The organism is Roseateles sp. (assembly GCF_049240545.1).
Lineage (GTDB): Bacteria > Pseudomonadota > Gammaproteobacteria > Burkholderiales > Burkholderiaceae_C > Paucibacter_A.
The window spans coordinates 1-56,260 of sequence record NZ_JBMLSK010000219.1 but is presented as its reverse complement, the minus strand read 5'-3'; the positions used below and the strand labels follow the sequence as shown (position 1 = coordinate 56,260).

The 56,260-nt window shown below is 62.2% G+C and carries 48 protein-coding genes, 2 other RNA genes and 2 pseudogenes; 23 read left to right on the top strand and 29 right to left on the bottom strand.

Annotated elements, in window-relative coordinates:
* Window positions 1-151: 151 nt before the first annotated feature.
* Together ACOVRJ_RS15645 and ACOVRJ_RS15640 are read right to left on the bottom strand one after the other, a co-directional pair.
* Window positions 152-313: a hypothetical protein gene (locus ACOVRJ_RS15645; protein ID WP_422044755.1), complete on the bottom strand. Its 162-nt coding sequence runs from the start codon at window positions 311-313 to the stop codon at window positions 152-154.
* Between the two features lie 183 nt (window positions 314-496).
* Entirely contained in the window at window positions 497-1,912 is a 1,416-nt protein-coding gene (locus tag ACOVRJ_RS15640) for a wax ester/triacylglycerol synthase family O-acyltransferase (RefSeq protein ID WP_422044761.1), read from the bottom strand.
* 104 nt (window positions 1,913-2,016) lie between these two features.
* Here ACOVRJ_RS15640 and ACOVRJ_RS15635 point away from each other — a divergent pair, with 104 nt between their 5' ends.
* Window positions 2,017-2,268, top strand: coding sequence for an acyl-CoA-binding protein (locus ACOVRJ_RS15635; protein ID WP_263537961.1), 252 nt, complete (start codon window positions 2,017-2,019; stop codon window positions 2,266-2,268).
* Window positions 2,269-2,319: 51 nt separating this feature from the next.
* Here the strand turns inward: ACOVRJ_RS15635 and ACOVRJ_RS15630 are convergent, their stop codons facing one another.
* Genes ACOVRJ_RS15630 through ACOVRJ_RS15620 form a run of 3 tightly spaced genes read right to left on the bottom strand, consistent with a single transcriptional unit; the run spans window position 2,320 to window position 5,827 of the window.
* Window positions 2,320-2,667: a polyhydroxyalkanoic acid system family protein gene (locus ACOVRJ_RS15630; protein WP_422044754.1), complete on the bottom strand. Its 348-nt coding sequence runs from the start codon at window positions 2,665-2,667 to the stop codon at window positions 2,320-2,322.
* Between the two features lie 20 nt (window positions 2,668-2,687).
* Window positions 2,688-3,776, bottom strand: coding sequence for an aminopeptidase (locus ACOVRJ_RS15625; protein WP_422044753.1), 1,089 nt, complete (start codon window positions 3,774-3,776; stop codon window positions 2,688-2,690).
* Window positions 3,773-5,827, bottom strand: a complete 2,055-nt coding sequence (locus ACOVRJ_RS15620) for a molybdopterin-containing oxidoreductase family protein (RefSeq protein ID WP_422044752.1) — start codon at window positions 5,825-5,827, stop codon at window positions 3,773-3,775. The genes ACOVRJ_RS15625 and ACOVRJ_RS15620 overlap by 4 nt, the downstream gene beginning before the upstream one ends.
* Before the next feature lie 77 nt (window positions 5,828-5,904).
* Here ACOVRJ_RS15620 and ACOVRJ_RS15615 point away from each other — a divergent pair, with 77 nt between their 5' ends.
* The 5 genes from ACOVRJ_RS15615 to ACOVRJ_RS15595 all read left to right on the top strand — a co-directional run bounded on the left by ACOVRJ_RS15615 (window position 5,905) and on the right by ACOVRJ_RS15595 (window position 11,769).
* Window positions 5,905-6,261 carry a hypothetical protein gene (locus ACOVRJ_RS15615; RefSeq protein ID WP_422044751.1) on the top strand — a complete coding sequence of 119 codons (357 nt, stop codon included), beginning with the start codon at window positions 5,905-5,907 and terminating at the stop codon, window positions 6,259-6,261.
* Window positions 6,262-6,377: 116 nt separating this feature from the next.
* Window positions 6,378-7,574 carry a M20 aminoacylase family protein gene (locus ACOVRJ_RS15610; protein ID WP_422044750.1) on the top strand — a complete coding sequence of 399 codons (1,197 nt, stop codon included), beginning with the start codon at window positions 6,378-6,380 and terminating at the stop codon, window positions 7,572-7,574.
* A 13-nt stretch (window positions 7,575-7,587) separates the two neighbouring features.
* Window positions 7,588-8,697: a M14 family metallopeptidase gene (locus ACOVRJ_RS15605; protein WP_422044749.1), complete on the top strand. Its 1,110-nt coding sequence runs from the start codon at window positions 7,588-7,590 to the stop codon at window positions 8,695-8,697.
* Window positions 8,694-9,290 carry a DUF1415 domain-containing protein gene (locus ACOVRJ_RS15600; RefSeq protein WP_422044748.1) on the top strand — a complete coding sequence of 199 codons (597 nt, stop codon included), beginning with the start codon at window positions 8,694-8,696 and terminating at the stop codon, window positions 9,288-9,290. The genes ACOVRJ_RS15605 and ACOVRJ_RS15600 overlap by 4 nt, the downstream gene beginning before the upstream one ends.
* 217 nt (window positions 9,291-9,507) lie before the next feature.
* On the top strand, window positions 9,508-11,769 hold the full coding sequence (locus ACOVRJ_RS15595; protein WP_422044747.1) for an ATP-binding protein: 2,262 nt from the start codon (window positions 9,508-9,510) through the stop codon (window positions 11,767-11,769).
* A gap of 115 nt (window positions 11,770-11,884) precedes the next feature.
* Here ACOVRJ_RS15595 and ACOVRJ_RS15590 read toward each other — a convergent pair whose 3' ends face one another.
* Both ACOVRJ_RS15590 and ACOVRJ_RS15585 read right to left on the bottom strand, forming a co-directional pair.
* Complete coding sequence (locus ACOVRJ_RS15590) at window positions 11,885-12,886, bottom strand: carbonic anhydrase (protein WP_422044746.1); 1,002 nt, start codon at window positions 12,884-12,886, stop codon at window positions 11,885-11,887.
* Window positions 12,887-12,986: 100 nt separating this feature from the next.
* Window positions 12,987-14,192, bottom strand: a complete 1,206-nt coding sequence (locus tag ACOVRJ_RS15585) for a multidrug effflux MFS transporter (RefSeq protein ID WP_422044745.1) — start codon at window positions 14,190-14,192, stop codon at window positions 12,987-12,989.
* A gap of 104 nt (window positions 14,193-14,296) precedes the next feature.
* On the opposite strand from ACOVRJ_RS15585, the gene ACOVRJ_RS15580 reads away from it, so the two are divergent.
* Complete coding sequence (locus ACOVRJ_RS15580; RefSeq protein ID WP_422044744.1) at window positions 14,297-15,289, top strand: Gfo/Idh/MocA family protein; 993 nt, start codon at window positions 14,297-14,299, stop codon at window positions 15,287-15,289.
* A gap of 28 nt (window positions 15,290-15,317) precedes the next feature.
* On the opposite strand, the gene rnpB is transcribed toward ACOVRJ_RS15580, so the two are convergent.
* An RNA gene (gene rnpB, locus ACOVRJ_RS15575) (RNase P RNA component class A) lies at window positions 15,318-15,690 on the bottom strand.
* A 97-nt stretch (window positions 15,691-15,787) separates the two neighbouring features.
* On the opposite strand from rnpB, the gene ACOVRJ_RS15570 reads away from it, so the two are divergent.
* Window positions 15,788-16,069: a helix-turn-helix domain-containing protein gene (locus ACOVRJ_RS15570; protein ID WP_422044743.1), complete on the top strand. Its 282-nt coding sequence runs from the start codon at window positions 15,788-15,790 to the stop codon at window positions 16,067-16,069.
* 59 nt (window positions 16,070-16,128) lie between these two features.
* Window positions 16,129-17,046 (top strand): cysteine synthase A, encoded by a 918-nt coding sequence (gene cysK, locus ACOVRJ_RS15565; protein ID WP_422044742.1) that lies wholly within the window; start codon window positions 16,129-16,131, stop codon window positions 17,044-17,046.
* Between the two features lie 83 nt (window positions 17,047-17,129).
* Here the strand turns inward: cysK and ACOVRJ_RS15560 are convergent, their stop codons facing one another.
* From ACOVRJ_RS15560 to ACOVRJ_RS15515, 10 genes are all read right to left on the bottom strand, one after another.
* The gene (locus tag ACOVRJ_RS15560; protein ID WP_422044741.1) at window positions 17,130-18,143 is read right to left on the bottom strand and encodes an FHA domain-containing protein; all 1,014 of its coding nucleotides are present in this window, start codon (window positions 18,141-18,143) and stop codon (window positions 17,130-17,132) included.
* Window positions 18,107-19,387, bottom strand: coding sequence for a S1 family peptidase (locus ACOVRJ_RS15555; protein WP_422044740.1), 1,281 nt, complete (start codon window positions 19,385-19,387; stop codon window positions 18,107-18,109). The genes ACOVRJ_RS15560 and ACOVRJ_RS15555 overlap by 37 nt, the downstream gene beginning before the upstream one ends.
* A gap of 212 nt (window positions 19,388-19,599) precedes the next feature.
* Entirely contained in the window at window positions 19,600-20,349 is a 750-nt protein-coding gene (locus ACOVRJ_RS15550) for a DUF3025 domain-containing protein (protein ID WP_422044760.1), read from the bottom strand.
* A 17-nt stretch (window positions 20,350-20,366) separates the two neighbouring features.
* Entirely contained in the window at window positions 20,367-21,425 is a 1,059-nt protein-coding gene (gene pyrC, locus ACOVRJ_RS15545) for a dihydroorotase (protein WP_422044739.1), read from the bottom strand.
* 145 nt (window positions 21,426-21,570) lie between these two features.
* Window positions 21,571-22,950 carry a hypothetical protein gene (locus ACOVRJ_RS15540; RefSeq protein WP_422044738.1) on the bottom strand — a complete coding sequence of 460 codons (1,380 nt, stop codon included), beginning with the start codon at window positions 22,948-22,950 and terminating at the stop codon, window positions 21,571-21,573.
* 167 nt (window positions 22,951-23,117) lie between these two features.
* Window positions 23,118-23,852 (bottom strand): amino acid ABC transporter ATP-binding protein, encoded by a 735-nt coding sequence (locus tag ACOVRJ_RS15535; RefSeq protein WP_422044737.1) that lies wholly within the window; start codon window positions 23,850-23,852, stop codon window positions 23,118-23,120.
* 94 nt (window positions 23,853-23,946) lie between these two features.
* Window positions 23,947-24,612, bottom strand: a complete 666-nt coding sequence (locus ACOVRJ_RS15530) for an amino acid ABC transporter permease (protein WP_422044736.1) — start codon at window positions 24,610-24,612, stop codon at window positions 23,947-23,949.
* Window positions 24,613-24,688: 76 nt separating this feature from the next.
* On the bottom strand, window positions 24,689-25,432 hold the full coding sequence (locus ACOVRJ_RS15525) for an amino acid ABC transporter permease (protein ID WP_422044735.1): 744 nt from the start codon (window positions 25,430-25,432) through the stop codon (window positions 24,689-24,691).
* A 182-nt stretch (window positions 25,433-25,614) separates the two neighbouring features.
* A complete protein-coding gene (locus tag ACOVRJ_RS15520) occupies window positions 25,615-26,511 on the bottom strand; it encodes an amino acid ABC transporter substrate-binding protein (protein ID WP_422044734.1) in 897 nt (298 codons plus the stop codon).
* A 103-nt stretch (window positions 26,512-26,614) separates the two neighbouring features.
* On the bottom strand, window positions 26,615-27,529 hold the full coding sequence (locus tag ACOVRJ_RS15515) for a LysR substrate-binding domain-containing protein (protein ID WP_422044733.1): 915 nt from the start codon (window positions 27,527-27,529) through the stop codon (window positions 26,615-26,617).
* Between the two features lie 221 nt (window positions 27,530-27,750).
* Between ACOVRJ_RS15515 and ACOVRJ_RS15510 the strand changes: the two genes are divergently transcribed.
* Window positions 27,751-28,443 (top strand): PEP-CTERM sorting domain-containing protein, encoded by a 693-nt coding sequence (locus tag ACOVRJ_RS15510; RefSeq protein ID WP_422044732.1) that lies wholly within the window; start codon window positions 27,751-27,753, stop codon window positions 28,441-28,443.
* An 83-nt stretch (window positions 28,444-28,526) separates the two neighbouring features.
* Here ACOVRJ_RS15510 and ACOVRJ_RS15505 read toward each other — a convergent pair whose 3' ends face one another.
* On the bottom strand, window positions 28,527-30,368 hold the full coding sequence (locus ACOVRJ_RS15505) for an ABCB family ABC transporter ATP-binding protein/permease (protein WP_422044731.1): 1,842 nt from the start codon (window positions 30,366-30,368) through the stop codon (window positions 28,527-28,529).
* Window positions 30,369-30,494: 126 nt separating this feature from the next.
* Between ACOVRJ_RS15505 and ACOVRJ_RS15500 the strand changes: the two genes are divergently transcribed.
* On the top strand, window positions 30,495-30,869 hold the full coding sequence (locus ACOVRJ_RS15500) for an acyl-CoA thioesterase (RefSeq protein ID WP_422044730.1): 375 nt from the start codon (window positions 30,495-30,497) through the stop codon (window positions 30,867-30,869).
* Between the two features lie 18 nt (window positions 30,870-30,887).
* Here the strand turns inward: ACOVRJ_RS15500 and ACOVRJ_RS15495 are convergent, their stop codons facing one another.
* The 10 genes from ACOVRJ_RS15495 to ACOVRJ_RS15450 form a co-directional block, all read right to left on the bottom strand.
* A complete protein-coding gene (locus tag ACOVRJ_RS15495) occupies window positions 30,888-31,634 on the bottom strand; it encodes an SGNH/GDSL hydrolase family protein (protein ID WP_422044729.1) in 747 nt (248 codons plus the stop codon).
* Entirely contained in the window at window positions 31,631-32,395 is a 765-nt protein-coding gene (locus ACOVRJ_RS15490) for an enoyl-CoA hydratase (RefSeq protein WP_422044728.1), read from the bottom strand. The genes ACOVRJ_RS15495 and ACOVRJ_RS15490 overlap by 4 nt, the downstream gene beginning before the upstream one ends.
* Window positions 32,396-32,443: 48 nt before the next feature.
* Window positions 32,444-32,977 (bottom strand): DUF1569 domain-containing protein, encoded by a 534-nt coding sequence (locus ACOVRJ_RS15485; RefSeq protein ID WP_422044727.1) that lies wholly within the window; start codon window positions 32,975-32,977, stop codon window positions 32,444-32,446.
* Between the two features lies 1 nt (window position 32,978).
* Window positions 32,979-34,193: an acetyl-CoA C-acyltransferase gene (locus tag ACOVRJ_RS15480; RefSeq protein WP_263537990.1), complete on the bottom strand. Its 1,215-nt coding sequence runs from the start codon at window positions 34,191-34,193 to the stop codon at window positions 32,979-32,981.
* Window positions 34,194-34,205: 12 nt separating this feature from the next.
* The gene (locus tag ACOVRJ_RS15475; RefSeq protein ID WP_422044759.1) at window positions 34,206-34,709 is read right to left on the bottom strand and encodes a DUF4442 domain-containing protein; all 504 of its coding nucleotides are present in this window, start codon (window positions 34,707-34,709) and stop codon (window positions 34,206-34,208) included.
* A gap of 8 nt (window positions 34,710-34,717) precedes the next feature.
* A non-coding RNA gene (locus ACOVRJ_RS15470) (sX9 sRNA) lies at window positions 34,718-34,792 on the bottom strand.
* Between the two features lie 52 nt (window positions 34,793-34,844).
* Entirely contained in the window at window positions 34,845-37,241 is a 2,397-nt protein-coding gene (locus ACOVRJ_RS15465; protein ID WP_422044726.1) for a 3-hydroxyacyl-CoA dehydrogenase/enoyl-CoA hydratase family protein, read from the bottom strand.
* Between the two features lie 74 nt (window positions 37,242-37,315).
* Window positions 37,316-37,750, bottom strand: a complete 435-nt coding sequence (locus ACOVRJ_RS15460; protein ID WP_422044725.1) for a DUF2147 domain-containing protein — start codon at window positions 37,748-37,750, stop codon at window positions 37,316-37,318.
* 134 nt (window positions 37,751-37,884) lie between these two features.
* Window positions 37,885-39,675, bottom strand: coding sequence for an acyl-CoA dehydrogenase C-terminal domain-containing protein (locus ACOVRJ_RS15455; protein WP_422044724.1), 1,791 nt, complete (start codon window positions 39,673-39,675; stop codon window positions 37,885-37,887).
* A gap of 27 nt (window positions 39,676-39,702) precedes the next feature.
* Window positions 39,703-40,392, bottom strand: coding sequence for a TetR/AcrR family transcriptional regulator (locus ACOVRJ_RS15450; RefSeq protein ID WP_422044758.1), 690 nt, complete (start codon window positions 40,390-40,392; stop codon window positions 39,703-39,705).
* Between the two features lie 337 nt (window positions 40,393-40,729).
* Here ACOVRJ_RS15450 and ACOVRJ_RS15445 point away from each other — a divergent pair, with 337 nt between their 5' ends.
* The 12 genes and pseudogenes from ACOVRJ_RS15445 to ACOVRJ_RS15390 form a co-directional block, all read left to right on the top strand.
* Window positions 40,730-41,287: an HNH endonuclease gene (locus tag ACOVRJ_RS15445; RefSeq protein ID WP_422044723.1), complete on the top strand. Its 558-nt coding sequence runs from the start codon at window positions 40,730-40,732 to the stop codon at window positions 41,285-41,287.
* A 159-nt stretch (window positions 41,288-41,446) separates the two neighbouring features.
* Window positions 41,447-41,935, top strand: a complete 489-nt coding sequence (locus tag ACOVRJ_RS15440; protein ID WP_422044722.1) for a glycine zipper 2TM domain-containing protein — start codon at window positions 41,447-41,449, stop codon at window positions 41,933-41,935.
* A gap of 409 nt (window positions 41,936-42,344) precedes the next feature.
* Window positions 42,345-42,992, top strand: a complete 648-nt coding sequence (locus tag ACOVRJ_RS15435) for a hypothetical protein (RefSeq protein WP_422044721.1) — start codon at window positions 42,345-42,347, stop codon at window positions 42,990-42,992.
* Between the two features lie 49 nt (window positions 42,993-43,041).
* A complete protein-coding gene (locus tag ACOVRJ_RS15430) occupies window positions 43,042-43,407 on the top strand; it encodes a response regulator (protein WP_422044720.1) in 366 nt (121 codons plus the stop codon).
* Between the two features lie 47 nt (window positions 43,408-43,454).
* Window positions 43,455-43,814, top strand: a complete 360-nt coding sequence (locus ACOVRJ_RS15425; RefSeq protein WP_422044719.1) for an STAS domain-containing protein — start codon at window positions 43,455-43,457, stop codon at window positions 43,812-43,814.
* Between the two features lie 2 nt (window positions 43,815-43,816).
* On the top strand, window positions 43,817-46,075 hold the full coding sequence (locus ACOVRJ_RS15420; RefSeq protein WP_422044718.1) for a chemotaxis protein CheA: 2,259 nt from the start codon (window positions 43,817-43,819) through the stop codon (window positions 46,073-46,075).
* 53 nt (window positions 46,076-46,128) lie between these two features.
* Window positions 46,129-49,005, top strand: a complete 2,877-nt coding sequence (locus ACOVRJ_RS15415; protein WP_422044717.1) for a methyl-accepting chemotaxis protein — start codon at window positions 46,129-46,131, stop codon at window positions 49,003-49,005.
* 71 nt (window positions 49,006-49,076) lie between these two features.
* Window positions 49,077-50,039, top strand: a pseudogene (locus ACOVRJ_RS15410) (MCP four helix bundle domain-containing protein); the annotation flags it as partial.
* Window positions 50,040-50,105: 66 nt separating this feature from the next.
* The gene (locus ACOVRJ_RS15405; protein ID WP_422044757.1) at window positions 50,106-51,554 is read left to right on the top strand and encodes a methyl-accepting chemotaxis protein; all 1,449 of its coding nucleotides are present in this window, start codon (window positions 50,106-50,108) and stop codon (window positions 51,552-51,554) included.
* A gap of 53 nt (window positions 51,555-51,607) precedes the next feature.
* The gene (locus ACOVRJ_RS15400; protein ID WP_422044716.1) at window positions 51,608-54,073 is read left to right on the top strand and encodes a methyl-accepting chemotaxis protein; all 2,466 of its coding nucleotides are present in this window, start codon (window positions 51,608-51,610) and stop codon (window positions 54,071-54,073) included.
* A gap of 59 nt (window positions 54,074-54,132) precedes the next feature.
* Window positions 54,133-55,071, top strand: a pseudogene (locus ACOVRJ_RS15395) (PAS domain-containing protein); the annotation flags it as partial.
* Between the two features lie 321 nt (window positions 55,072-55,392).
* Window positions 55,393-56,260 (top strand): methyl-accepting chemotaxis protein (locus ACOVRJ_RS15390; RefSeq protein ID WP_422044756.1); only part of this gene is annotated, 868 nt, incomplete at its 3' end.

Here is a 56,260-nt window from a genome sequence, read left to right as displayed (position 1 = left end):
TGATCCAAGCATGGTGGGGACGATCAGCGCTTGCCAAAAACCATAGAACCTCACTTCACTCGCTGCGCTCGTTCCGTTCAAACATGCGGAGCCAAGCTAGAAGTGGAAGCGCGCTGCGCGCGCGCCCCAAGTCGCTGCGCTGCTCGGCCCCTCACAAATCGCCCGGCAACTGCCCGGCCCGCAGTGCACTTGCATAGCGAGCGAGGTGCTTCGCCTCGACGACGAAATCCGAACCCGCAGGTGACCCGGCCTGACGACGGGCGATTTGTGCCCGGCCGAGGGCGCAGCGGAACGGGTCAGGCGCGCGCAGCATGCTTCAACTTCTGACTTGGCGGCACTTGTTTGAGCGTAGTGAGCGAAGCGAACGCAGCGAGTTTGCCGCCGCTGACACGTGCAGTGAGCAGCGAGGGCAGTCAGCTCGAAAGAGCCGACCCGGGCACCATGAGCACGGCGGCAGGCCGGGTCACCGGAGCGAGCGAACTCCAGCCCAAAAGAATCACTCCCAAGGCAGCATCATCGTCAGCATCAGCAACTTATCGAATTCAGGCGAGAAGCGGTTGATGATGTTCTCGGGGTCGGGGCAGAGTTGGGTGTCGGTGATCAGGCCAAACTGCACACGCCCGGCATAGGTCAGGATGCTGACGCCCACACCGATATCACCGGACTGCGGCACCCAAAACAAGACCCGCTCCACGGTGGAGCCGCAGAACTTCATCGGCTCAGTCGGGCCGGGCACATTGGTCATCACCGCCGTCGCCTTCTTCGCGAAGATATTCAGCATTGCGTGCTGCACCGGCTTGATCAAAAGCCCCGCCACCGACAAGAGGCCGAAAGCCAAGACCGGCTGGAAGCTGCCCTTGAGCTCATTCATGCGTGCCTTGACCGCAAACAGTCGCTCCACCGGATTGGCAATGCCAATCGGCAGCACCAGCGGCACCAGCCCGAAACGATTGCCCAGCTGATAAGCCTTGTCCAAGGGGCGCAAATTGACCGGCACCATGGCGCGGATCTCTTTGCCCGTGGGGTCCTCCCCCTTGTCGCGCAGATAACTGCCAATTGCACCGGCCACGCAACTCAGCAGCACATCGTTGATCGACGCGCCCAAACCCTTGCCCACCGCCTTGACGGCGTCGAGCTGCAAATCATCGCCCCAGGCCACGCGTTTGGTGGTGCCGGGCTTGCCCTTGAGACGGGTGTGCGAATCATCGGGCATGAAGGCAAAGGCCGCCACATCGCTGACCGCCTGCGCGCCCATGCGCGCCATGTCCACCGAGCTGTCGATCGGATGCGGCGGATGCACCCAGGCGTCCACCGATTTGGCCATGCCGGAACCGGCCACGCCGATGGCCTTGATGGCCAGATCGGACATGGGGCGCAGCAGGCTGTCGGTCAGCCAGTCGGCATCATCGCGGGGCTGCTGCTTGCGACGCGGCGGCTGGCGGCCACCATCGGTGATGGACAGCATCACCGAGGTCAACGCAATGCCGTCCCCGATGCAATGGTGGATGCGCACGATCAGGCCGCTGCTGCCGTCACCCAAATCTTCGATCAGCTGAAACTGCCACAAGGGATGAGCGGGGTCCAGCGGCTGCATCGCCACCTCGCCCACCCGTTCCATCAAGGCCTCCTGGCCGGTTTGCCCTGGTTTGCCGCGCACCGGCAGCAACACCTCGGCCACCACATGCCGATCAATGTCAAAAGACTCGTCCTCCACCCACTGCGCGCCGAGCGGATCTTCGACGACTTTTTGATGAAAGCGGGTGTACTGAAGTAGCTTGTCTTGCACGCGTTCCTTCAGTGCCGCCAAAGTGATTTGCGGCCTCAGATACCACACCCCGACGATCATCATCAGATTGGACTCGGTATCCATGCGCAACCAAGCGGTGTCCACCTTGGACATGCGTTCTTGCATTTGAGACAAAGCGGTCTCCTCGTCTATTAGAGTCATTGCCCAACACAATGCTGGGTAATATGCTCGGCGTCCATCCCGATTGTTACCACTATCTAGGAGTCTCAATGAGCCTTAAAGATCAATTTGAAGCCGCCGTTGCAGGATCGAAGCAGTTGCCAGAGCGTCCCGACAACATGACCTTGCTGAAGCTCTACGCCCTGTACAAGCAAGGCAGCAGCGGGGATGTCGAAGGCTCGCGCCCTGGTTTCACCGATATGGTGGGCCGCGCCAAATGGGATGCCTGGAATGAGCTCAAGGGCACCAGCCAGGACGAGGCGATGCAAAGTTATGTGGACCTGATCGAGTCACTGAAGTAAGCGCCGTCGAGCTGATCCAGTTACCTCATCCAACCGGCCTGGGGCTTTGCCTCAGGCCGGTTTCTTTTTGCCCGCAGCCTTGGACGCCGCCTTGGCAGGCTTGGCCGCTTCGGCGCTCAGCAAGGCATCGAGCTCTTTTTGAATCTCGCCCTCGATGCTGCTCTTGAAAGCCCCCAGCAAAAGACCCAGCTTGGCGCTGAGTTCGAAATGCTTGGCCGCCACGATCAACTCCCCCTTGACGCCGGAGCGGGTGAATTCAACGGTATCGCTGGTCTTGCCTTCGATGACGGTGCAGGCCATGTCAAATTTGGCCTCCACCTGCTCGGCCCAAGCCCAGGCGATTTCGCGGGCTCGCTTCAGGCCCAGTTCATGATCTCGGTGAATACGGATTTCAGCCATTTCTTTGTTCTCCTGTGTTCTCAAGGCAAGACCGGCTTGCCCGTCAGCTGCGATCTTCGCTCAGGCTTGGGCAGTTTCGCCAAGCGTTGGACCTCGGCGTAAAAGCGCGCCCAATCGTCGCCCTCTCGGGTCAAGAGCGCATCGAATGCAGGCGTCAGCTCGGTATAGGCGGCCAGCAGCGCAAAGCTGGTATTGTTGGCGCGGGCGAACCAAGCGTCGTAGCTGCTGTCGCCTCCCCAAGAATGTTTAAGCTCGGCATAGTCCCGCCGCAACTCTTGCATCAGCACGGCCTTGGCCTCACGTTTGGCGGCATCGGCTTGTTGGCCGGTGTAGATCGCCAGTAGACGGCTCCGGTAGCCATCCGTCAGTTGACGAAACTGGGAACGGCGCTCCAGTCGCCGCTGATAGCTGGCCCGTTCGGTTTCGCTGGCATGCAGCGCCAACCAGGCCGCCGTACCACGCCGCTCCACCGCAGTGGCAAAGCTCTCGTTGAACTGGGTGTCGTCGGCCGCATAGGCAACCTGATGCGCCAACTCATGAAAGATCATGCCGGCCAGTTCCCCCTCCGGGTATTTGATGAACGTGTTCAGCAAGGGGTCGCCGCCGACCCAATTGCTCCAGCCCAGGGTGGAATATGCCGGCACCGGGTAGACCAGCACCTCCAAGCCCTCGGCCCGCAACTGCTCGGCATAAGCATCGGCCTCGGCGCGCTCAAAATAACCCCGGTAGCCCGCGCATCCCATCACGGGGTAGCACCAGGTCTTCAGCGTCAGGCTGAGCTCAGAAGTGGCCACCACATTCCAAACCGCGGCCGGCCGCCCGAGATCGGCATAACGGCGGTAGCTGTCGTTATCGGGCAGCTTCAACTCCTGCACCGAAAACTGGCGCATGGCCTGGCTGAGCACCAAGCGCTCGCGCAATTCAGGCGACAGCGCCGGGTCATTGAGCCAGTCCTGCACCGGGCGCGCCGCCTGCATCAAACGCAGATGACCGCCCACGGACTGCCCCAGATAGCTCAGCTGGGCACAGCCACTCAGCAAACACAAGGCGCACAGCAGCAGCGCAAGCGCGCCGCGCCGCATCACTGGCAAGTGCAGGGTCTGGCTCACGCCGGCGTCGTCACTTCGTCGGCCAGCGCCACCTCGACCAGGCAGTCATAGAAACTCGGCGCGCGGCCCATATCGGTCAGGCCTTGGTGGGTCACTTCATTGACATTGCTGCCGCGTGGCCCCAGCTTGCGCCACCAGATGCCCAGACCATTGACCACGCCCAACCGCGCCCGCGCGCTGATGCGCATGCGGCAGTGGTAGTTGCCGCGCTCATTGAAGACCCGCACCATGGCGCCGTCCTGCAGGCCACGCTGGGCGGCGTCTTCCGCATGCATCTCCAAAACCGGCTCGCCCTCGATATCGCGCAAGCTCTTCACATTGACGAAGGTGGAATTCAAGAAGTTGCGCGCCGGCGGCGAGATCATCGCCAGGGGATAACGGCGCGCCAGCTCGGGGCTGGAGGCGCGGCTTTCGTAATTGGGCACATAGTCGGCGCCGCCCGCTTGCGCACGGCCATTGGGGGTCAAGAACTGACCCTCGGCAAACGGCGCCTCTTTCAATGGCAGGGACTGCCAGCCCTTCGCACGCAAGGCCTCGAAGTCAATCGCTGAAGTGAAGACCTGGCGGGCCAGCTGCTCATCACTTTCCAAGAAGCAAGCCTCATCAAAGCCCATGGCCACGGCCAGTTCTCGAAAGATCTGTGAGTTCGGCTTGGCTTCGCCCAGCGGCGCAATCGCCGGCTCATTGATCAAAACATCAGTGTGGCCATAGCTGCTGTGCACATCCAGATGCTCCAGCTGTGTGGTGGCGGGCAAGACATAGTCGGCTGAGTCAGCGGTATCGGTCATGAAGTGTTCCAGCACCACGGTGAACAAATCTTCGCGCTGAAAACCTCGCAGCACCTTGGGCGACTCCGGGGCCACCGCGACCGGGTTGCTGTTGTAGACGATCAGTGCCTCGATCTGCGGGCCGAACTCTTTTGAGGCCGGGCGCAGCAGCTCATCGCCAATGCTGCTCATATTGATGGTGCGGGCCGGCGCGCGGCGCAGCTCGGGGCGCTCCAACTGGTCATTCTTGTACGGCGCAAACCAGCCGGAGCTGGACAGCAGCAAGCCGCCGGCGCGGTGCCGCCAAGCACCGGTCAAGCAGGGCAACAAGGCCACCAAGCGCACCGCATTGCCGCCGCCGCGCACCCGCTGCATGCCGTAGTTCAAGCGAATGGCGGCCGGCGCCGTCGTGCCGTAGTCGCGCGCCAGGCCCTGCACTTCGGCGGCCGAGAGGCCGCAAACCTCGGCGGTGCGCTCGGGTGGCCACTGCATGGCCTTGTCGCGCAGCTCTTCCCAGCCGTCCACATGCCGGCCCAGATAGTCATGGTCCAGCCAGTCGTTGACGATCAGCTCATGCATCAGGCCCAAGGCCAGCGCGCCATCGGTGCCGGGCAGCAAGCCGATGTGTTGATGGCATTTGTCGGCGGTCTCGGTCTTGCGCGGGTCGATGCAGATCAGCTTGGCCCCAGCGCGCTTGGCCTGGTTGGCATAGGTCCAGAAATGCAGATTGGAGGCGATGGAGTTGCTGCCCCAGATCAGGATCAGCCGGCTCTCGGCAAAGTGCGGCAGATGCATGCCGACCTTGTGGCCATAGGTCGCACTCAAAGCCGCAGCGCCGGCCGAAGCGCAGATGGTGCGATCCAGCAGGGAAGCGCCCAAGCGGTTGAAGAAGCGCCCCGCCATGGCCTCGCCCTGCACATAACCCATGGTGCCGGCATAGCTGTAGGGCAGGATGGCCTGCGGATCGCGTGCGGCAATGGCCTTCAGTCGACCCGAAATATCGGCCAAGGCCGTGGCCCAGCTGACCTCTTCGAAACGCGGCGCCTCGTGCTTGGCGCTGACGCGGCGCAGCGGCTTGAGCAAGCGCTCGGGGTGGTAGCTGCGTTCGGCATAGCGCGACACCTTGGTGCACAAGGCGCCATGGGTGCTGGGGTGATCGGCCGCGCCTTGCACCTTGATCACGCGGCCGCCCTCCACGGTGATGCGCAGCGCGCAGGTATCGGGGCAGTCATGCGGGCAGGCGCCCTTGACGATGCGAGTGTCGGAGAGAGTCAGATCTTGCATGACCGAACTATTGCACAAAGGTCGATTCGGATACGCTAGCGGCTCTGGCGCAGCTGGGAGGCATGATGAATGACTTGATGAGCTTGCTCGCTTTGATCGTCGGTGCGGGCTTCGGCGGCCTGCTCGCGAGTTGGTGGTGGCTGCGGCCCTTGAATGCGGCGAAAGCGCGCGTCGCCAAGCTCGAAGCCGCCCGCGAGGCGCTGAAGCAGCAGAACAGCCAAGCACGCAAGCAGCTCGAGCAGTCGCATGCCGAAGTGGCCGAGTTGCGCCATGCGCTCGGCAAGATCGACGCCGCAAGAGCGCAAGAACTGCGCGTGCAAGCCGCCAGCCGCAGCCTGTCCGACCCAGGCCCCTTCTTCGGCGAAGCCCCGCCCCCAGCCTCGGCCGGCGATGGTTTCGCACAGACCCAGGTCTTTCTGCCCCGGGCGGGCTGAGCTCAAAGCCTTGCCGAGCTGAGGCCAGGGCGGCGGCAGTAAACTGACTCTCTCGAAACACGGACTGTGGCCGCCTGCTTGTCGAGCAGTTGCGCCGCCCGCTCTGACACACGCCCATGAAGCCGATCGAATCCATCCTCCAAGACGCCCCCGCCATCACCGCGCTGCGACGTGATCTGCATGCGCACCCCGAGCTTTGCTTTCAAGAGCAGCGCACCTCGGACCTGATCGCCAAGGTATTGACCGACTGGAGCATTCCGGTCCATCGCGGCCTGGGCACGACCGGCGTGGTCGGCATCGTCAAAGGCGGCAACTCCGACCGCGCCGTGGGCCTGCGCGCCGACATCGACGCGCTGCCCATGAGCGAGCACAACCAATTCGCCCACGCCAGCACTTACCCCGGCAAGATGCACGCCTGCGGCCACGATGGCCACACTGCCATGCTGCTGGCCGCCGCCAAACATTTGGCGACGAACCGCAACTTTGACGGCACCATCTATCTGGTCTTCCAACCGGCCGAAGAAGGCGGTGGCGGCGCCCGCGAGATGATCAAGGATGGTCTCTTCAAACTCTTCCCCATGGAGGCCATGTTCGGCGCCCACAACTGGCCCGGCATGGCGGCCGGCCAGTTCGCCGTCAAGACCGGGCCGGTCTTTGCCTCCAGCAATGAGTTCAAGATCACGCTGCGCGGCAAGGGCGCGCACGCCGCCATGCCGCACAACGGCATCGACCCCGTGCCGGCCGCCTGCCAGATGGTGCAGGCCTTCCAGACCATCATCAGCCGCAACAAGCGCCCCATCGATGCCGGCGTGATCTCGGTGACCATGATCCACACCGGCGAGGCCACCAATGTCATCCCCGACTCCTGTGTGATCGAGGGCACGGTGCGCACCTTCACGCTGGAAGTGCTGGACATGATTCAGCGCCGCATGCAGCAGATGGCCGAGGCCACGGCGCAAGCCTTTGAGGTCAGCTGCGAGTTCGAGTTCCGCCGCAACTACCCGCCCACCATCAATCACCCCAAGGAAACCGACTTCGTGCGCAGCGCGTTGAGCGAGATGGTCGGCGCCGCCAATGTGCAGGAGTTCGAACCCACCATGGGCGCGGAAGACTTCAGCTTCTTTCTACAAGAAAAGCCGGGCTGCTACTTCCTGATGGGCAACGGCGACGGCAGCCACCGCGAAGGCGGCCACGGCATGGGCCCATGCATGCTGCACAACCCCAGCTATGACTTCAATGACGAGCTGATCCCGCTGGGCGGCTCGATGTGGGTGCGGCTGGCCGAGGCCTGGCTGAGTCAGCCCCGGCCTTGAAGCCGCTGCCCGCATGGCCTCACTGCCGCGCCACTCAAGCATGAAGGCTGCCGAGCATTTCTCGCAAAGCTATGCCGAGGCGCGGGCCAAGTTCCTGGCCGCTGCGGCGGATGCGGGCTTGGACCTCACCCCGCATTGGCATCCGCTGCTGGGCAGCGAAGGCGAGCGCCTGGCCATGGATGTGCTGCGCCAAGGGCCCAAGTCGGCCGACAAGCTGCTCATCATCAGCAGCGCCTGCCATGGCGTGGAGGGCTTTGCAGGCTCGGGCATTCAGACCTCTCTGCTGCGCGAGCCGCAATGGATGCAGGCCGTGGCCGACAGCGGCGTGGCCGTGCTCTACATCCACGCGCTGAACCCGCATGGTTTTTCTTGGTGGCGGCGCGTCACCCAAGAAGGCGTGGACCTGAACCGCAATTTTCACGACTTCCACCAGCCCTTGCCGCACAATGCCGGCTACGAAGAAATCGCCGCAGCCCTGCTGCCGCCGCAATGGCCGCCACGACCTGCCGATGAGGCGGTGCTGGCCGACTATGCGGCGCGACATGGCGAAGCCGGTCTGCAGGCCGCAGTGTCTGGCGGCCAGTACACCCACGAACTGGGTCTCTTCTACGGCGGCCGCACGCCCACCTGGAGCCAGCAAACGCTGCGCCATGTCTTGGAAGAACAAGGCCCAGGCGTGAAAGATCTGGCCTGGATTGACTTGCACACCGGCCTGGGGCCGAGCGGCCATGGCGAGCGCATCTTCACCGGTCACGAGGATCCTGCTTCACTGGCGCGCGCCAAGCGCTGGTGGGGTGAGGCGGTCACCTCGCTGACTGACGGCAGCTCCAGTTCCGCGCCCCTGGTCGGCCTGATGTGGCAGGTGGCGGCGCAAGTTTGCCCACAGGCCCGCTACACCGGGATTGCGCTGGAATACGGCACCCTGCCCTTGGCGCAGATGTTTGAAGCCTTGCGCGCCGACCACTGGCTGGCCGCCCACCCCGAGGCGCCCAACGATCTGGCTCGGTCGATCAAGCAACAAATTCGCGACGCGTTTTACGTCGATACCGATGATTGGAAACAAGCCCTGCGGGACCAGGCCCTGGACGCCGGCCTGCAGGCATTGAAAGGTTTGAACGAATGAGCAGCAGTAGCAACTCTTCCGTGCCCGAGTTGAGCCCACAAGCGATTGAAAAAGTTCAGCAAGAGACGCAGTTCTGGCTGGAGAAAGCCGTCATTGGCCTGAACCTCTGCCCTTTTGCCAAGAGCGTTCATGTCAACAACAGACTGCGTTATGTGGTCAGCCAGGCCGACAGCCCGGAAGCCCTGCTGCGCGAATTGGCGCATGAGCTTTTGAGCCTGATGCGCGCCGACCCGGACGAGATCGAAACCACCTTGCTGATCCACCCGCGCGTCTTGACCGACTTCCTGGACTTCAATGACTTCATCGGCGCGGCCGATGCCTTGGTCGAAGATCTGGAGTTGGACGGCACGCTGCAAATCGCCAGCTTCCACCCCGACTACCAATTCGGCGGTACCGAGCCGGATGATGTGAGCAACTACACCAACCGCTCACCCTACCCGACCCTGCACTTGCTGCGCGAAAGCAGCATTGAACGCGCCACCGAAACCATGGCCGATACCGACGCCATCTACGAAGCCAATATGCAAACGCTGGAGCGCATCGGCCTGGAAGGCTGGCGCGCCCTGGGTTTGAAGCTCAGCGAGAAAGGCTGAGCGCGGCCATTTGTCGGGAGCGACAAGAAATTGCCTCAGAATCTGCAACTATCCATTCATTCCGCGTCGTTTGCTGCCGAAACACCAGACTGACCGAACCGCTCGTTGGATCGCCACTCCCCCTCAAGCCCGCCGGTGATGCGAGCCTGAAACCCTGAACCAAGAGGCCTTTTTGAGCGAAACGAAAGCTTCCCGTTCCCTCTTCGTTGCCATCGCAATGGGTGCCAGCCTGGGTCTGCTGCTCCCTGCGCTGATCGTTGGAGGCCTCTTGATTGGGCTGCGCGAGCCGCAAGCCGCTGAAGCTGCGCTGCAGCGAGACCTGGAGGCCAAGCTCGACGTCTTGGGCAGCAGCTTGCCCGAGTTGCTCTGGAATCTGGACACGGTGGCCGCCCGCGAGGTGGTGGCTGCGGTGATGAAGTCTCCCGATGTGGTGCGTGTGGTGGTGCGCGATGCCTCACAAGGCTCACCTTTCATTGAGATGGGATTTCCCGAGCGCCAAAAAGGCAAAGCCTTGAAGGGTGAGCGAGAGGTGTTCCGCGGCGTAGCTCGCATCGGGCACCTGACGATCGAGGTCGACGACCACCTCAGCACGGCCGCCCTGAGCCGCCAGCGCTGGCTCTATGGCGCCACGGTGGGTGGCCAGTTGCTGGTCTCCCTGGCCTTCATTCTGGTCTTGCTGAACTCTCGCCTGCTGAGTCCGCTGCGCCGGCTGGGTGGCTTCGCCAATGACCTGGCCGCAGGTCGCTTTGATGCACAACTACCCCCGAGTCGCAATGATGAGATCGGTCAGTTGGGCGGCCACTTGGAACATATGCGTGAGGCCCTGCAGCAGCAGTTTGATTCACAGCGCGCATTGATCGAGCGCCTGCGGGGCATGGCAGAAACCGTGCCCGGTGTCGTCTATCAACTCAGGCTGGGGCGCGACGGCAAGTATTCTTTCGCCTATGTCAGCGAGGCCGTGAAGGACTACTTCCAACTCACGGCTTCGCGTTTGGACAAAGACGCTCAGCCGTGGTTTGAGCAGATCGCACCGGCCGATCGCGCCGGCGTGCTCGAGTCCTTGCAGGTTTCTGCCCGACAGCTGACGCCCTGGCAACAGGAGTTCCGCACCTTCCGGGCCGACGGCAGCGAACGCTGGTTGTACGGCAATGCGATTGCCCAACTGGAAGAAGGCGGCAGCGTGCTCTGGCACGGCTTCTTGACCGACATCTCCAGCCAGCGCCGCGACGCGCTGGAGTTGCTGCGCTACCGCAATCATCTGGAAGAGCTGGTGGAAGCCCGCACCGCCGAACTGGCCGAGGCCACCAAGGCCGCCCAGGCTGCCAGCCTGGCCAAGAGCGCCTTCCTGGCCAATATGAGCCACGAAATCCGCACGCCGATGAACGCCATCATCGGCTTGACCTATCTGGTGCAAAGCGACAGCACCGAACCGACCCAGCAAGCCCGGCTGCAAAAAGTGGCCGATGCGGCAGAGCATCTGCTCAGCGTCATCAACAAGGTGCTGGACTTCTCCAAAATTGAAGCGGGCAAGCTGCAACTGGCGCATAGCGAGTTCACCATCACCCAGGTGCTGGACAACATCAGCAGCATGCTGGCGCAGCGCGCGTCTGAGAAGCAATTGCAGATGCAGCTGGAGCTCAAGCCCGAGTTGGGCAGCCAGGTCTTGCTGGGCGATGCGCAACGCATCAGCGAAATCCTGCTGAACTTTGGCGCCAATGCGGTCAAGTTCACGGACAGCGGTTTTGTGCGCTTCAGCGCTGCGGTTGAGCAAGACTCGGGCAACACCTTGCAACTGCGCTTTGAAGTGCAAGACAGCGGCATCGGCATCAGCGAAGAAGCCCAAAGCCGCTTGTTCCAAGATTTCGAGCAGGCCGACAGCTCCACCACCCGCCGCTACGGCGGTACCGGCCTGGGTCTCGCCATTTGCCGCCGCTTGGCCCACTTGATGAAGGGCGAGGTCGGCGTCCACAGCTCACCCGGCCAAGGCAGCCGCTTCTGGCTGACGCTCTCGGTCGACAAGAGCAAGGCGCTCACCCTCAGCGAGGTCCCGCCAGCCCCTCGCGGCCAAGCGGCTCGTGAGAAGCTGCAAGAGTTCCGCGGCACCCGCATCTTATTGGCCGAGGACAATGCGGTGAACCAGGAAGTAGCGGTCGCCCTGCTGGGGAGCGCAGGCCTGGTGGTCGATGTCGCCAACGATGGCCAAGAAGCACTGCGCATGGCCAGCGAGTATGACTATGGGCTGGTGCTGATGGACGTGCAGATGCCGCTGATAGACGGGCTGGACGCAACCCGCGCGATTCGCGACATGGAGCGGCAGCGCGGCAAGCCGCGCAGCACCCCCATCTTGGCCATGACCGCCAACGCTTTTGCCGAAGAGCGCCAGCGCTGCTTGGATGCGGGCATGAATGATCATGTGGCCAAGCCGGTCGTGGCCGAGCAGTTGTTTGCAACCTTGCACATGTGGTTGAGCCGGGACTGACCAGCCCCAGCCTCAGCGCCCCCTCAAGGCGAACACTGAGCCCGCGCCATCGAAGCAAAGAGGCGCTCATCGCGCCGACTTGGGCCTTGCGCCTTGAGGGCCTGGGGCTTTGGCTTCAGTTGGACTCTTTGATCAGGCGGCCCGCGCCGGCCTGAATCGGCCGGGCATTCATGGGGTAGAGCCGCGAGAAGATATTGATCTGGTTGAGCGAGACCTGAACCGGCGAGCGCATCACCATCCACAGCACGCCCTCGGAACAAGGCGGCGTCGTCAGCGAGCCCATATAGGTGTAGTAGGACCGATCCACCGGCAGCAACTGGGTCAGATCGATGAAGCCCTGGGCGGGCAAGGGCTCGCCTTTTTCCAAGGGCAGGTTGTTCCAAATCGTTTGAATCAGCGGCTGATCGCGGCCGCGCTCCAAAAGCACGGCCACCACCGCGAGCCTGCCATCCGGATCTTTGTGCACCAGGTGCGCCACCATATCGAACTGGCGACCGTTGATCCGCTCCTCGCTGGGACGATGGAAGTGGAACTGCTGAAGGTCATAGCGACGCCCCATCACCGTCAGCGAGTTGCCCGCAGACACATTGACTTGGACCGTGTGACCGTTGTCCAGCACGGCGAAGCCGCTGGGGCGATAGTCGAACTGGATCTTTTCAAGGTCGACGCGAATGCCTTCGCGGATATCGATCGGGCTTTGCCGCGTGCCGATCGCGCACTGGCGATTCTCAGGGCTCAACTCGGCCCAGCGCTCGGGGGCACCTTCGCCCGCATAGCCCCAATGGACATGAGGTTTGGCCTGAACCGGGGTGGGCTCCGACTTGGCGCTGGCCTTGGGTGCGGGCCGCGTGCTGACCCGGCTCCCCTTGGACTCCGCCTCATCCTGGCCCGCCTTGTTGGCCACTTTCATCTGAGGGCTGCCGCCAGCAGGGCTGTTGCTCAGCCGTTCAGCCAAACGCTTACGCAAGACATCAAGAGGCTCCCCGTCGGCAGATGGCTCGGCCGATTTGGCCTTGGCCTCTGAGGCTTGTGCAGCACTGCCGCCAAAAGACAGGCCCACAGCCAGACCCAAAACCAAGACTTGCACGGCCGCCCACTGCGCGGACCTTGTTGCCAACGGAAAACTCAAAACCATGATTCAACGCTCCCAGGCGCTTGATCGCCCTGATCGTCCTGTCATCGGCCGTTTCAACCTCTGGCTTGAGGGCGACCGGCACTCAAGCCATTTCACGCTTGACCGCCAACCAAGCGCTCAGGCCGATGGCCATCATGGCCATGGAGCCCAGCGCCAGCGCCAAGGTCGAGTGCATCAAGAGCGGCACCACCAGACCCGCCACCACTGCATTGGCTGCGCTGCCAATGCAAGCCTGCAGTGACGAAGCCATGCCGCGCCGCTCGGGCACTTCATCCAGCACCATCAAGGTCACGACTGGCACCATCAAGGCCCAGCCGAATGAGAAGGCGCCAATCACCGGCAGCGCCCAAAACGGGTGAGGCGGGAGCAACAGATTGAGCAGCACATTCAGGCTGGCAAACACAAACATGATGATGAAGCCGCGCCGGATCTGCTGCTTGGGCCGGATCTTGCCGGCCAAGCGGCCGCTGAGCCAGGCCCCGCCCATGATGCCGCCAATGGCGAAGCAGAAAAACCAGAAGAACTGCGTCGGCGCCAAGCCCAGATGCTCACCGACAAACACGGGCGCCGACAGCACATAGAGGAACATGCCGTTGAAGGGAATACCGCTGGCCAAGGCGAGCAAGATGAAGCGTCGGTTGGAGCAAAGGCGCCAATAGTCCCGCATCAATGGCCGAAACCGGAAGGGCTGAACCATGTCCTGGTGCAGGGTCTCAGGCAGCAAACGCCAATTGGCCACAAAAAGCACGGCCCCGACCGCCACCAGGAACCAGAAGATGGCATGCCAGTCGGCATGCACGAACAAAAAGCCGCCGATCATGGGCGCAATCGCCGGTGCTACACCAAAGAAGATGGTCACCTGCGACATCACCCGTTGCGCCTCGGAGGGCGCAAACATATCGCGAATGATGGCGCGGGACACCACCATGCCGGCGCCCGCCGACATGCCTTGCACCGTGCGCCAGAACACCAGCTGGCCAATGCTGCCAGACAGCGCACAACCCACCGAAGCCAGGGTGAAGACCGCCATGCCCCACAACACCACGGGCCGGCGCCCAAAGCTGTCAGACAAGGCGCCATGAAACAGATTCATCACCGCAAAGCCCAGCAAATAGCTCGACAGCGTTTGCTGCATCTGCACCGGGGTGGCCTCTAGCGCGGCAGCAATGCCCGAGAAGGCCGGCAAATAGGTGTCGATCGAGAACGGGCCCAGCATCGCCAAGCCCGCCAACATGATGGCCAAGGCCCAACGGGGTGCGCGCCATAAAGAGCTGGCTTCGGGATTCATAGGGGGCAAAGACGCAGCAGGCGTGCATCGAATATGGGCAGCCCAGCAGTGTAATGGTCGGCCCTAAACTGCCGTACTCACAGGTTTTGCTGGGCGAACAAATAATGAATGACGGTCTCTTGAACATCGGGGTGATTGGCCTGGGCGTGATGGGCCAGCGCATGCTGGCTCGTCTGGCCACGCACCCGCGCTTGCGCGCGACCACGGTCTGGGACGCCCAAGCCACAGCCATCGCGACCACCTTGCAGGCCTATCCGCAGCTGCGTGCCGCCGACAGTGCCGAGGCGCTGATTGCCACGCCGGGCCTGCACAGCCTCTACATTGCCACGCCGCCGGCCCCGCATATGGCACTGTCCGAACTGGCCTTTGATGCCGGGCTGGCGGTGTTTTGCGAAAAGCCTCTGACGGTGGACTTTGGCGCTGCGCGCGCTTGCATTGCGCGCATCGAGGCGCAAGGCCAACGCGCGGCGGTGAACTTTGCGCTGGCCTCCTCCAAAGGCCTGGCCTTGCTGCAGTCGCAGTTCGGCGCTGGCGCTGAGCGCCCACTGGGGGACTTGCAATCCATCGACTTGGAGCTGGCTTTCGCCGCCTGGCCGCGCCCTTGGCAGGCGGCTGCTGGCGCTTGGCTGGGCGAACGGATCGAGGGCGGCTTCAGCCGCGAGGTGCTATCGCACTTCATCTTTGCCTTGCAGCGCGTGTTGGGCCCGGCCCAGGTGCAAAGCAGCCAGGTGGAATATCCAAACGACGGAGTTTCGGCAGAAATCGGCCTGCAGGCCGAGTTGCAGGCGGCCGGCGTGCCGCTGCGCATCCACGGCAAGGTTGGCGGTGAGCAAGCCGACCTGAACCGCATGCGCTGGCAAGCGGCTGCGGGCCAGACTCAATTGCAGGAGTGGTTCAGCCAGATCGAAGTTCGTGATGCGGCCGGGCAATTGCTGCCGCAAGAGCTGTCGAACGGCGACTTGCGCCTGCATGGCCAGCGCGACCAGTTGGATCAATGGGTGGCGCTGATCGAAGGCCGGCCGCATGGCTTGCCCGGCTACGCCGAGGCCTTGGCGGTGCAAGAAACCATCGAAGCGCTGCTGCAAGGGCGCGGCTGAGCCGGGCCTTGCAGCGTCCATGAATAAAGAGTGAAGCAAGCCGATAGGCCGGATTCTGTGCAAGACCTGACCCTTGCGGGCCGGGTCTTGTGACCGCCATTCCTCTTGGCCGGACATCACTGCCCGGCTCGGTGCCACCTACCCGCCAGCTCTGCGAGCCGCATCAATACTGGCCTACTTGGTGTTGCTGCGCGTAGAGATTGCCCGTTTCACCCGATCCCGGAGGCTGCGCTTCCGGTCCCGCAGGGCTTGCGTCCTGCACGTTTGATCGACTCGTCTCTGTTGCTCTAATCCTCGGCTCACGCCGGACAGCCGTTAGCTGCTACGCCGCTCTATGCAGTCCGGACCTTCCTCCAGCCCCAGGTTTCCCTGATCGGGCCAGCGGCGGTCTGGCTTGCTTCACAGCGGGCATTATCGCCCAGCTCCAGCAGCGCCGAGCGCCAGCGGGAGCGCCCGCTTTGGCTCTACCATTCAGGCCTCATTCCCAGGCCAGACCCGATGCCGCATCTGACACCTCTTGATTTCCCCTCGCCCCACGGCGATGAACTGAAGGCCGCACGCACGGCCGCCGGCCTGAGCCAAGTCGAGGCCGCCGAGCTGATGGGCTATCCGGTGCAGGCCGGCAGTCGCGGTGGCCTGCAGTCGCGTACTTGGCAGGCCTTGGAAAGCGCCAGCGACCCGCGCACGATGCCAGGCCCGGTGTTTGCGCTCTTCCTCTTGATGACCGAGCAACACCCGCAGTTCACCTTGGTTCGCAAGGACGGCTCGGTGGCGAGCTGAAGCTCTACACACAAGCACCGCAGAATCCAACCCATCTGTTTCACCCCAGGAGTTCCCCGATGAAAGCCGACAACGTTCTCGCCACCATTGGCAATACGCCGCACATCCGCATGCAACGCTTGTTCGGCGCCCAAGCTCAGGTCTGGGTCAAATCCGAACGCAGCAATCCGGGCGGCTCGATCAAGGATCGCATTGCGCTATCGATGGTGGAAGACGCCGAATCGCGCGGCCTGCTCAAGCCCGGCGCCACCATCATCGAACCCACGTCCGGCAATACCGGCGTGGGCCTGGCCATGGTGGCCGCCGTCAAAGGCTACCAGTTGATTTTGGTCATGCCTGACAGCATGTCGATTGAGCGCCGCCGCCTGATGCTGGCCTACGGCGCCCGCTTTGACCTGACGCCGCGCGAGAAAGGCATGAAGGGCGCCATCGCCCGCGCCCAGGAATTGATGGCCGAACACCCAGGCTCCTGGATGCCTCAGCAATTCGAGAACCCGGCCAATATCGCCGTCCATGTGCGCAGCACGGCCGAAGAAATCTTGGCCGACTTCCCGAACGGGCTGGATGCCTTGATCACCGGCGTGGGCACCGGCGGGCACATCACCGGTTGCGCGCAAGTGCTGAAGAAAGCCTGGCCGAATCTGAAGGTGTTTGCGGTGGAACCCGCCGCGTCGCCGGTGATCAGCGGCGACGCGCCCAGCCCGCACCCGATTCAAGGCATTGGCGCCGGCTTTATTCCCGCCAATTTACACACCGCCCTGTTGGACGGCGTGATTCAGGTCGAGGCCGAAGAGGCGCGTGAGTATGCGCGCCGCAGCGCTTCTCAAGAAGGCCTGCTGGTGGGTATTTCCAGCGGCGCCACGCTGGCCGCCATCGCCAAGAAGCTGCCCGAACTGCCGGCCGGCTCGCGCGTGCTGGGCTTCAACTACGACACCGGCGAGCGCTATTTGTCCATCGAGGGCTTCCTGCCCGCCTGAATCAGCGTCGCCTGAGGCCAGCAAGGAACTGGCCCCAATGCGCAGCCCGGGCACCCGCTCGCGCTGCGCTCTTTTTTCTGGGCTCAGTCTTCGGCCACGCCTTCCGAACTGGGTTTGTCATTGTCCTTGTTGGCCTGCCGAGCCAACTCGGCTTCCAGGGGCCGCAGCGCATCAATCAGCGCGGCCGGCGGCTTAGGCTCCACCAGGCGCAGCGAAGGCGGCGGCAAAACGCTCAGATAGGCGGGGCCCAGCCAATGCTGTTGCTCCTGACGTCGCGCGATGGTCAATACCAACAGCGTCAACAAAGCGGTGCCCACCGCCAACGCCAGCCAGCGACGCGCGCGCGGCCAGACCAGGCTGGCATGCCACCACAACAGCCCCGCCACGCCGCAAGGGAATGCCAAGGCATCCAACACCATCAGTCGCGGCATCGAAAAGGCAAAGGCCAGCAAGGGCAGCACGAAGGCAATCAAATGCAGCCCGGTCACGCCAATCAGGGCTCGACGCAGGTGGGTGGTGAAGGGGAAGCGATGCTGAAACAGCTGCGTCACCAAGGACCACAAGGCAGCCCAAGCCAAGATCGTCACCAAGGGCAACAACACGGCACCGCTGTAGTCGATCCAGGGCGAACCCGGATTCAAGCCCGACCATTGGTCGAACCACAGCAAAGCCAACCACAAGAGCATCAGCCCCGGCACCCAGGCCTCCGCCACCTTGGCCGAGCGCAGCTGATGCTGCTGCATCGGCTGCTCAGGCGCCAGCCTGTCACTGTCGCGGCGCCAGCGCAAATGGGTGGCTCCGAGTTGGAACATGTTCACATGCCCCAAGTCCGCCCCCTGCCCGGCCTTCAGGCGTTGCTCGCCCAGCCAACCGCCATTCAAGCTGGCCAGCATCTCCAGGCGTGGGCCAGTTTGTTCATCCCATTCCACGCGCGCATGCTCGGCGGCCAAATGGCTGTCATCCAGCGGCAGCTCGCAACGCGGCGCCCGGCCGATGCGGACCGGCCACTCGCTGATGCGCTGTACCAGGCGCGGATGCCCATCACGACCCAGGACTTCGATTACCGCGATGCGTTGTTGGCGCTCTTCTTGTTCCACGCGAAGCCCCCCAGGTAATGCGCGGTCAGCTTCAGCGCGTTATCAAAACTGACGCCGCGGGCATCAAAGCGGCCCAAGGCGCCTTCCGTCGGCGCATCCACCGTGGTCACCAACACGCTCAGGTCATGCAAGCCCGCCAACTTGCGATAGGCACGCAAGCACACCACCGCCCGCAGCGGCAGGCCGTCCCGGGACACAAATTCTTCCTTGCAAAAAGGTGCGGTGCGGAACTTGTCGTCTCGGCCCAGCCGTTCATTGCGAAAGCTGCCCGAGTACTGTTTGGCGAAGCGGATGGCCCCCAGCTTGCCCCCGTCATAGGCCTCGTGCGACATGTCGAGATAGCCGGTCTGAATATGGTTGCTGACAAAGACCGCATGTTCCATCCGACACTGAGAGCGCTGGAACTCCAGACCCTTGGTATCGGCCGGCGTACCTCGCCCCCAGCAACGCATGAACTGCTCCTGCGGCACAGGTAACTGGTAATGTGCATGGCCTGTGGAAGCCCAAGGCTGCGCCATGAAACGACGGCTCAGCTCCTCTTGATAGACCAGCAACTGCTCGCGCAAACGCGGCCAGGCGGGACTGGTCATGGGCTTGGCATCGCGACTGCGTTCCAGCAAGGCTTGCGCAAAATGGCCGGGCACCAAGAAGCTCATCTGCTGAGCAAAGAACATGGCCGAAACGTTGACGCCGACCACCCGACCCTCTTCATCCACCACCGGGCCGCCGCTCATGCCCGAGTTGATGCTCCCGGAGTAATAGATCAGCGGGTCAAAGCTGCGTTCAACCAGCCCGTTGTAATTGCCTTCCACCACGGCAAAAGCCACATCATGGGGATTGCCCATCGAATAGATGCGATCGCCCTTGGACAGTGGCTGGGTGGCGGGGCGAAATCCAAGCGCACCGCGACCCTTCAAGGCATTCGGCGAGGCCCGCAGCAGGGCGAGGTCTCGCCGCACATCAAAGTCCAACAATTCCAGCTGGCCTTCTTGACCTTCGGTGGTGGCAAAGCGCAGGCGGTAGCGATCCGGCTCCAAGGCGTACTGGCTGATGACGTGGTAGTTGGTCAGCACATGACCATCGGGGCTGACCAAGAAGCCGGAGCCCACCGAAGCCTGGCTGTCTTGGGTCTTCAGCAGGGTTCGGATCTGCAAGAGTTGCGAGCGCGTGCTGTCATAAAGCCGCCGAGCACTGGCCGACACCGCAGCGGGCGCCGCTGAAGCCGCAGCGGCGGGCGATGACACCCCGGCAAGCTCCCCCGCTGTGCGCGGCTGCGCCAGCGCAAGGCCCAAGCTTGCGCTGAGACCGAAGATCAGGAGCAATCGCGACGCGCTTCGCAGCGCACCGCCCTGGAGGCTAAAGTGATTCAGCAAGCCTGTGTCCCATCAAAAGAGAGCAGCCCAAACGGGCAGCGAACCCAAAGGGCGCAGGAGCCCCAAGGGAAGCAGCGCCGATGCTAGCGGGTTTGAGTGCCCGACAAGGGACGAAAAACCTGGGGGTCCGCATAGAACTCGGGGCTTTCATTCGGCGCCCACCAGCCGGGCACCCCCAGCACCGGCAGGGGCAGGAAGGGCTTGCGCTCCAGCCATGCCAGCTCCAGGGCAGCGTCGGGCCAGTCGCCATCGCCCGATTCGGTCGGCCGAAGCAAGACATGGGCGCAGATCGGCTTGCGCGGCTGCTGCAGCTTCTCCATCAAGGCATGGCCGATCAAGTGCAAGCGCGACTGAGCCCAGAGATGTCGGTGGGTGACGAACAAGGCCAGCCAGTCCCGCCGCGCCAAGGCTTGGCACAGCGGCGCTGGCGCCCAGAGCAAGGCGGCGTTCTCATCGACCACGGTCAGCGCATCACGCAGCGGCCCTCGTAGCGGCCCGAGTACGCCGCCCATCCGCGCGATCGCGGCCATATGCCCGGCATTCAGCCCGGCCTTCAATAGCGGCCAATGCAACCACACCAAACCGTTGAGCAGATCGTGCACGTTGTCGCGCGTCGGCACCGAGGCGGTGCGATGGATGAAGACCTCATAGGCCTCGCCCTCGGGCAGACTCGCCTGCGGCACAAAGCGCAAAGAGCCGTTGGATAAACGAATGTCTCGCCCTAGCAAGCCTCGATTGAGCGCCTCTGCCACCGTGGCGCCGGCCGCCAGATCCGCACTCAGGCACAGGCCCAGTGCGCGGTACGGCGCCATCCAGGGCGCCGACCAATCCACATGCAAGCCGGGAAGGCTCAGAGCAGTTTCCAGCTCAGCGTTTCGCCCCCACGCAAGGGCTTGAGCTGGGCATCGCCAAAGGGCACGGCGCTGGCCAGGGTCCAGTCCTGCTTGACCAAGGTGACGCGATCGGTGTTGCGTGGCAGGCCATAAAAATCGGCGCCATTGAAGCTGGCAAAACCTTCCAACTTGTCCAGCGCGCCCATCGCCTCAAAGGCCTCGGCATACAACTCCAGAGCAGAGGCAGCGGTAAAGCAACCCGCGCCACAGACCGAGTTCTCCTTCATCTGCGAGGCGTGCGGTGCGCTGTCGGTGCCGAGGAAGAACTTGTTGCTGCCCGAGGTGGCCGCCTTCAGCAAGGCTTGGCGATGGATCTCGCGCTTGAGCACCGGCAGGCAGTAGTAATGCGGACGCAGACCGCCGGTGAAGATGGCGTTGCGGTTGTACAGCAGATGCTGCGGCGTCAAGGTCGCGGCGGTGTAATCGTCCGCCGTCGAAACGTACTCGGCCGCTTCCTTGGTGGTGATGTGCTCAAACACCACCTTCAGCTCGGGCATATCGCGGCGCAACGGCCGCATCACCCGGTCGATGAAGACCGCTTCCCGGTCGAACACATCGATCTCAGGGTCGGTGACTTCGCCGTGCACCAAGAAGAGCAAGCCTTCGCGCTGCATCGCTTCCAGCACCTTGTAGGTCTTGCGAATGTCGGTCACACCCGCATCGCTATTGGTGGTGGCGCCTGCCGGATAGAGCTTGAGCGCCACCACGCCGGCATCCTTGGCTCGCTTGATCTCGTCCACCGGGGTCAGGTCGGTCAAGTACAAGGTCATCAAAGGCTGAAAGTTGCAGTCTGCGGGCACGGCGGCGCGAATGCGCTCGCGGTACGCCGCTGCCTGTTCGGCCGTGGTCACCGGCGGACGAAGGTTCGGCATGATGATGGCTCGACCGAATTGACGCGCCGTGTAAGGCACGACGCTTTGCATGGCCGCGCCATCGCGCACATGCAAATGCCAGTCGTCAGGACGGGTGATGCTCAGCTGCTGGGCAGCCACGGTGGGGGTAGATGTTTGGGCCATGGGCGGATTGTCCCAAATCTCTCGGCGGTACTCCCGACTCGACGATTTTTGCAGTCTGCTTTTGCGAGCGCTGGACCAGACAGGAGCGGCGCAAAGCCCCCACGCGTCCTGATCACCGCCCTACTGTGTTTTAGCTAAGTCCCGTTCAACGACGCTCAGTAAATCCAAGCCTCTGCAGCAGACCTTGCTCATTGAACAGCAAGACCAACTCGGTGCCGCGTTCTGGCGCAGCAGGCGCATCCGCGGCTGCCTTGGCCGCAGCGGCTGCTGTTGCGGAAGCTGCGGCAGCTACCGAGGGCGGCAAAGCAGCACTGATCTTCTCAACTTCGGCCCGAATCTCTTGCTCGGACTTTTGGCTCATGTCGGCCGCAGAGGGCATAGCGCCGATGGCTGCCTTCGCGGCCATCAAGGTGGACAAGGAAGGCATGGCCGAAGACTCCAAGTTGTCTTTCTTGCTGGTGTCCTTGCTCGCTTTCTCTTTCGGAGCCGCTTGCCAGTACCGCAAGATCTGATGGCCAGGCTCAAACTTGACCCGGCGTCCCTTGCCCAAGGCAGCGACGATTTCATCCAGATGAGTTTCCCCAATCTTCCAGGTCTTGGCGGTCTCGGCGAAGCGATGCCTAGACGCCTGCAACTCCTTCATCGGCATGAGGGCCGGCGAGTCCATGGTTTCAAAGACGACCCGAGTCTCATCCGACCAAGATTTGTCGCCCATGGGCAGGCGGAACATGCGGTCGCGCAGCAAAAAGCCCCAGTCGAAATCCTGACCGCGATCGTCAAACAGGCCGTGCAACATGCGATGGTTCAAACGCATGCTCCGCTCGCCATCGATCAGCGTGACCGAGAAAATAGGAGCGTCGGCAAAGTTGCTGGGGCTCCAGGCGCTCTCCTCACATTGCTCATAGCCGGGCCTGAATACCGACTGCAAAAAGCGCTGCCAAGAGGAGTCGGTTCGCGCCAAACCGCTGGCAAAGGCGATGCGACATTGCAGGCGCAAATCGCCCAAACGGCGCTCACCGTCGGGCACACCGGGGCTGCGAATATCGGGGCGCCAGGTGATGCGCCCTTCGGCCAGGCGGCTGCGCACCACGCTGTCTTGATCGAGCTTGCGCCAAGCCGAGTCGGCCACGAAAAGATGCTGATCGTTCAGAGCAATCGGGGTTCGACCTTGCTCGCCGACCAAGGCCAAATCGGCACGGTCCAGGTCCGAGGCGTACTGGCGCGCATAAACCCGGAACTTGAGTTCCGCCTTCGGCGCCAAGCCCTGATGCTTTTGAAACAGCGCTTGAGCCTTGAAGATCTGCGCCAAGGTCTTGCGTTCACGCGGCAGCGTGGACTCGCCCTGGGTCTGCACCTGATGCAACTCCAGCAGCGGGGCATCGCGAGGGATGATTTTTGGCGGGGGCAAGTCGTCCGAGGATTCGGTCGCCCAAGCCATTGAACAAGCCAGCATCAGAGCGGGCAGCAAAACCGTCAAAGAGGTGAGAGGAGAAATTCGGCGCATGACGAACAGGGAAATCAGCATGTCCGACAGCCTAATGGCGCAGGTCCTCGCCGCCCAGCAGCAGCCGACCAATTGCAGAAACAGCAGGACCAAGCGCATTTGAAAATGGCCCGCCAGACAAGATGCCTAGGCGGGCCATGCAAAGTCAGCCGGCGCCCCAAAAAAGCGCTCTCGGCTTTGTCAAACCATCAGTGCTGCAAGATCTTCGCCAAGAAGTCTTTGGCACGTGGGCTGCGCTCATCGGGCTTGCCGAAGAAATCTTCGCGCTTGCAGTCTTCCACGATCTTGCCGGCGTCCATGAAGATGACGCGGTGGCTGACCCGCTTGGCAAAGCCCATTTCGTGCGTCACGCACATCATGGTCATGCCTTCTTCGGCCAGCTTGACCATCACGTCCAGCACCTCGCCGACCATCTCGGGGTCCAGCGCCGAAGTCGGCTCATCGAACAGCATCACGATCGGGTCCATCGAAAGAGCACGAGCAATCGCCACACGCTGCTGCTGGCCGCCGGACAGCTGACCCGGGAACTTGTCTTTGTGTGCGGACAGACCCACGCGGTCCAGCATCTTCAGACCTCGAACCTTGGCTTCATCGGGCGTGCGACCCAGCACCTTGATCTGCGCAATGGTCAGGTTCTCGGTCACGCTCAGGTGCGGGAACAACTCGAAATGCTGGAACACCATGCCGACGCGTGAGCGCAGCTTGGGCAGGTTGGTCTTGGGGTCGGCCAGCGAGATGCCGTCCACAATGATGTCGCCCTTTTGGAAGGGCTCCAGCGCATTGACGGTCTTGATCAGCGTGGACTTGCCCGAACCGGAGGGGCCGCACACCACCACCACCTCACCTTTTTCGATTTGGGTGGAGCAATCGGTCAGCACCTGAAAAGGGCCGTACCACTTGGAGATGTTCTTGATTTGAATCATGGCTTTGCTTTCTTCAATGATGCATTGCAGCACTCAACCTCAGGCATTCGGGCCGAGCGCCGGGCCGCCCCAAGGCGGGCCGGGGGCAACATGCTTAGCGAATGATGGCGATCTTCCTCTGCAAGCGACGCACCAGCATCGACAGGCTGAAACAGATCACGAAATAGACGACGGCCGCCACCAGATAGGTTTCCACCGGGCGGTTGAAGTTCTTGCCGGCTACCTCGAAGCCCTTGAGCAAGTCATAGGCGCCGATGGCATAGACCAACGAGGTGTCCTGGAACAAGATGATGGTTTGGGCCATCAGCACCGGCAACATATTGCGGAAAGCCTGCGGCAACACCACCAACTGCATGGTCTGGCGATAGTTCATGCCCACCGCATAACCGGCGCTGACCTGCCCACGCGGCACCGACTGAATACCGGCGCGCATGATCTCAGAGAAGTAGGCCGCCTCAAACACCGTGAAGGTGATGATGGCCGACATCTCCGCGCCCATGGGCCGCCCCACCAACAACGGGATCAGCAGGAAGAACCACAAAATCACCATCACCAGCGGGATGGAGCGCAGGGTGTTGACGTAAAAGGCAGCCGGCCAGACCAACCACTTCTTGCCCGACAAGCGCATCAGCGCCAGCAAGGTGCCAAGCACAATACCGCCCAAGGTGGCGATCAGGGTCAGCTGAATGCTGAAAACCAGGCCCTTGAGGATGAAGCTGGAGACAACGTCCCAGTTGAGGAATGAGAAATCGAGATTCATAAAGCTTCCCGCTGGGCCGCCCCGAGGGAGGCTGGCGCCCCCTTGGGGGGCAGGAACGAAGTGACGTGGAGGCTCATCATCTGCCGGCTCCCAACATGCCGGGCACTTGGACGCGGTGTTCAATGAACAAGGCCAGGCGGTTGACGAGGAAGGCGGAGATGAAATACAGGCCGGTCACCGCCAGATAGACCTCAACGCCCCGGGAGGTTTCTTCCGACACTTGCAAGGCATACATGGTCAGCTCGGCAATGCTCACGGCAAAGGCCACCGATGAGTTCTTGACGATGTTCATGCTCTCACTGGTCAGCGGCGGAATGACGATGCGAAACGCCACCGGCAGCAACACGTAGCGATAGGTCTGCGGCAAGGTCATGCCCATGGCCAGGCCGGCATAGCGCTGGCCCTTGGGCAGGCTTTGAATGCCGGCGCGCACCTGTTCGGAAATCCGCGCCGAGGAAAAGAAGCCCAGGGCCAGCACCACCAGGATGAAGCTGGGCACCTGGCGCAGCGACGGGATCAGCGCGGGCAAGACGTGGTACCAAAGGAAGATCTGCACCAGCAGCGGGATGTTGCGGAAGAGCTCGGTCCAGGCGTCGCCAATGAACACCAGCCACTTGCTGGGCGTGGTGCGCAAGATGCCCATCAGCGAGCCGACGGCCAAGGCCACCACCAGGGCCAGAGCCGCGACGCTCAGCGTCCAGCCCCAGGCCGACATCAGCCATTCCAAATAGGTGATGTCACCGCCGCTGCCAAAGCAACTCGGTATCACCTCCCCGTCGATGGTGTTCTTACAGAACACCTGCCAATCCCATGTCGCCACGGCCTACCTCCAATCAACAAGACTCACGCAGAACAAGCGCAGTGGCTGCCGAACACCCGGCCATCCCGGGGCTCGGTATCAGGCATTCAGCCGGGCTGCAACCAAGTCTTGTCAGTCCCATTCAAAAAACAAAGGCCGCGTTGCAGCGGCCTTCAAAAGCACAAAGTGCTGATTCGATCCGCTTACTTCTTGGCGTAATCCTCGGCCGGCTTGTCGTTTGGCTGAGCCCAGGCCTTCTTGGTGTTCTCGTTGGCGGGCATGCCGACCTTGGTATTGGTCGGAGGAATCGGCTGCTCGAACCACTTGGACCAAGTCTTGGCGATCTCGCCCGACTTCATCTGAGCCATGATGCTGTCGTCCACGGCCTTCTTGAAGGCTGGGTCGTCTTTGCGGATCATGATGGCGATGGGCTCAACCGCCAGCACCTCACCAACGATCTTGAAGTCGGCCGGATTCTTGGCCTTGGCCGCCAGACCCGAGAGAATCGCACCGTCCATCACGAAAGCATCAGCGCGGCCCGATTCCAGCAGCAAGAAGCTGTCAGCGTGGTCCTTGCCGAATACTTCCTTGAAGTCCACACCGGTGGCGCGCTCGTTGCGGCGCAAGGTCTGAACCGAGGTGGTGCCGGTGGTGGTCGCCACGTTCTTGCCATTCAGCTGAGCGATATTGGTGATGCCGGAGTTGGCCTTCACCAGGATACGCACCTCTTCCACAAAGGTCGTGACCGCGAAAGCCACGTCCTTCTGGCGCGCCGCATTGTTGGTGGTGGAGCCGCACTCGATGTCGACCGTACCGTTCTGCACCAGAGGAATGCGGTTTTGCGAAGTGACGGGCTGGTACTTGATGCTCAGCGAGCTCAAGCCGAGTTGCTTGCGCACGTCTTGCAAGACCTTCTCGCAGATGTCGATGTGGTAGCCGACGAACTTGCCATCACCCAGGGTGTAAGAAAGGGCGCCGGAAGATTCACGAACGCCCATGGTGACGCTGCCGCTGTCCTTGATCTTCTTCAAGGTGTCTTGCGCATGAACCAGACCTGTGGCTGCGGCCAAAGCCAGGACAAGCAGAGTTTTCTTAGTCATAAACACTCCAAATACAAAGGTGAGAGAGGCAATAAATTCTCAGGATAGAGCAGACCACGCCGAAGCGGCAGGGCGAATACGTGTTTCTACGAATCCAAGCCGCTCATGCGGCCGTCAAGAAACTCCACAAAGCCAGAGAAGCGGGTTTGTTGCGCCGGGACAGTTCTGGCCGCTCACGATAGATGCGCAAGTCCATGGTCAGCTCAAATTCACCGTCAGGCGCGGCTCGCACCAAGCGACGCGAAGCGACTTCGGCCGCAACCGAGCTGGCCGGCAAAAAGGTCAGGCCATGCCCTTCCATCGCCATCGCCTTCAAACTCTCGGCCATATCGGTTTCATAAATGGCGTCCAGATTCAAGGGCACGGGCGAAGCCTTGACGACCAACTCGACCAAACGGCCCAGGTAGGCGCCCGAAGCGTAGCTCAAGAACGGCAGCTTCTGACCGGGATGGCCGGGCAGGCGAAACATCGGTTCCCCTCGACTGTCGGCCTTGGCATAGGCAGCCAAGGTCTCTTGTCCGAGCGAAGCCATCTGATAGCGATCAGGGTCCAATTGCAAGGGCTGGCTGGCATGGTGGTAGACGATCAACAGGTCGCAATTGCCCTCGCTGAGTTGTGACATGGCGTCATGCACATTGAGCGCATTGAGCCGGCACTTCAGCGCACCAAAACGCTGGCGGAGCCCCATCAACCAATGCGGGAAAAAACTGAAGGCCAAGGAATGAGGCACGGCGAACTCAATCATGTCTTGACCAGCCGACTGGTGGCTGCGAAGCATATTGCGCGTCGCTTGCAGATTGCCGAGGATGTCCACCGCCTGACCGAGCAGCGTCTCGCCCGCACCCGTCAGACGGGTGGGATAAGACGATCGGTCGACCAAATCCACCCCCGCCCAAGCCTCCAAGGCCTGGATGCGGCGCGAGAACGCCGGTTGGGTCACATGCCGTAGTTGAGCAGAGCGCGAAAAGCTGCGCGTCTCAGCCAAGCTCACGAAATCTTCAAGCCATTTGGTTTCCACGCTTGAAGTGTAGCCGGGCCTGAAATCCGTCCAGCCCCTGGGTCAGGCCGCCCGAAACAAACGGTCGCCCGACCCTGCCGAATGGTCTAGTCGCGGCTCGAATGAGGGGAATCCTCACCCCGCAAAAGAGGGGGTTCGAGCCGATCGAACCATGGATCGCCTGAGTACAGTTGTCTTGCGCGTGGCGTACAAACCCAGCAATCCAACGGAGGTCGAGAATCATGCAATCAATGGCTCAAAAGCTCATCGCTAGCGCATGTTTGGCACTGACCCTGCCGGCCTTTGCAGGCACGACCTTGCTCGACTTCGAATCGATGCCTGCGGCGACGACCGATCTGAGTACAGCGAACCCCTACGCGGCCCAAGGCATCAGCTTCACCCAGAATGCTTGGAGCATGGTCAGCAAGATTGCTCAGACCGACCCAGGGGAAGGCAACTTCTTCCGAGGACTGGACGCCAACAAAAAGAGCCTGACCCGCGGAGCCCTGCATTTGGCCGTCAACCCTGCGGCCCCGCCTGTCGGCTCGGTGCAGCAGTTTTATATCAACGTCGCCGAGGGCTTTGACACCGACTTCTCGCTGCTTTACGCCGCCTCCATCACCGGTGGCGGCCAAGTCTCGATCTTCTCCGATGCCGATGGGCAAGGACAGCAGTTGGGAGTTCTTGACTTGAGCTCGGGGTCGGTCTGCGAACCCAGAGAAGGCTGGCTGTGCAGTTGGACCGAAGCCAGCTTGCAGTTCTCAGGCAAGGCCCACTCCATCCGCTTCAGCGGCGATGACGGGCAATTCTTGTTCGACGATATCCGCCTGCAGCTCAATCAGGGCGGCAATCCTGTCCCTGAACCCGGCGCCCTGGCGCTGAGTCTGGCGGCCTTGGGTGCCCTGGCCTGGAACCGCAAACGCCGCGCTCGCTGAACGAACCCTCAAGCGCAAGCCCCCTTGGGCTCAGCGAAAAGGCCACGCAATGCGTGGCCTTTTTTGATCGAGCAGCGCAATGCTTATGCGGTGGCCTCCGCCGTGTCGCCGCCGCTTTGCTGCAGCCGCCACATGCGTGCATAAGTGCCCTGCAGCGCCATCAATTGCTCATGATGACCGCGCTCGACGATGCGGCCCGCCTCCAAGACCAGGATCTCATGCGCATCGACCACGGTGGACAAGCGGTGCGCGATCACCAGCACCGTCTTGTTTTGCGCCGCTGATTCGAGCTCCGCTTGAATGGCGCGTTCGTTGCTGGAGTCCAGCGCCGAGGTCGCTTCATCAAAGATCAGAATCGGCGGGTTCTTCAACAGCGTGCGTGCGATGGCCACGCGCTGCTTCTCGCCACCACTGAGCTTGAGGCCGCGCTCGCCAACCATAGTCTCGTAGCCTTTCGGGCTGGCCGCAATGAAGTCATGGATATGGGCCGACTTGGCCGCCGCTTCCACCTCTTCTTGGCTCGCGCCTGGGCGGCCATAGGCAATGTTGTAGGCGATCGTGTCGTTGAAGAGCACCGTGTCTTGCGGCACGATGCCGATGGCGCGGCGCAAGCTGCCTTGGGTCACGCTGCGCAGGTCCTGACCATCGATGCTGATGCAGCCACCATCAACGTCATAGAAGCGAAAGAGCAAGCGCGCCAAGGTGCTCTTGCCGGATCCGCTGGGGCCAACCACCGCCACCTTCTTGCCGGCCGGAATCTCGAAGCTCACCCCATGCAGGATAGGACGGGCCTTGTCGTAGGCGAAGCTGACGTCCTCAAACCGAACCGCTGCGCCACCGACCTCCAAGGCCTTGGCTCCGGCGCTATCGGCGACCTCTCGTTCACGCTCCAGCAGGGTGAACATCTTGTCCAGATCGGTCAGGCTTTGCTTGATCTCGCGGTAGATCACGCCGAGGAAGTTCAAGGGAATGTAGAGCTGGATCATGAAGGCATTGACCATGACCAAGTCACCCAAGCTCATCTTCCCCGACACCACGCCCTCGGTCGCGCGCCAGAGCATCAGTACCAAGGCGGTGGCAATGATCAACTGCTGGCCGGTATTCAGCAGCGACAAGGTCGACTGAGCCTTCAGTTGGGCGCGGCGCAGCTTCTCCAAGCTGGCGTCATAGCGGCTGGCTTCAAAGTCCTCGTTGTTGAAGTACTTGACCGTCTCAAAATTCAGCAAGGAGTCGATCGCACGGCTGTGCGCCACCGAATCCAGCTCATTGAGTTCCTTGCGGAACTTGGTGCGCCACTCGGTCACCGTCACGGTAAAGATGATGTACAGCGCCAAAGCGGCCAAGGTGATCCAGGCAAACCAGGCATCGAACTTGATGGCCAAGAGACTCAGCACCAGCGCCACTTCGATCAAGGTAGGCACGATGCTGTAGAGCGAATAGGAGATCAGCGAATGCACCGCCCGCGTGCCGCGCTCGATGTCGCGCGTCATGCCGCCGGTTTGGCGCTCCAGATGGAAGCGCAGGCTCAGATCATGCAAGTGGCGAAACACTTGCAGCGAGATGCTGCGTGCCGCGCCCTCGGTGGCCTTGGCAAAGATCAGCTCGCGCAGCTCGGTGAACAGCGAAGTCATCAAGCGCAAAGCGCCGTAGGCCACCAACAATCCCAGCGGTACGACTGCAACACTGGCTGCTGAGCCAGGCTTGATCGCCAAACTGTCCACCAAAGACTTCAGCAAGAGCGGCACGCCCACATTGCTGAACTTGGCGCAAAGCATGAAGGCCAATGCGAAGCCCACACGCCAACGGTATTGCCAGAGATAGGGCAGCAGCTTTCTGATGGTTGACCAATCGGAACGCGCCGTGGGCGTGGAAGGGGCGCCTGGGATGGCGGGTAAGGCTGATGACGCGGAGCTGCTGGGGCGCATGGGCTTTGTGATTGGCGGACTGTCACCGAGAATGGCGGGCAATTCTCTCAGGAAGCCTTATTTATGTCAGACGCAGTAAATTCTCCCAACACCTCAGCCAGTCCAAACTCCAGCGCCGCACCGGTCATGCCCAGAGAATTGGTGCTGCGCGTGATGCCGATGCCGGCCGACGCCAACCACAACGGCGATGTGTTCGGCGGCTGGATCATGGCGCAGGTGGACATCGCGGGCTCGATCTTGCCGGCGCGCTTGTCCAAAGGCCGCGTGGCCACCGTGGCGGTGAAGGAGTTTTTGTTCAAGCAGCCGGTGTCGATTGGTGACCTGCTGTCCTTCTATTCACAAGTGACCCGCATCGGCCGCACCTCCATCACCGTGCGAGTGGAAGTGGTGGCCGAGCGCAACCCCGCCAACCCCGAAGTGGTGAAGGTCACCGAGGCGGAGTTGACCTTTGTGGCCATCGACCATTCGGGCAAACCGCGGCACATCGGCCTGTCGGCCTGACGAGTTCAAGAGCGCTGCTCAAGCATCCTTGAAGGCTTCGAGCGCGATGCGCTCGCTCAGGCTCTCGGCCCAGAGCCGATAGCCGGCCGGCCCGGGGTGAAAACCATCGGGGGCCATCAAGGCCTGCACGGCCGCGCGATTCTTGGCACCATGAAGCTCATCGGGCATGGCTTGGACACCGCGCTCCGCAGTGCCGGCCAACGCCTGCCCTAGGCGCTGATTCAAGCGCATCGCCTGCGCCCCCATCCACCAGCGCAAAGGCTGGGGCAAGAGCGGAAAGGCATGCATCGGCGGTATGGCGCTATGCAGGGTGTAGCGCACCCCGGCCACCTGCCGCGCATGCGCGTCGATGGCCTGCAAGGTCTGCAACCAGGATTGCGAGCCGACTTGGCCGACCACATCGTTCACGCCCAATGCCGTCACCAAGACATCGGCGGCCTGCAGGTCGGTGGATTGCAGATGGCTCAAGGCCTGAGCGCTGTTATGCCCGGTTCGGGCCACCAATTGCCAGCGCACCCGGCCGCCCAAGCGACGCGCCAGAGCGCGACTCAGGCGCCCTGCCAAGGCTTCGTCTTGATGGCTGGCGCCAACACCGGCGCCCGAAGAATCACCCAGGATCAGCAGACGCAGCATCAACTCGCCATCGCCCACCTCGCCGTGGCGCGGGCCAGCCGCCTCGGGCAGTCGCAGCGCCTTGCGGCGCACCTGGCGCCCTTGCGCAAGCAGTAGCGGCGCCAGCGCGGCCTTGGCCAGCAGCAGCTTCACTCGAACTGACTGAAGTCCGGTTGGCGCTTTTGGAAGAAGGCCTGGAAGGCTTCCATCGCCTCGGGCGAGCGCAGGCGGGCACCGAAGATTTCGGCTTCGACCTTGATGGTTTCCATCACCTCTTCGGCGCTGTGGCGGCGCATCAGGCGCTTGCTTTCGCGCACGGCGCTGGGCGCCAGCGCGTTGAAACGTTCGGCCACGCGGCGCGCATGGGCCTGCACTTCGGCCGCCGGCAAGACCCGGTTGGCAATACCGCATTCGGCCGCTTCGGCGCCGGTGAAGGGGTCGCCCAAGAGCAGTTTTTCTGCCGCCTTGACGTGGCCCATCAAGCGCGGCACCACCAGGCTGGACGCGAACTCGGGCACCAGGCCCAGGCCCACAAAAGGCATGGCCAGGCGCGATTCATCCGACACGAAGACAAAGTCGCAATGGAAAAGCAGCGTGGTGCCGATGCCAATGGCTGCGCCCGTCACGGCCGCCACCACCGGCTTCTCGCAGCCGACCAGGGCGCGCATGAACTGGAACACCGGCGCATCTTCATCGCGCGGCGGGCTGCTCATGAAGTCTTCGATGTCGTTGCCGGAGGTGAAGATTTCGGGCTGACCTTGGATCAACACCGCCCGCACCGACTTGGCGCTGTTGGCGGCGACCAAGGCGTCGGCCATGGTCTGGTACATCTCGCGGGTCAACGCGTTTTTCTTCTCGGGGCGGGCGATTTCAATCGTCGCCACACCGTTGTGAATCGCGGTCTTGATGCTCATGAGCAAGTCTCCTTCAATGATCGCTATTGTCCGGCAGCGCCAGCGGGGTCAGGTCTTGCTGACCTGGCTCCAGTGATTGGCCAGGTGCATCAGATGCGCTCGCTCATAGTCTTCGCGACTCAAGGGCCCGTAAGCAAAGTGCGGCGCGTACTCGCCCTTGTGCGCAGCAAAAGCGTCCATCGCATCGAGCGTGCGTTGCACCGCCAGCTTCAAGCTGAGCTCGGCATCCAAAGCTGGCGCCCCCGGGATCGGCTCATCCAAGCTGTGCGACATGCTGCCGCGAGCATTGAAAAATGCCCAGGCCGCGTTGCCCGCCGTAGCGCGAAACCAAGCCGGCTTCAGCTCGGGATAGCCTTTCACCGAGTACTCGATGCTCTGCGCCAGATGCTGAAGCAATTGCGCCAGCGACCAGGGGCTTTGCTGCAACTTCGGGCTGCCGAACAGCAGGTCAAACACGGCTCGGCGTGCCTGCTTCCATGTCTTAAAGGTCTCCAAGTCACCGGCGCAGCCGGTGAGCAAAAGAGCCGGAGACGCCAACAGCACGGGCGTCACCCGCAACAACCGGCGTCTCTCGTTCTGCATCTCAGACGCGCTCGAGAATGCCTGCAGCACCCTGGCCAGCGCCAACGCACATGGTCACCATGCCGTACTTGCCGCCGGTGCGACGCAGACCGTGGATGACCGAAGCCGCACGGATGGCGCCGGTTGCACCCAGCGGGTGACCCAGAGCGATCGCGCCGCCGTTCGGGTTGACCTTGGCGCGGTCCAGCGAGATGCCCTTGCTGTCCAGATCGTTCAAGACGGCCAGCGACTGCGCAGCGAAGGCTTCGTTCAGTTCCACCCAGTCCAGATCGGCGGCCGAAATACCGGCCAGCTTCAAGGCGGCGGGGATGGCTTCGATCGGGCCAATGCCCATGATCTCGGGCGGCACGCCGCGCACGGCGAAGCTAACGAAGCGGGCCAGCGGGGTCAGGCCAAAACGCTTGACGGCGGCTTCCGAGGCCACGATCAGGGCGCCAGCGCCGTCCGAGGTTTGCGAGCTGTTGCCGGCGGTGACGCTACCCTTGGCGGCGAACACCGGACGCAGCTTGCCTAAGCCTTCCAGCGAGGTGTCCTTGCGGGCGCCTTCGTCCAGGCTGACGGTGCGGCGTTTTTCGATCACCGAACCATCGGCCAGATTCGGCAGACGCTCGATCAGTTCAAACGGCGTAATTTCAGCGGCGAAGTGGCCGGCTTCCATGGCAGCCAGGGCGCGCAGATGCGATTGCAGCGCGAACTCGTCTTGCGCTTCGCGGCTGATCTTCCACTGCTGTGCCACCTTCTCGGCGGTCAGGCCCATGCCGTAGGCGATGCCGATGTTCTCGTCACGCTCAAAAATCAGCGGCGAAAGCGAGGGCTTGTTGCCACCCATCGGCACCATGCTCATGGACTCGACGCCGGCGGCAATCATTACCTCGGCTTCACCGACGCGGATACGGTCAGCCGCCATTTGCAAGGCGGTGATGCCGGAAGCGCAGTAACGGTTCACCGTCACGCCGCCCACGCTATTGGGCAGGCCGGCCAGCACCGCGCCAACACGGGCGATATTCATGCCCTGCTCACCTTCGGGGAAGGAGCAGCCGACGATGGCGTCTTCAATCGCCGCCGGGTCCAGCGTTGGCACCTGAGCCAGCGCGGCTTGCATGGCGCGCACCAGCATTTCGTCTGGACGGGTGTTCTTGTAGTAGCCCCGGCCCGACTTGCCGATGGGCAGACGGGTGGCGGCGCAGATATAGGCTTCTTGCACTTGCTTGGCCATGATTTCAACCTTTCAGTTTTTGGGGGTCTTGGGTATCCAAGCCCAAACAAATTCACATTCGACCGGGTTCACGCCGGCTTCATCCGTCACCACCACCGCCACCGTGACTTCGCCCTTGGGCTCGGTCGCCATGCTGTGGCGCTGGGCCTCGCTGAGGCTAGCCTCGGCGCGCAGCGCACCGGTGGCGCGCTTCTTGAAATCCACTCGCATGGACTTGCACAGCGGCAGGCAGTCATCGCGCACATTCATGCCCACCACCATGCCAGTGGCCGTTTCGGCCAACAAGCTCATGGCAGCGGCATGCACGCCCTGGATGTGGTTTTGCACCGGGCGGCGATTGGCAATGCGGATGTCCGACTGAGACGGAGTCAAGGCCACAAAGTCCAGGCCCGCCGTGCCGGTGAAGGGCACGGCGCGGCGAAGCGCGAAATTGCGCGCGGCCGGGCGCAGCACAGCGGGCAAGCGGTTCAGCTTGTCCAAGGTGCGTTCGAGGCGATTGGGCTTTGTGTTCAAGATGAGGTCCAGTTTGACGTGGCGTAGCGAGCGGGCATAAGGCTAGGCGGACGGAGCGCAGGAACCGGAACGACCTTGAGGGTCGTGAGGATTCCGAGCACCGCCCAACGACGCATGATGTCCGCGCAGTAGCCATCTTCAGTTGCGGACGGGTTTGCCGGTTTGCAGCATGCCCATGATCCGCTCTTGAGTCTTGGGGTTCTCAAGCAGCGAGCAGAAGTGCTTGCGTTCCAGCGACATCAGGTACTCCTCGCTGACCAGCGAGCCCGCCTCAACCTCGCCGCCGCACACCACATCGGCGATCAGGCTGGCCAGATAGAAGTCGTGCTGGCTGATGAAGCCACCGTCACGCATATTGGCCAGCTGCCCCTTGATGGTGGCGATGCCCGAGCGGCCAGCGACCGGGAACAGGGCCTTCAGCGGCGGACGGTAGCCCGACTCGAACAGACCCTTGACCTGGGCACTGGCCACGTGCAGCAACTCGTCCTTGTTGGGCACGATCACATCGCTGTCCAGCAAGAAGCCGTTCTTCTTGGCTTCCAGGGCCGAGGTCGCCACCTTGGCCGTGGCCGCGGTGGTGAAGCCGTCCTTCAGGAAAGCAAACAGGTCCACGCCGGAGTTGCCGGCCGCAGCCATTTCGGCCGCGCGGCGGGCGATATAGGTGAGGCCGCCGCCACCGGGAATCAGGCCCACGCCCACTTCCACCAGGCCGACATAACTCTCCATATGCGCAACACGGCGTGCGCAATGCACGGCCAGCTCGGCGCCGCCACCCAAGGCCAGGCCACGCATGGCAGCCACCACCGGCACCTGGGCGTAACGCACGCGCAGCATCATGTCTTGCAGCTTCTTCTCTTCCGGCGCGATGCCCTTGGCACCCGACTTCATGAAGACCGGCATCAGCGCTTCCAGATTGGCGCCGGCGGAGAAGACATCGTCCGGGCTCCAGATCACCAGGCCCTTATAGCCAGCTTCAGCGATCTCGACGGCCTTCAGCAGGCCTTCGGTCACGGTCGGGCTGATCAGGTGCAGCTTGGCGGTGATGGAGGCGATGACCACCTCGTTGTCCAGCGTCCAGACGCGCACTTCCTCGTTCTTGAACAGCTCGGTGCCGGCCTTCAGCGGCTCGACGGCGCCTTCGCCAACCAGACGCTCCGGGAAGGCTTGACGAGCATAGACCGGCAACTCGACACGGCCCTTGAACTTGCCCTCAGCAGCGCTCCAAGAACCATTGGCGCTGTGCACGCCGCCGTTCTCGGCCACCGGGCCTTCAAACACCCAGGCCGGCAGCGGCGCGCTCGACAAGGTCTTGCCTTCGGCGATGTCGGCCGAGATCCACTCCGCCACTTGCTTCCAGCCGGCGGCTTGCCACAGCTCGAAGGGACCTTGTTGGGAGCCGAAGCCCCAGCGCATCGCGAAGTCGATTTCGCGCGCGGTGTCGGCCACGCTGGCCAGATGCACGGCCACATAGTGGAAGCTGTCGCGCAGGATGGACCAGAGGAACTGGGCCTGCGGGTTGCTCGATTCACGCAGCAGCTTGATGCGATCAGCGGCCGGCTTTTTGAGCATGCGGGCCACGATCTCGTCGGCCTTCTTGCCGCCAGCGACGTACTCGCCGGTGGCGAAGTCCAGGCGCATGATGTCTTTGCCGACCTTTTTGTAGAAGCCGCCGCCGGTCTTTTGACCCAGGGCGCCCTTCTCGATCAAACCGGCCAAGACCTTGGGCGTGGCGTAGGTGCTGTAGAAGGGGTCATCCTTCAGGTTGTCCTGCATGGTCTTGACCACGTGAGCCATGGTGTCCAGACCGACCACGTCCGCGGTGCGGAAGGTGCCGCTGGAAGCGCGACCCAGCTTCTTGCCGGTCAGGTCGTCGACCAGGTCCACCGACAGGCCGAATTTCTCAGCCTCGATCATGGTCGCCATCATGCCAGCGATACCGACCCGGTTGGCCACGAAGTTAGGCGTGTCATTGGCGCGGACCACGCCCTTGCCCACGGCGGTGGTGACGAAGCCTTCCAGCTGGTCGATCACTTCCGGACGCGTGGTCGGGGTGTTGATCAACTCCACCAGGTACATATAACGCGGTGGGTTGAAGAAATGGATGCCGCAGAAACGCGGCTTGATAGTTTCCGGCAGCACTTCGGAGAGCTTGGTGATGCTCAGGCCCGAGGTGTTGGAGGCAACGATGGCGTGCGGGGCGATGAAGGGCGCGATCTTGGTGTACAGATCGAGCTTCCAGTCCATGCGCTCGGCGATCGCCTCAATGATCAGGTCGCAGTCCTTCAGCAGCTCGAGGTGTTCCTCGTAATTGGCTTGCTGAATCAGCGCGGCGTCGGCCACATCACCCAGCGGCGCGGGCTTGAGCTTCTTCAGGCCGTCGATGGCCTTGCTGACGATGCCGTTCTTGGCGCCCTCTTTGGCGGGCAGGTCAAACAGCACCACCGGCACTTTGACGTTGACCAGATGCGCAGCGATCTGCGCACCCATCACGCCAGCGCCGAGCACGGCGACTTTGCGAACTTGGAATCGACTCACGGACTTCTCCTAAAAATCAAAGGGAGCCCAGCACTCGGCAACACGCGAGGCCGGCTCCGGGGAATCACAAGGGCTTATTCGGCCCGCACCCAAACCTGGGTGCGGTAGAAGAAACCGATATAGCCACGCATCTCCAGCTTCTTGCCACCGTCGACGGCCTTCAAGCGGGTCTTGTAGGTCTTGCCATTGTTGGGGTCCAGAATCTCTCCGCCCTCCCAATGCGACTTGTCACTGCTGTCTTGCTTCACGCCGCGGATGATCTGCATGCCGGTGACCGGCTTGTCCTTGCGGTCATCGGTGCATTTGTCGCACTTGGCGTCTTGCTTGGCGGGGTCAAACACCTTCTCGATCGTGCCGGTCAGCACGCCACCGTTTTCGGTGATGCGGACCAGCGACTTCTCGGTCTTGCCATCGTCATCAATGGTCTTCCACAGACCCACCGGGCTGGCTTGAGCCATGGCGAAGGTGCTTACGAGGCTCAGAACAGCAGCGGCAACAAAAGATCTCATGATGTCTCCAATTGGAAGTTTGAGTGGGCCGTTTGAAAACAGCCCTTGTTGTACAGGATCTAGGGCTAACTCTTGATGAACTCTGACAGAACGAGGTGTGACGCGAAGATGGGCCGCCGCAGCGGCCGCCGGCTTTAGAACAACTCTTCTTCCATCTCCATCAGCGGTGCCAGACCGGCGCGCGCGGTACGGATCAGGGTGGCGGTCTCAGGCAGCAGCTTCGCAAAATAGAAGCGGGCTGTCGAGAGCTTGGCGATGTAGAACTTGTCGCCGCTGTCCTTCTTGGCCAAAGCCACCTTGGCCATGCGGGCCCAGAAGTAGGCGAAGGTCAGGTGACCGACCACACGCAGATAGTCAACGGCGGCAGCGCCCACTTCATCGGGGTTGCCGAAGGCCTTCATGCCCAGCTCGGTGGTCAGCTTGGTGACCTTGTCACCCAAATCGGCCAGCGGGTTGATGAACTCCTGCATGGCTTCATTGGTGCCCTCTTCTTCAACGAAGGCAGCGATCTTGGCGCCGAATTTCTTCAGCTTGGCACCGTTATCACCCAAGATCTTGCGGCCCAACAGGTCCAGCGACTGGATGGTGTTGGTGCCTTCATAGATCATATTGATGCGGGCGTCGCGCACGAACTGCTCCATGCCCCACTCGTGGATGAAGCCGTGGCCGCCAAAAACCTGCATGCAGTGCGAGGTCGAGATCCAGCCGTTGTCGGTGATGAAGGCCTTGATGATGGGCGTCAGCAGCGAGACTTCAGCTTCGGCTTCCTTGCGCTCGTCTTCATCGTCCGAGGCCAGGGCGCGGTCCAGCGTCATGGCCACATAGGTGGAAAGCGCACGGCCGCCTTCAGCGTAAGCACGCGCAGTCAGCAGCATCTTGCGCACATCGGGGTGCACGATGATGGAGTCGGCCGGCTTCTCAGGCGACTTCGGTCCGCTCAGGGCGCGCATCTGGATGCGGTCCTTGGCGTAAGCGGCGGCGTTTTGGTAGGCCACTTCGGTCAGGCCGAGCGACTGGTTGCCCACGCCCAGACGGGCGGCGTTCATCATCACGAACATCGCGGCCAGGCCCTTGTTGGGCTGGCCAACCATGGTGCCGATGGCGTCTTCCAAGACCATCTGGCAAGTCGAGTTGGCGTGGATGCCCATCTTGTGCTCCAGGCCGGCGCAGAAGATGCCGTTGCGAGCACCCAGGCTACCATCGCCATTGACCAGGAACTTGGGCACGATGAAGAGCGAGATGCCCTTAGAGCCTTCGGGCGCGTCCGGCAGACGGGCCAGCACCAAGTGGACGATGTTCTCGACCATATCGTGTTCACCGGCCGAGATGAAGATCTTGGCGCCGGTGATCTTGTAAGTGCCGTCCGCTTGTGGAACGGCCTTGCTGCGCAGCAGGCCCAGGTCGGTGCCGCAGTGCGGTTCGGTCAGGCACATGGTGCCGGTCCACTCGCCGCTGGTCAGCTTGGGCAGGTAGGTCGCTTTTTGTTCGGGCGTGCCGTGGGCATGCAAGCACTCGTAAGCGCCGTGGCTCAGGCCGGGATACATGGTCCAGGCCTGGTTGGCCGAGTTCATCATCTCGTAGAAAGACTGGTTCACCACCAGCGGCAGGCCTTGGCCGCCGTACTCGGGGTCGCAACCCAGCGCCGGCCAGCCACCTTCTACATACTTGGCATAGGCTTCTTTGAAACCCTTGGGCGGCGTCACCTCGTGGGTGGTTTTGTCCAGCTTGCAACCTTCGGCGTCGCCGCTCAGGTTCAGCGGTGCCAGCACTTCCGCCGCAAACTTGCCGCCTTCTTCCAAGACCGCATTGATGGTGTCGGCGTCGATGTCGGCATGGGCCGGCAGCATTTTGAGTTCGTCGACCACATTGAGCACTTCGTGCATCACGAATTGCATGTCGCGCAGTGGTGGGTTGTAGATCGGCATGTCTTACTCCAGGTTGAACTTGGGAAATCAGGACCGCTTCTTGGCGGCGGCCCCTTGTTTGGATGGGGGGATACGGGCAGCCTCGACGCCGAGGCCTTCCGCTGTGGCATAAAACTGAATCGTGCGCTCAAAACCCAGGCTGGCGCGGGAGACCGCGCCTGGATTACGCATGAATCGGGCGTCGTGGTGCAAGGAAAGAATCAGGCCATGCAGTTCAAACAAGATTTGCTGCACATCAGCATCGGCATGCAGATGACCCGCCTCTTGCGCCAGCACAATGGCCTTGTGCAGGGCGGCATGCCAGGCCTTGACCATGGCCACCAAGGCATCGCGCACCGGCCCGGGTCGGTCATCAAACTCCACCGCGCCACTGATATAGATGCAGCCCGAGTCGATCTCGACCGACACGCGTCGTACCCAGCGCTCGAACAAGGCGCGCAGACGCGGCAAGCCGCGCTCTTCACGGATGGCGGTGAAGAACACCTCCTCCTCGAACTTGGCGTGATACTCCTTCACCACGGCAATCTGCAATTCCTCGCGCGAGCCAAAATGGGCGAACACGCCGGACTTGCTCATCTTGGTGACATCCGCCAAGGCGCCGATGGAAAGACCTTCCAAGCCCATGTGCGAAGCTAGGCCCAAGGCCGCTTCAAGAATGATGGCCCGGGTGTGCTGGCCTTTTTGCAGCGAACGCACCACGCGCGCAGGCTTGACCACCGGCTCTGAGGCCTGGCCAACTGGGGCGTTTGAAGGTACGGTCACAGACACAGGTGATTCCTAGGCTTAAGCAGAAGCGCAATAATAAAACGAACGATCGTTCTATTTTGCAGAAAGCTAGGGGACCTTGTCCAAATATTTGGCGTGATTTTTAGGCGGAAAGCACTAAAAACCGAATGCCAACCTCGCTCAGACGAAAAGGAACTCACCAGTCTGCGAGTTGCTGATGACAGCTTGTTGAAGCTCAGCTCCGTGTTGCTGAGGCGGCTCGCAGCCGTAGCCCAGGCTTGAGTCAGTACGCACTATTGCAGTACGCTGCGGCTTGGAGGTCAACACCGTGGATGTGCTTCAACTGGATATTTCTGGTAGGCCGCAAGCGTGGATCACGACCCGAGAGGCGGCCGTCATCTATGCCAATGACGGCATTGCCTGGACGCTGGGCGACCCCTGCCATGTCTTGCGTGGCGGGTTTCAGCGCATCAGCGGCCTGCAATCCCGCATCGAAGTCCACCCCATCATTGCCGTTCGCGGCGCCGTGCCCAGCCGGGCTTGGCGGCATGCGCCGGCGCTGTCGAATGCCAAGCTGTTTGCCCGCGACCGCTATGTGTGCGCCTACTGCGGACACCATTTCAAGCCCGACGACTTGACCTGCGAACACATTCAACCCAGCTCGCGCGGTGGCGCGGACAGTTGGATGAACTGCATCACCGCCTGCCGCAGTTGCAACGGGCGCAAAGGCAACCGCTTGCCCGAAGAAGCCCATATGAGCCTCTTGTACCTGCCCTATGTGCCCAGTCTGCATGAAGACATGATTCTGCGCGGCCGCCGCATCCTCAGCGACCAAATGGAGTTTTTGCTGGCCAGCGTGCCGCGCTCCAGCCGCCTGCACGCTTGAAGCTCAAGGCCTCTGCACCCAATTCGAGCCAAGTATCGGCACACGCACCTCAAGGCATCAAAGGGCAGGCCCTCGGGCACGCATGAAGCTCAGGGCGTCAACGGCGGCACAATCGCATCCGTTAGTTGGCTTACTGAAGCCTGAACCCGGAGATTCCTGATGACGATGAATAAGTTTGCCCTGGCGGCTTGCGTACTGGCCGTGGCCACGCTGAGCGGCTGCTCGACCTCCAGCCCGGATGTGATTCAGCGCAATGACGCGCAGCGCATGTCGCAGGTGCAAGATGCCACCCTGCTCTCCGTTCGCGCCGTGACCGTCGATGGCTCGCAAAGCGGCGTTGGCGCCGTGGCCGGTGGCGTCGTGGGTGCCGTTGCGGGCTCCAATGTCGGCGGCCGAAACGAAGGCAAGATCGCCGGTGTCTTGGTCGGACTGGCCGGCGCGGCGGTCGGCAATGCGATCGAACGCAATGTCACCAAGGAAGAAGCGGTCGAGCTGTTGGTTCAATTGCGCAACGGCGAACGTCGCTCCGTGGTGCAAGCCAAGGGCAGCGAAGTACTGGTCCCCGGTGAGGCCGTGATCCTCGTGACGACCGGCGGGAAAACTCGTGTGACTCGCGCCCCAGCCGTGAGCCCCAGCAGCAAAAACTGATCTCAGACCGGGGCCTCTGCCGACAGGGGCCCCAGATTCAAAGCCCCGCAGGCAAGACCTGGCCCCACCCTCAGCGGGCAAACAGGCATCCCTGCCGACTCGCACACCGCTAGCTGTTAAGCCCTACTGACACCACGCCGTGCCTGAAATGCGCCACGCGCGCAAGCTCGCCTGCAACAAGGCCGCGAAAGTTTCACCATTCCCCACGCTAGCTTGTTAAATTAAGCCCTTATCTCGGTTTCCACACTTCTTGCGATTGCGGAAACTGACACTCACGCATCGTTGAAGTCGAGTCTCGCGGTTCAATCCCGTCAGACGAAACCGAGAAAGGCTGTGAATGAGTCGTCGATCGGGGGGTGACTTGGAGCAAATTCCAAGAGCGGTTCGCTTCGGACCGTTGAAGCTGCGCATGGATTTCTTGCTGCTGCTTCTGTGTGCCCTCGCCCTCGCTTTGATCTGGACAGGCCAATGGTTGGGCCTGGCGGCTTGTGCACTCAGTGCCGCCGTCTTGTGGCAACTACAGCCATCGCAGGGCGACTCAGCCCTGCCCCTCGCCCCACGAGCCGCCACACCCATCGACACCAACCAGCCAGAGGGCGTCGCCTTGATGGCCGCTGCGGTCATTCCCGTGTGGGGTCGTCAACTGGCAGCGATTCAATCCAGCGTTCAATCGGGCACCGTCGAGTTGCTGGCTAGCTTCTCCAGTGTAATGGGCCTGCAAGACCAACTCTGCAGCACGATCAGCCACTTGGCCGCCGAGCCAAACAACCCCGATGCACGGCAACAACTGACGCAGTTGGGCCAGGAAATCCAGACCCAATGCGAGAACGCCTTGCACGGCCTGCAGTTCGGCGACCGGGTCTCTCAGTTGGTGGACATCCTCCAGCAAGACACCGAACGTTTCAGCCACCAGTTGCCACACATGCAACAAGCCAATGCCGCCACGGCACAAGACTGGCTGGCGGCCCTGGAAGCCACCTACACCACCGACGAGCAACGCGCCTTCCATCACGGGCAAAGCCAAGAACCCAAACCCAGCACCGTCGAGTATTTTTGATTTCCCACCGCAGCCGATTCCGGTTCCTTCAGCAAACAAAGAGGCAGACATGAGCAAGACAGTTTTGGTCGTAGATGATTCGGGCAGCTTTCGAACCGTGGTCAAGCTGGCCCTGCAAAAAGCGGGCTATAGCGTCGTCGAAGCGGTCGATGGGCAAGACGCCATTGGCAAGCTGGATGGAGCCAAGATCAATCTGATCGTCTGCGACGTCAATATGCCGAATATGGACGGGCTGACCTTCCTCAAGCATGTGAAATCGCTAGCGGCCTACAAGTTCACCCCGGTCATCATGCTGACGACCGAATCGCAGGAAGCCAAAAAGGCAGAGGGCCGTTCCGCCGGCGCCAAAGCCTGGATCACCAAGCCCTTCCAGCCATCACAGCTGGTCGACGCCGTCAACCGCCTGTGCGTTTGAGCTGATCACGTCCAGTGTGGGGCCCTGCAGCCCCAAGGGAGCACACCATGCCCGACCCCTCTGATGCCGATGGCACGCTGAGCCTGACGCTTGGCCCAGAGCTGACCATTGCGCAAGCCGCCGACACCCACGGCATCCTCTTGGCTGCCATGAAGCAATGGGGCGGCCCCTTGATAACGCTGGAATTGAGTGCAGTCAGCGATTGCGACAGTGCCGGCATCCAGCTGCTGCTCGCGACCCGCCGCAGCGCCATGGAGCGCGGCGCTCAGCTGGAATTGCTCCAGCCCAGCGCCGTCGTCCTCAGCGCACTGCAGTGCTATGGGCTCGATGTCCAGCTCAATCCGATTCGGCGCGCCCGCGGGCCTGCTGCCTCCCTGGCTCCAACCACCGTAAGCGAGGACGCCTGACCATGTCCATGACCGACGACGATGCCGAGATTCTGGCCGTTGCGAGGGCCGGCTTCCTGGATGAAGCGCAAGAGATGTTGCGCCAGTTCGAGCAAGGCCTGCTGGTGCTGGAGAACGACCCGGCCGATGCCGAGAGCTTGAACTCCGCCTTCCGGGCCGCCCACACGATCAAGGGCACGGCCGGCATGTTCGGGCTGGAAGCGGTGGTCACCTTCACCCATGAGGCCGAGACGCTGCTGGAAGCGCTGCGCGCCAACCAGCGCCAGCTCGACGATGATGTGATGAGCGCCCTGCTGGAAAGCCGAGATCAGATCGAGTTGCTGCTGGGCGAGGTACAAAGTGGTGAAGCCGATCCCAAGACTGCCGCCAGCAGCGCCGCTTTGGCCGCCCGCTTGCGGGCGCTGCTGGGGCAGACTGCACCCGCTGCTGCGCCGCCGGCCGCCATCGCCGCGGCACCCGAACCCGAAGCCACCGAAGCAACCGAGCTTTACTGGCATCTGTCCTTGCGCTTCCTGCAAGACAGCTTGCGCAACGGCCTGGACCCGCTGTCCTTTATTCGCTACTTGGGCAAGCTGGGCGAAGTAACAGACATTCGCACCCAATGCGAGGCCGTGCCTGCGCTCGAGTCGCTGGACGCCGAAGCCTGCTATCTCGGCTTCGAGTTGCGTTTCCAAAGCACAGCCACGCAGCAACAGATCGAGCAGGTGTTTGAGTTTGCGGTGGATGACAGCGATGTCGTCATCCTGCCGCCGGGCGCCAGCCCAGCCCAGTTCGAAGACTTGGCCAGCCGGCGCTGCGGAGAAGACGCCGCCGCCCGCGTCACGCTGCTCAATACCTGGCGCGAAATGGGCATCCCTTTCGAGGTGCGCCTGGAGATCGCCGCCGCCCCGGCAGGTGAAGCGCCGCCGATGGTGCCGCACATCGAGCGCCGCAGCGCGCCAGCTGCTGGTGAAGCCAAACGAGGCAGCGACCGCCGCAGCGGCGTAGGCGAGCGCCGCGAAGGCGGGCGCGACCGCCGCGCCGGCGACGAGACCCGCTTTGTGCGCGTGCGGGCCGACAAGCTCGACAAACTGATCGACCTGATTGGCGAATTGGTGATTGCCGGCTCGGGCGCGCAAATGATTGCGCATCAGGAAGGCGCCGAGGTCTTGCTGGAGGCCACCCAGCGCGTGATGGATCTGGTGCAAGAAACCCGCGACGGCACCTTGGCCCTGCGCATGGTGCCGATCGGCGAAACCTTTGCCCGCTTCCAGCGCGTGGTGCGCGATGTCTCCAAACAGTTGGGCAAAGAAGTGGAACTGATCGTCACCGGCGGCGATACCGAAATGGACAAGTCCATGGTCGACGCCATCGGCGACCCCTTGATGCACTTGGTTCGCAACAGCATGGACCATGGGCTGGAGACCTTTGAAGAACGGCTGGCCACCGGCAAGTCAGCGGCGGGCCGTTTGGCCCTCAACGCCTATCACGAGGCCGGGGCGGTGGTGATTGAGGTCAGCGATGACGGTCGCGGCCTGGCCCGCGAGCGCATTCTTCGCAAGGCGGTGGAGCGCGAGCTGATCCCCGAGGGTCAGGTCTTGTCTGACCATGAGGTCTGGCAACTGATCTTCCAGCCGGGCTTCTCCACCGCCGAGCAAGTCACCGACCTGTCCGGCCGGGGCGTGGGCATGGATGTGGTGAAGCGCAGCATCGAGGCCTTGCGCGGCACCATCAGCCTGAGCAGCCAGGCCGGCCATGGCACGCTCACCCAGATTCGGCTGCCCTTGACGCTGGCGATGATCGACGGCTTCCTGACCATGGTGGGTGGGGTTAACTATGTGCTGCCCCTGGCCGCCGTGGCCGAGTGCATCGACGTGCCGGGGGAATGCAGCAGTCAAGAAGAGGCCCGCATCAGCGGCACCTTCAATCTGCGCGGTGAGGTCTTGCCCTGGCTGGATTTGGCGCGCTTTTACGGCGTGAAGCCTGACGAAAGCCGCCGCCGCAGCGTGGTGGTGGTGCGCGACGGTCCCACACGCGTGGGCCTGATCGTGGACCGTTTGATGGGCGAGCACCAAACCGTCATCAAACCGCTCTCCAGCATCTTTCAACACTTGAAGGCGCTGGCCGGTTCCACCATCTTGGGTTCGGGCGAGGTTGCCCTGCTGCTGGATGTGTCGGGGCTGTTTGCCGCCGCGATTCAAGACGGCCACCGCGCCCGGCATCTCGGGCGTGCTGGCGGCCAGTCTGCTCGCGCCCAGGACTTGTCGAACAGCCAGCGCTGACGCCGTACGTGCAGCCCAATCAAAACAAGAGCTAGAAACTCAGCGGAGCAACCATGATTCAGATCCTACGCAAACTGCAGCTCTGGCAGCGATTCGTGCTGCTGGCCCTTCTCGCCCTGTTGGCCTGCGGGATTCCGTTGTCCATGGTCTTGAACAATATGGGGCAACAGGTCGACGCCACCGTGGCCGAGGACGAAGGCATCACGCCCTTGCGGCCGACGATTCAGATCATGCGCCTGCTGCAGACGCACCGTGGCTTGTCGAGCCTGGCGCTGAGCGGTGATGCGCAAGCGCAGGCCAAGCTCAGCGGCAGCGAAGCCGAGTTGGCGGCGCAGTTCAAGGCGCTGCAGCAGGCGATGCCTCAGGACAATCCACGCTACAAGCCGGCCGTGGCGCGCGCGAGCGCCATACAGGCGGCCACCTTGAAGCTGCATGAGCAGGTCAACAGCAAGAGCCTGGACGGCGCCAAGAGCTTCAGCGCCCACAGCGACTTGGTGGGCGAAGTGCTGCTGCTGATCGAGAACATTGCGGATGCCTCGGGCCTGTCTCTTGACCCCGAGGAATCAACCTACTACTTGGTCACGGCCGTGGCCGAATACGTACCGCAACTGACCGAAGCTATTGCCCTGGTGCGCGGCAAGAGCGCAGGTCTGGTGCGGCAGATGAGCGCGGGCAAGGAAGCCAGCGCCGCTGATTTGGCCTCCTTGCACGATATGCGCGAAAAGTCAGACTTCTGGCGCCAGCGCAGTCAGCGCCAAATGAACAAGGCCTTGCAGAGCGACACGCAACTGGCGCAAGCGCTGAATATGCGCGCACAAGAGGCCCAGAAGGCCGCCGACAGTTTTCTCAAGCTGGCAGACCAGCAGGTGGTCAGTGGCAAGCCCACCATGAGCGCGGCCGAGGTCTTCGCACAAGGCACGACCGCCACCGAAGCGCAATACGCCCTGTTCGCCGCTGCAACCGACAATTTGCAACGGCTCTTGCATGAACGAATTGACAAGCTGCGCTGGCAACGCAATCTGGGCGCCAGCGCGCTCGGTGGGCTGGCGGCACTCGCGCTTATGTTTGGCCTGGCCATCGTTCGATCGGTGACCCAGCCGCTGCAGCGCGCACTCGCAGCAGCCGAGGCAGTGGCTGCAGGCGATCTGAACTGCAACACCCAAGACGCGGCGAAAGACGAGGTCGGCAGCCTGTTGAAAAGCTTCGGCCAGATGCAAAGCAATCTGCGCGATCGCATCGAGCGCGACGCCAAGATCAGCGCCGAAAACGGCCGCGTCAAAGAAGCGCTGGACACCTCGGGCACCAACATCATGCTGGCCGATGCCGACTACCGCATCATCTACGGCAACAAGGCCTTGCTGAACATGCTGCAAAAAAACGAGAGCGAGATCCGCAAGGACTTGCCGCGCTTTGAAGCGGCTCGCGTGGTCGGCAGCAGCATTGACGACTTCCACAAAAACCCCAGCCACCAGCGCGGCATGCTGGACCGCTTGCAGAGCACCCATAACGCCCGACTGAAACTGGGTGCGCGCACCTTTGACCTGATCATCAACCATGTGCGCAATGAGCAAGGTCAGCGCACCGGCACCATTGTTGAATGGAGCGATCGCACCGAGGAGTTGGCCGCACTGGCCCGCGAGCAACAACTGGGCCGCGAAGGCCGCCGCGTGCAGCAAGCGCTGGACGCCACCAGCAGCAATGTGATGATTGCCGACGCCGAGGGTGTCATCGTCTTCATGAACAAGTCGCTGACCTTGATGCTGCGTGGCAATGAGGGCGAGATTCGCAAGCAGTTGCCGCAGTTCGATTCGAACCGTTTGATCGGCATGAACTTCGATCGCTTCCACAAGAATCCGGCGCACCAGCGCGGCCTGATCGACCGCTTGACGAGCGAGCATGTGGCCGAGATCAAGGTCGCGGCGGCCAGCTTCCGCTTGATTGCCAGCCCCATCTTGGACACCGACGGCCAACGCCTGGGCACCGTGGTCGAGTGGCGTGACCGCACCGCCGAACTGGCCGCCGAGGCCGAAGTCAGCGCCATGGTGGACGGCGCCAACCAAGGCGACTTCACCCGCCGCATCGGGCTCGAAGGCAAGGCCGAGTTCTTCAAGATGCTGGGTGAGAAGTTCAACTCCCTGGTGGACACCGTCAGCGGCACCATCCGCGAGGTGCGCGTGGCGGCCGACCAGTTGAGCGGCGCCTCCGACCAGGTCTCGCAGACCTCACAGTCGCTCTCGCACTCCGCTTCTCAGCAGGCCGCCAGTGTGGAAGAGACCACCGCTTCGCTGCAAGAAATGGCAGCCTCGGTGAAACAAAACTCCGACAGCGCCAACGTCACCGATGGCATGGCCACCAAGGCGGCCAAGGAAGCCATGGACGGCGGGCAAGCCGTCGGGCAAACGGTCGACGCGATGAAACAGATCGCCACCAAGATTTCCATCATTGACGACATCGCTTACCAAACCAATCTGCTGGCCCTCAATGCAGCCATTGAGGCAGCGCGCGCGGGCGAGCATGGCAAAGGCTTTGCCGTGGTGGCGGCCGAGGTGCGCAAACTGGCCGAGCGCAGCCAAGTGGCAGCGCAAGAGATTGGCACCTTGGCCAGCAATAGCGTGAGCTTGGCCGAGAAAGCCGGCAAGCTCTTGAGCAATATGGTGCCGTCTATCCAGAAAACCTCGGAGTTGGTCCAAGAGATTGCAGCCGCTTCGGGCGAGCAGTCGCATGGCGTGGCGCAGATCAACGGCGCGATGAATCATTTGTCCACCGCGACGCAGCAGACCGCCTCGGCCTCGGAGCAGTTGTCGGCCACGGCCGAAGAACTCTCGGCGCAAGCCGCTCAGTTGCAAGAGCAGATGGCTTTTTTCAAGCTGGCCGAAGACCAGACGGCGGCAAGCGCCCAGAGCCGACGGTCCGGCGCCAAGCAGCGCTGAACCGGGACGCGCTAGAGCCACAAACCCCGAATCGACTCAAGGTCTCAACAACGTAGCAAAGTGAGCAACACATGAGCTTCAGCAATTTGAATATTGGGCAACGGCTTGGTTTGGCGTTTGCGTTGTTGTTGTCGCTGCTGCTGGCCTGCGTGGGCTTCGGGCTTTACGAGATCAAGCAAGCCAATCAGACCTTGGAACACATGGTGCACGATGTGCACAAAAAGACCACGCTGATGAATCGCTTGTCAGAGTCGGTGCACATCGTGCAACGCGTCCTCCGCAGCCAAATTCTTCTGGAGGATGTCTCTGCTATTGAACGCGAAGGCGCAAAGATCCTCGCCGCGCGAAAGACCTACGAACAGTCACGCGATGCTTTAGAAAAACTGCCTATCAACGCAGATGGCCGGAAGGCCTTGGACCAGGTGGCAGAAAAGGCCGCCTTGGCTCGCCCATTGGCCAATCGAGTCATGGAACTGGCTGCGCTCAACAAAGACGCCGAGGCCACCAAGCTCCTGCTGGACCAAGCCAGCCCCGCCGCTTACTCATGGCAAGAGGCTATCGACGCCTATGTTCAAATCCAAGACAGGCGTGCAGAGTCTGAGATTGAGAAGGCCGCAAAGGCCTACAACACCAGCCTGACGACCTTGGGGCTCTTGGCGGCTGTGGCGGTCTGCTTGGGGATTGGCGCGGCTTGGCTCGTGACTCGCGGCATCACCCGCCCGCTTGCCTTGGCCATCCAGACCTCAGATGCGGTGGGACAAGGTCAATTGGACAATCACATCCCCGCGGAGGGTCGCGACGAGCCCGGACGCTTGCTCGCCTCGCTGGCCCGCATGCAAGAGCAGCTCCGTGAACGCAATGAGCGCGACACGATCGCCTTGGCCGAGACCGGCCGCATCAAGCAGGCACTCGACGTCTGCTCGACCAATGTGATGATTGCCGACGCCGAGCTCAACATCATCTACGTGAACCGCTCGGTCACACGGATGATGCAGGGCAATGAGGCCGAACTGAAGAAGGCGCTGCCTAACTTCAATGCCCGGCAGCTGATCGGTGCCAATATCGATGTCTTCCACAAAAACCCGGCGCATCAGCGCGGCATGCTGGCCAAGCTGCAGACCGAGTACAAGACCCAGATCAAGGTCTCCAGCCTGGACTTTGGCCTGATCGCCAACCCCATCACCGATGCCAATGGCAAGCGCTTGGGCACCGTGGTCGAGTGGCGCGACATGACGCAGGAGCTGGCCGCGCGCGCGCGCGAGCTGGCTCTGGCGGCCGAGAACGCGCGCGTCAAGCAAGCGCTGGACATCTGCTCCACCAATGTGATGATCGCCGACCCCGACGGCAACATCATCTACAACAACAGCTCGGTCGCGCAGATGATGCAGCGCAACGAGGCCGAGCTGCGCAAGATCTTGCCGCAATTCAATGCGCGCGCCATCGTCGGCAGCAATTTCGACCAATTCCACCGTAACCCCTCGCATCAGCGCAATCTGCTGGGCAGTCTGAAGGGCGAGTACAAGACCGAAATCAAAGTCGCCAGCCTGACCTTCTCCTTGATTGCCAACCCGATCAACGACAGCCAAGGCCAGCGCCTGGGCACGGTGGTTGAATGGAACGACCGCACGCTGGAAGTAGCGGTCGAGAACGAAATCGGCAGCATGGTCGACAACGCCACGCAAGGCGACTTCTCGCAACGCGTCGGACTTGAAGGCAAGGCCGCTTTCTTCAAGATGCTGGGCGAGAAGTTCAACTTGCTGGTGGACACCGTCAGCGGCACCATCCGCGAGGTGCGCGTGGCGGCCGACCAACTCAGTGGCGCGTCCGACCAGGTTTCGCAGACCTCACAGAGTCTGTCTCACTCCGCTTCGCAACAGGCCGCCAGCGTAGAAGAAACCACCGCCTCACTGCAAGAGATGGCGTCCTCCGTCAAGCAAAACGCCGACAGCGCCAACGTCACCGATGGCATGGCCACCAAGGCAGCCAAAGAGGCGATGGATGGTGGCCAAGCGGTTGGCATGACGGTGGACGCGATGAAGCAGATCGCCACCAAGATCTCCATCATTGACGACATCGCCTACCAGACCAATTTGCTGGCCCTGAACGCGGCCATCGAAGCGGCGCGCGCCGGTGAGCATGGCAAGGGCTTTGCGGTGGTCGCCGCCGAGGTGCGCAAGCTGGCCGAGCGCAGCCAGGTCGCCGCACAAGAGATTGGCAACCTGGCCAGCAATAGCGTGCAACTGGCCGAGAAGGCCGGCGCCCTGCTCAGCAATATGGTGCCCTCGATTCAAAAGACCTCTGAGTTGGTGCAGGAAATCTCGGCCGCCTCGGGCGAGCAGTCGCAAGGCGTGGCGCAGATCAACGGCGCGATGAACCATCTGTCCACCGCCACGCAGCAAACCGCTTCGGCCTCCGAGCAACTCTCGGCGACCGCAGAGGAACTGTCGGCTCAAGCCTCCCAACTGCAGGAACAAATGGCCTTCTTCAAGCTGGCGGACGATGGTGTCGCCGGCTCGTCACAGGGCGGAAGAAGAACACGTAGCCGCTAAGCCACCACGGCGGACCGAGCCTTAGTCCGCCAGAAATCAAACAAGGTGTCGCAATGTCTCTCGTCAATCTGAAGATTGGTCAACGCCTGGGTCTGGGCTTCGCGCTCTTGCTGGTGATGCTCTTGGGCGTTGTCGCCTTGGCGCTGAAGGATCTGGCCACGGTGAATCATGCGCTGGAGCATGTGGTGGAAGAAAACTTCAACCGCATCGTGGATCTCAACAATATGTCTGAGCAAGCCCATGTGGAGCAACGCGTGGTGCGCAGCATGATCCTCATCAATGCGGCGGACGCGATCGAGGGCGAACGGAACAAGATCCTCGAGGCACGCAAGGCTTTCGATGCCGCCTTGGACTCGGTCGGTCTGAACACCAGCCGTGAAGAGGACAAACAGACCCTTGATGTGGCTCGCAAGCAAGCAAAGACCTCCCGTGAGCTGAATGACCAAGTGATGGCGCTTGCCACCAACAACAAGGATGAAGAGGCCGCAAAATTTCTACTCAGCCAAGCCAGCCCGGCCGCAAAAACACTGCAGACCACGATAGACAAGGCCATCAAGCTGCAGGTCGAAGACGCCAAGGCCGATGTCAGCGCCGCCTCGGCGGACTATGTCGCGGCGCGGACTTGGATGATGGGCACGGCGGCCGTGGCGGTCTTGCTGGTGGTGGTGATGGCCTGGGTCTTGACCCGCAGCGTGACGGCGCCGCTGGCAAAGGCGCTGCAGTTCTTTGACGCCATTGGCAATGGGCGCCTCGACAACGAGATTCGGGCCAATGGCAAGGACGAGACGGCGCAATTACTGAACGGTTTGTCGCAGATGCAGGCCAATCTGCGCGAGCGCAATGAGCGCGACAGCCGCATTGCGGCCGATAGCGCCCGCGTCAAACAGGCGCTCGATGCCTGCTCGACCAATGTGATGATCGCCGACACCGACGGTTTGATCATCTATATGAACCGTTCCGTCAGCAGCATGCTGGCCGGCAATGAAGCTGAGTTGCGCAAGGCCCTGCCCAGTTTCGACGCCAGCAAGCTGATGGGCGCCAATATCGACAGCTTCCACAAGAATCCTTCGCACCAAAGAAACCTGCTCGGTGGGCTGAAGGGCGAATACAGCACACGCATCAAGGTGGGCGAACTGTCGTTCAGCTTGATCGCGAACCCGATCAATGACGACAAGGGCACGCGACTCGGCACCGTCGTGGAATGGCGCGACCAAACGGCCGAGTTGGCCGCGCGTGACCGCGAACAAGCACTCGCCGCCGCCAATGCACGAATCAAGCAGGCTTTGGATGTGGCAGCCATGCCGGTTCGAATCTCGGCGGACGATGGCAGCATCGTCTATGTCAACGATGCCTTGATGGCGGTACTGCGCCGCGATGAAGCGGCCTTCCGCAGCGAGCTTCCGGGCTTTGATGTCAACAAGGTGCTGGGCGGCTCCATCGGTATGTTCTACCGCGACTCGGCCGCCGCCATCGAGAGACTGAAGAACCTCAGCGACACGGCCCACACCACCATGGTGCTGGGTGGCCGGACCTATGACGTCACCACCACCCCAATTCGTGACTCGAACGGACGGAACATCGGCACCGTCGGCCAGTGGCAGGACCGTACCGAGCAACTGGCGGCCGAAAAAGAGTTTGACGCCCTGACCAGCGCGGCCACCGGCGGCGACCTCAGCCAGCGCATTGGGCTGGAAGGCAAACAGGGCTTCTTCCGCCAGGTCGGCGAGAAGTTCAATGGCCTGATTGACACCATCAGCGGCACCATCCGCGAAGTGCGCACCGCGGCCGATCAGCTCTCGGGTGCCTCGGACCAGGTGTCGCAGACCTCGCAATCCCTGTCGCACTCGGCCTCGCAACAAGCGGCCAGCGTCGAAGAGACCACCGCCTCGCTGCAGGAGATGGCTTCTTCGGTGAAGCAAAACGCCGACAGCGCCAACATCACCGACGGCATGGCCACCAAGGCGGCTCGCGAAGCGATGGACGGCGGCCAAGCCGTCGGCATGACGGTGGACGCGATGAAGCAGATCGCCACCAAGATTTCCATCATTGATGACATCGCCTACCAGACCAATCTGTTGGCCTTGAACGCGGCCATCGAGGCGGCCCGCGCCGGTGAGCATGGCAAAGGCTTCGCGGTGGTGGCCGCCGAGGTTCGTAAACTGGCCGAGCGCAGCCAAGTGGCCGCGCAAGAGATTGGCAACTTGGCCGGCAATAGCGTCCAACTGGCAGAGAAAGCTGGCGCCCTGTTGAGCAATATGGTGCCCTCGATTCAAAAGACCAGCGAGTTGGTGCAAGAGATCTCGGCGGCGTCTGGCGAGCAATCGGAAGGCGTGGCGCAAATCACCAGCGCCATGAACCACTTGTCCACGGCCACGCAGCAGACGGCCTCCGCCTCGGAAGAGTTGTCCGCCACGGCAGAAGAACTGTCCGCGCAGGCAACGCAGTTGCAAGAGCAGATGGCCTTTTTCCGCCTCGCCGATGACAAGGGCGCGGGCGCCGCGCGCCATCGAGGTCGATGAGGCCTTGGTCCAAATCCCAGGTCCCTGATTCCTAAAGCAATAACAAAGAAAGGCTGCCCATGCGAAGCAATCTCCCCGTCACCCAGCAGGAGTACATCTTGCGAGAGGGCATGACCATCGTGTCACGCACCGACCTGAAGGGCCGCATCACCTACATCAATGAGGACTTCATCGAGGCCAGCGGCTTTGTGGAAGCCGAGTTGATCGGCCAGCCTCACAACTTGGTGCGCCACCCGGACATGCCGGAAGAAGCTTTTCAAGACATGTGGGACACCTTGAAAGCTGGGCGGCCTTGGACCGGCTTGGTCAAAAACCGCTGCAAGAACGGCGACTTCTACTGGGTGGTGGCCAATGCCACGCCGGTCAAAGAAGGCGAGGCGGTGTTGGGCTATATGTCGGTGCGCACCCGCCCCTCGCGCGACCAGATCGCGGCGGCGGATGGGCTGTATCGCCTGTTCAAGGAAGGCAAGGCCCAGGGCTGGGTGATACGCGAGGGTCGAGGCGTTCGAACCGGCGCCTTGGACAGCTTGCAGCAAGGCCTGAGCAGCCTGGGTTTGAATACCAAAATGATGTTGGGCAGTCTGGGCTTGGCCTTTGGCGCGGCCGGGCTTGGCTACGCCGTGCCACAGGCCAACTGGCCCTTGGCTGCCGCTTGTCTGGTGCTCAGCCTCGTGGCGCTGTGGAGCTTGCGCGCCAGTGCCGGTCGCTTGAGTCGGACCCTGCAGCAAGCGGGCCTGCAGTTCGAGCAATTTGGGCAAGGCCGCTTCGACGGCATCGTTGAGGCGCAAGGCCGCGACGAGCTGGCCGGCATGATGCTGGCGCTCAAGCGCGTTCAGACTCGTTTGGGCTTTGAGTTCGCCGACACCAAAAAGCGCGCCGATGATGCCGAGCGGATTCGGCAGGCCTTGGACGTGGCCGCCACCAATATGATGGTGGCCGACCCGGGCTACAACATCATCTACGGCAACGCCTCGCTGCGTGCCATGTTGGCCGCGGCGGAATCCGATATCCGCAAGGACTTGCCACGCTTCAACGCGGCCACCTTGATGGGCACCAATATCGACACCTTCCACAAGAACCCTGCGCACCAGCGCGGCATGCTGGACCGACTGACCAGCCCGCACAAAACCCGCTTGAACATTGGCGGCCGGCGTTTCGACTTGATCGTCAACCCGGTCATTGCCGACGGCAAGCGCCTGGGCACGGTGGTCGAGTGGAAAGACATGACGGCCGAACTGGCCGCGCTGGAACGCGAGGCCGAATTGGCGGCCGAAAACTCCCGCGTCAAACAGGCGCTGGACATCTGCTCCACCAATGTGATGATTGCCGACCCCGACGGCAACATCATCTACAACAACGCCTCGGCAGCGCAGATGATGCAGCGCAACGAAGCCGAGCTGCGCAAGGTGCTGCCGCAGTTCAATGCACGGGCGATTGTGGGTTCCAACTTCGACCAGTTCCACCGTAACCCCGCCCATCAGCGCAATCTGCTGGCCGGCCTGAAGGGCGAGTACAAGACCGAGATCAAGGTCAGCGGCCTGACCTTTGCGCTGACGGCCAACCCGATCAACGACGCACAAGGCGTGCGCTTGGGCACCGTGGTGGAGTGGAAAGACCGCACCATCGAGGTTGCGGTTGAAAACGAGATTGGCGGCATGGTGGACGGCGCCACGCAAGGGGACTTTGGGCAGCGCGTGCCGCTGGAAGGCAAGGAGCCCTTCTTCAAGATGCTGGGCGAGAAGTTCAACTCGCTGGTAGAGACCGTCAGCGGCACCATCCGCGAAGTTCGCACCGCTGCAGACCAGCTGTCGGGCGCCTCGGATCAGGTGTCGCAGACCTCGCAATCACTCTCACACTCCGCCTCACAGCAGGCCGCCAGCGTGGAGCAGACCACGGCGTCCTTGCAGGAGATGGCATCCTCGGTGAAACAGAACGCAGACAGCGCCAACCTCACCGATGGCATGGCCACCCAGGCGGCCAAGGAAGCAATGGATGGCGGCCAGGCGGTCGGCATGACGGTCGACGCGATGAAGCAAATCGCCAAGAAGATCTCCATCATCGACGACATTGCCTACCAGACCAATTTGCTGGCCTTGAACGCCGCGATTGAAGCCGCGCGGGCCGGTGAGCATGGCAAGGGCTTTGCCGTGGTGGCGGCCGAGGTGCGCAAGCTGGCCGAGCGCAGCC

Coding starts and splice junctions, on each gene's coding strand:
- ACOVRJ_RS15645 (WP_422044755.1), bottom strand. CDS start 313: ATGCTGCGCGCGCCTGACCCGTTCCGCTGCGCCCTCGGCCGGGCACAA.
- ACOVRJ_RS15640 (WP_422044761.1), bottom strand. CDS start 1,912: ATGCAAGAACGCATGTCCAAGGTGGACACCGCTTGGTTGCGCATGGAT.
- ACOVRJ_RS15635 (WP_263537961.1), top strand. CDS start 2,017: ATGAGCCTTAAAGATCAATTTGAAGCCGCCGTTGCAGGATCGAAGCAG.
- ACOVRJ_RS15630 (WP_422044754.1), bottom strand. CDS start 2,667: ATGGCTGAAATCCGTATTCACCGAGATCATGAACTGGGCCTGAAGCGA.
- ACOVRJ_RS15620 (WP_422044752.1), bottom strand. CDS start 5,827: ATGCAAGATCTGACTCTCTCCGACACTCGCATCGTCAAGGGCGCCTGC.
- ACOVRJ_RS15615 (WP_422044751.1), top strand. CDS start 5,905: ATGAGCTTGCTCGCTTTGATCGTCGGTGCGGGCTTCGGCGGCCTGCTC.
- ACOVRJ_RS15610 (WP_422044750.1), top strand. CDS start 6,378: ATGAAGCCGATCGAATCCATCCTCCAAGACGCCCCCGCCATCACCGCG.
- ACOVRJ_RS15605 (WP_422044749.1), top strand. CDS start 7,588: ATGGCCTCACTGCCGCGCCACTCAAGCATGAAGGCTGCCGAGCATTTC.
- ACOVRJ_RS15600 (WP_422044748.1), top strand. CDS start 8,694: ATGAGCAGCAGTAGCAACTCTTCCGTGCCCGAGTTGAGCCCACAAGCG.
- ACOVRJ_RS15595 (WP_422044747.1), top strand. CDS start 9,508: ATGGGTGCCAGCCTGGGTCTGCTGCTCCCTGCGCTGATCGTTGGAGGC.
- ACOVRJ_RS15585 (WP_422044745.1), bottom strand. CDS start 14,192: ATGAATCCCGAAGCCAGCTCTTTATGGCGCGCACCCCGTTGGGCCTTG.
- ACOVRJ_RS15580 (WP_422044744.1), top strand. CDS start 14,297: ATGAATGACGGTCTCTTGAACATCGGGGTGATTGGCCTGGGCGTGATG.
- ACOVRJ_RS15570 (WP_422044743.1), top strand. CDS start 15,788: ATGCCGCATCTGACACCTCTTGATTTCCCCTCGCCCCACGGCGATGAA.
- cysK (WP_422044742.1), top strand. CDS start 16,129: ATGAAAGCCGACAACGTTCTCGCCACCATTGGCAATACGCCGCACATC.
- pyrC (WP_422044739.1), bottom strand. CDS start 21,425: ATGGCCCAAACATCTACCCCCACCGTGGCTGCCCAGCAGCTGAGCATC.
- ACOVRJ_RS15540 (WP_422044738.1), bottom strand. CDS start 22,950: ATGCTGATTTCCCTGTTCGTCATGCGCCGAATTTCTCCTCTCACCTCT.
- ACOVRJ_RS15535 (WP_422044737.1), bottom strand. CDS start 23,852: ATGATTCAAATCAAGAACATCTCCAAGTGGTACGGCCCTTTTCAGGTG.
- ACOVRJ_RS15530 (WP_422044736.1), bottom strand. CDS start 24,612: ATGAATCTCGATTTCTCATTCCTCAACTGGGACGTTGTCTCCAGCTTC.
- ACOVRJ_RS15520 (WP_422044734.1), bottom strand. CDS start 26,511: ATGACTAAGAAAACTCTGCTTGTCCTGGCTTTGGCCGCAGCCACAGGT.
- ACOVRJ_RS15510 (WP_422044732.1), top strand. CDS start 27,751: ATGCAATCAATGGCTCAAAAGCTCATCGCTAGCGCATGTTTGGCACTG.
- ACOVRJ_RS15505 (WP_422044731.1), bottom strand. CDS start 30,368: ATGCGCCCCAGCAGCTCCGCGTCATCAGCCTTACCCGCCATCCCAGGC.
- ACOVRJ_RS15500 (WP_422044730.1), top strand. CDS start 30,495: ATGCCCAGAGAATTGGTGCTGCGCGTGATGCCGATGCCGGCCGACGCC.
- ACOVRJ_RS15490 (WP_422044728.1), bottom strand. CDS start 32,395: ATGAGCATCAAGACCGCGATTCACAACGGTGTGGCGACGATTGAAATC.
- ACOVRJ_RS15485 (WP_422044727.1), bottom strand. CDS start 32,977: ATGCAGAACGAGAGACGCCGGTTGTTGCGGGTGACGCCCGTGCTGTTG.
- ACOVRJ_RS15480 (WP_263537990.1), bottom strand. CDS start 34,193: ATGGCCAAGCAAGTGCAAGAAGCCTATATCTGCGCCGCCACCCGTCTG.
- ACOVRJ_RS15460 (WP_422044725.1), bottom strand. CDS start 37,750: ATGAGATCTTTTGTTGCCGCTGCTGTTCTGAGCCTCGTAAGCACCTTC.
- ACOVRJ_RS15455 (WP_422044724.1), bottom strand. CDS start 39,675: ATGCCGATCTACAACCCACCACTGCGCGACATGCAATTCGTGATGCAC.
- ACOVRJ_RS15440 (WP_422044722.1), top strand. CDS start 41,447: ATGACGATGAATAAGTTTGCCCTGGCGGCTTGCGTACTGGCCGTGGCC.
- ACOVRJ_RS15435 (WP_422044721.1), top strand. CDS start 42,345: ATGGATTTCTTGCTGCTGCTTCTGTGTGCCCTCGCCCTCGCTTTGATC.
- ACOVRJ_RS15430 (WP_422044720.1), top strand. CDS start 43,042: ATGAGCAAGACAGTTTTGGTCGTAGATGATTCGGGCAGCTTTCGAACC.
- ACOVRJ_RS15425 (WP_422044719.1), top strand. CDS start 43,455: ATGCCCGACCCCTCTGATGCCGATGGCACGCTGAGCCTGACGCTTGGC.
- ACOVRJ_RS15420 (WP_422044718.1), top strand. CDS start 43,817: ATGTCCATGACCGACGACGATGCCGAGATTCTGGCCGTTGCGAGGGCC.
- ACOVRJ_RS15415 (WP_422044717.1), top strand. CDS start 46,129: ATGATTCAGATCCTACGCAAACTGCAGCTCTGGCAGCGATTCGTGCTG.
- ACOVRJ_RS15405 (WP_422044757.1), top strand. CDS start 50,106: ATGCTGGCCAAGCTGCAGACCGAGTACAAGACCCAGATCAAGGTCTCC.
- ACOVRJ_RS15400 (WP_422044716.1), top strand. CDS start 51,608: ATGTCTCTCGTCAATCTGAAGATTGGTCAACGCCTGGGTCTGGGCTTC.